This window comes from Pseudomonas sp. KK4 (genome assembly GCF_001984065.1).
In the GTDB taxonomy this organism is placed as follows: domain Bacteria; phylum Pseudomonadota; class Gammaproteobacteria; order Pseudomonadales; family Pseudomonadaceae; genus Aquipseudomonas.
Genome location: NZ_LYVP01000024.1, coordinates 1 through 54,802 on the forward strand (window position 1 = coordinate 1; position 54,802 = coordinate 54,802).

At 61.8% G+C, this 54,802-nt stretch carries 60 protein-coding genes (1 of these 60 cut by a window edge); 36 read left to right on the forward strand and 24 right to left on the reverse strand.

Annotated features, from left to right (window positions below; genetic code table 11):
• Positions 1–99 precede the first annotated feature (99 nt).
• The 3 genes from B0W55_RS11080 to pilG are packed head-to-tail and all read right to left on the reverse strand — an operon-like array spanning position 100 to position 1,486.
• On the reverse strand, positions 100–648 hold the full coding sequence (locus B0W55_RS11080; protein ID WP_077046042.1) for a chemotaxis protein CheW: 549 nt from the start codon (positions 646–648) through the stop codon (positions 100–102).
• A 10-nt stretch (positions 649–658) separates the two neighbouring features.
• Positions 659–1,024 carry a twitching motility response regulator PilH gene (pilH, locus tag B0W55_RS11085; protein ID WP_077046043.1) on the reverse strand — a complete coding sequence of 122 codons (366 nt, stop codon included), beginning with the start codon at positions 1,022–1,024 and terminating at the stop codon, positions 659–661.
• A gap of 57 nt (positions 1,025–1,081) precedes the next feature.
• On the reverse strand, positions 1,082–1,486 hold the full coding sequence (gene pilG / locus B0W55_RS11090; RefSeq protein ID WP_077046044.1) for a twitching motility response regulator PilG: 405 nt from the start codon (positions 1,484–1,486) through the stop codon (positions 1,082–1,084).
• 344 nt (positions 1,487–1,830) lie between these two features.
• Here pilG and gshB point away from each other — a divergent pair, with 344 nt between their 5' ends.
• The 7 genes from gshB (at position 1,831) to B0W55_RS11125 (ending at position 7,876) form a co-directional block, all read left to right on the forward strand.
• Positions 1,831–2,790: a glutathione synthase gene (gene gshB / locus B0W55_RS11095; RefSeq protein ID WP_077046045.1), complete on the forward strand. Its 960-nt coding sequence runs from the start codon at positions 1,831–1,833 to the stop codon at positions 2,788–2,790.
• A gap of 97 nt (positions 2,791–2,887) precedes the next feature.
• Complete coding sequence (locus tag B0W55_RS11100; RefSeq protein ID WP_077046046.1) at positions 2,888–3,787, forward strand: energy transducer TonB; 900 nt, start codon at positions 2,888–2,890, stop codon at positions 3,785–3,787.
• Between the two features lie 181 nt (positions 3,788–3,968).
• A complete protein-coding gene (locus B0W55_RS11105) occupies positions 3,969–4,541 on the forward strand; it encodes a YqgE/AlgH family protein (RefSeq protein ID WP_077046047.1) in 573 nt (190 codons plus the stop codon).
• Complete coding sequence (gene ruvX / locus B0W55_RS11110; RefSeq protein ID WP_077046048.1) at positions 4,541–4,978, forward strand: Holliday junction resolvase RuvX; 438 nt, start codon at positions 4,541–4,543, stop codon at positions 4,976–4,978. Before B0W55_RS11105 ends, ruvX begins: the two co-directional genes overlap by 1 nt.
• A 93-nt stretch (positions 4,979–5,071) precedes the next feature.
• Positions 5,072–5,575, forward strand: coding sequence for a bifunctional pyr operon transcriptional regulator/uracil phosphoribosyltransferase PyrR (gene pyrR, locus B0W55_RS11115; RefSeq protein ID WP_077046049.1), 504 nt, complete (start codon positions 5,072–5,074; stop codon positions 5,573–5,575).
• Positions 5,576–5,603: 28 nt separating this feature from the next.
• Positions 5,604–6,608 (forward strand): aspartate carbamoyltransferase catalytic subunit, encoded by a 1,005-nt coding sequence (locus B0W55_RS11120; protein ID WP_077046050.1) that lies wholly within the window; start codon positions 5,604–5,606, stop codon positions 6,606–6,608.
• Positions 6,605–7,876, forward strand: a complete 1,272-nt coding sequence (locus B0W55_RS11125; protein ID WP_077046051.1) for a dihydroorotase — start codon at positions 6,605–6,607, stop codon at positions 7,874–7,876. Before B0W55_RS11120 ends, B0W55_RS11125 begins: the two co-directional genes overlap by 4 nt.
• A 93-nt stretch (positions 7,877–7,969) precedes the next feature.
• Here B0W55_RS11125 and B0W55_RS11130 read toward each other — a convergent pair whose 3' ends face one another.
• On the reverse strand, positions 7,970–8,401 hold the full coding sequence (locus B0W55_RS11130) for a TM2 domain-containing protein (RefSeq protein ID WP_077046052.1): 432 nt from the start codon (positions 8,399–8,401) through the stop codon (positions 7,970–7,972).
• Positions 8,402–8,650: 249 nt separating this feature from the next.
• Between B0W55_RS11130 and B0W55_RS11135 the strand changes: the two genes are divergently transcribed.
• Positions 8,651–9,271 (forward strand): C40 family peptidase, encoded by a 621-nt coding sequence (locus B0W55_RS11135; protein ID WP_077046053.1) that lies wholly within the window; start codon positions 8,651–8,653, stop codon positions 9,269–9,271.
• A gap of 143 nt (positions 9,272–9,414) precedes the next feature.
• On the opposite strand, the gene B0W55_RS11140 is transcribed toward B0W55_RS11135, so the two are convergent.
• Positions 9,415–10,449: a type IV pilus twitching motility protein PilT gene (locus B0W55_RS11140; protein ID WP_077046054.1), complete on the reverse strand. Its 1,035-nt coding sequence runs from the start codon at positions 10,447–10,449 to the stop codon at positions 9,415–9,417.
• Positions 10,450–10,506: 57 nt separating this feature from the next.
• On the opposite strand from B0W55_RS11140, the gene B0W55_RS11145 reads away from it, so the two are divergent.
• The 9 genes from B0W55_RS11145 (at position 10,507) to B0W55_RS11185 (ending at position 17,193) form a co-directional block, all read left to right on the forward strand.
• Positions 10,507–11,193: a YggS family pyridoxal phosphate-dependent enzyme gene (locus B0W55_RS11145; RefSeq protein ID WP_077046055.1), complete on the forward strand. Its 687-nt coding sequence runs from the start codon at positions 10,507–10,509 to the stop codon at positions 11,191–11,193.
• Between the two features lie 20 nt (positions 11,194–11,213).
• Positions 11,214–12,032: a pyrroline-5-carboxylate reductase gene (gene proC / locus B0W55_RS11150; RefSeq protein ID WP_077046056.1), complete on the forward strand. Its 819-nt coding sequence runs from the start codon at positions 11,214–11,216 to the stop codon at positions 12,030–12,032.
• A gap of 23 nt (positions 12,033–12,055) precedes the next feature.
• Positions 12,056–12,643 carry a YggT family protein gene (locus tag B0W55_RS11155; protein WP_077046057.1) on the forward strand — a complete coding sequence of 196 codons (588 nt, stop codon included), beginning with the start codon at positions 12,056–12,058 and terminating at the stop codon, positions 12,641–12,643.
• A gap of 181 nt (positions 12,644–12,824) precedes the next feature.
• A complete protein-coding gene (locus tag B0W55_RS11160) occupies positions 12,825–13,964 on the forward strand; it encodes a homoserine O-acetyltransferase (RefSeq protein ID WP_077046058.1) in 1,140 nt (379 codons plus the stop codon).
• A 7-nt stretch (positions 13,965–13,971) separates the two neighbouring features.
• A complete protein-coding gene (gene metW, locus B0W55_RS11165) occupies positions 13,972–14,592 on the forward strand; it encodes a methionine biosynthesis protein MetW (protein WP_077046059.1) in 621 nt (206 codons plus the stop codon).
• 25 nt (positions 14,593–14,617) lie between these two features.
• On the forward strand, positions 14,618–15,052 hold the full coding sequence (locus B0W55_RS11170) for a DUF4426 domain-containing protein (protein ID WP_077046060.1): 435 nt from the start codon (positions 14,618–14,620) through the stop codon (positions 15,050–15,052).
• Complete coding sequence (gene rdgB, locus B0W55_RS11175) at positions 15,049–15,645, forward strand: RdgB/HAM1 family non-canonical purine NTP pyrophosphatase (protein ID WP_077046061.1); 597 nt, start codon at positions 15,049–15,051, stop codon at positions 15,643–15,645. Before B0W55_RS11170 ends, rdgB begins: the two co-directional genes overlap by 4 nt.
• Positions 15,642–16,847 carry a radical SAM family heme chaperone HemW gene (gene hemW / locus B0W55_RS11180; RefSeq protein WP_077046062.1) on the forward strand — a complete coding sequence of 402 codons (1,206 nt, stop codon included), beginning with the start codon at positions 15,642–15,644 and terminating at the stop codon, positions 16,845–16,847. Before rdgB ends, hemW begins: the two co-directional genes overlap by 4 nt.
• 22 nt (positions 16,848–16,869) lie before the next feature.
• Entirely contained in the window at positions 16,870–17,193 is a 324-nt protein-coding gene (locus tag B0W55_RS11185) for a DUF3392 domain-containing protein (protein ID WP_047596593.1), read from the forward strand.
• Between the two features lie 134 nt (positions 17,194–17,327).
• Here B0W55_RS11185 and trmB read toward each other — a convergent pair whose 3' ends face one another.
• From trmB to B0W55_RS11205, 4 genes are all read right to left on the reverse strand, one after another.
• Positions 17,328–18,053 (reverse strand): tRNA (guanosine(46)-N7)-methyltransferase TrmB, encoded by a 726-nt coding sequence (gene trmB, locus B0W55_RS11190; RefSeq protein WP_077046063.1) that lies wholly within the window; start codon positions 18,051–18,053, stop codon positions 17,328–17,330.
• Positions 18,054–18,062: 9 nt separating this feature from the next.
• On the reverse strand, positions 18,063–18,857 hold the full coding sequence (locus tag B0W55_RS11195) for a thiazole synthase (RefSeq protein ID WP_077046064.1): 795 nt from the start codon (positions 18,855–18,857) through the stop codon (positions 18,063–18,065).
• A 60-nt stretch (positions 18,858–18,917) separates the two neighbouring features.
• A complete protein-coding gene (thiS, locus tag B0W55_RS11200) occupies positions 18,918–19,118 on the reverse strand; it encodes a sulfur carrier protein ThiS (RefSeq protein ID WP_175645494.1) in 201 nt (66 codons plus the stop codon).
• A gap of 71 nt (positions 19,119–19,189) precedes the next feature.
• Positions 19,190–19,570, reverse strand: coding sequence for a DUF423 domain-containing protein (locus tag B0W55_RS11205; RefSeq protein WP_077046065.1), 381 nt, complete (start codon positions 19,568–19,570; stop codon positions 19,190–19,192).
• A 74-nt stretch (positions 19,571–19,644) separates the two neighbouring features.
• On the opposite strand from B0W55_RS11205, the gene mtgA reads away from it, so the two are divergent.
• Complete coding sequence (mtgA, locus tag B0W55_RS11210) at positions 19,645–20,367, forward strand: monofunctional biosynthetic peptidoglycan transglycosylase (RefSeq protein ID WP_077046066.1); 723 nt, start codon at positions 19,645–19,647, stop codon at positions 20,365–20,367.
• A gap of 98 nt (positions 20,368–20,465) precedes the next feature.
• Here the strand turns inward: mtgA and rpoH are convergent, their stop codons facing one another.
• The 4 genes from rpoH to ftsY all read right to left on the reverse strand — a co-directional run bounded on the left by rpoH (position 20,466) and on the right by ftsY (position 24,601).
• On the reverse strand, positions 20,466–21,320 hold the full coding sequence (rpoH, locus tag B0W55_RS11215; protein ID WP_077046067.1) for an RNA polymerase sigma factor RpoH: 855 nt from the start codon (positions 21,318–21,320) through the stop codon (positions 20,466–20,468).
• Between the two features lie 112 nt (positions 21,321–21,432).
• Entirely contained in the window at positions 21,433–22,455 is a 1,023-nt protein-coding gene (gene ftsX / locus B0W55_RS11220) for a permease-like cell division protein FtsX (protein ID WP_077046068.1), read from the reverse strand.
• Positions 22,452–23,123 (reverse strand): cell division ATP-binding protein FtsE, encoded by a 672-nt coding sequence (ftsE, locus tag B0W55_RS11225; protein WP_077046069.1) that lies wholly within the window; start codon positions 23,121–23,123, stop codon positions 22,452–22,454. Before ftsE ends, ftsX begins: the two co-directional genes overlap by 4 nt.
• Positions 23,120–24,601, reverse strand: coding sequence for a signal recognition particle-docking protein FtsY (ftsY, locus tag B0W55_RS11230; protein ID WP_077046070.1), 1,482 nt, complete (start codon positions 24,599–24,601; stop codon positions 23,120–23,122). Before ftsY ends, ftsE begins: the two co-directional genes overlap by 4 nt.
• 344 nt (positions 24,602–24,945) lie before the next feature.
• On the opposite strand from ftsY, the gene B0W55_RS11235 reads away from it, so the two are divergent.
• From B0W55_RS11235 to B0W55_RS11255, 5 genes are all read left to right on the forward strand, one after another.
• Positions 24,946–26,301, forward strand: coding sequence for a pitrilysin family protein (locus B0W55_RS11235; protein ID WP_077046071.1), 1,356 nt, complete (start codon positions 24,946–24,948; stop codon positions 26,299–26,301).
• The gene (locus tag B0W55_RS11240) at positions 26,294–27,784 is read left to right on the forward strand and encodes a pitrilysin family protein (RefSeq protein ID WP_077046072.1); all 1,491 of its coding nucleotides are present in this window, start codon (positions 26,294–26,296) and stop codon (positions 27,782–27,784) included. The genes B0W55_RS11235 and B0W55_RS11240 overlap by 8 nt, the downstream gene beginning before the upstream one ends.
• Positions 27,784–28,398, forward strand: a complete 615-nt coding sequence (rsmD, locus tag B0W55_RS11245) for a 16S rRNA (guanine(966)-N(2))-methyltransferase RsmD (RefSeq protein WP_077046073.1) — start codon at positions 27,784–27,786, stop codon at positions 28,396–28,398. Before B0W55_RS11240 ends, rsmD begins: the two co-directional genes overlap by 1 nt.
• Before the next feature lie 63 nt (positions 28,399–28,461).
• On the forward strand, positions 28,462–29,460 hold the full coding sequence (locus tag B0W55_RS11250) for a hydrolase (RefSeq protein WP_077046074.1): 999 nt from the start codon (positions 28,462–28,464) through the stop codon (positions 29,458–29,460).
• Between the two features lie 3 nt (positions 29,461–29,463).
• The gene (locus tag B0W55_RS11255) at positions 29,464–30,309 is read left to right on the forward strand and encodes an AraC family transcriptional regulator (RefSeq protein WP_077046075.1); all 846 of its coding nucleotides are present in this window, start codon (positions 29,464–29,466) and stop codon (positions 30,307–30,309) included.
• Positions 30,310–30,415: 106 nt separating this feature from the next.
• Here the strand turns inward: B0W55_RS11255 and B0W55_RS11260 are convergent, their stop codons facing one another.
• Positions 30,416–31,270, reverse strand: a complete 855-nt coding sequence (locus tag B0W55_RS11260) for a sulfurtransferase (RefSeq protein WP_077046076.1) — start codon at positions 31,268–31,270, stop codon at positions 30,416–30,418.
• Positions 31,271–31,310: 40 nt separating this feature from the next.
• Entirely contained in the window at positions 31,311–31,985 is a 675-nt protein-coding gene (locus B0W55_RS11265) for a TetR/AcrR family transcriptional regulator (RefSeq protein WP_077046077.1), read from the reverse strand.
• Between the two features lie 147 nt (positions 31,986–32,132).
• Between B0W55_RS11265 and B0W55_RS11270 the strand changes: the two genes are divergently transcribed.
• The 5 genes from B0W55_RS11270 (at position 32,133) to B0W55_RS11290 (ending at position 36,904) form a co-directional block, all read left to right on the forward strand.
• Complete coding sequence (locus B0W55_RS11270; protein ID WP_077046078.1) at positions 32,133–33,563, forward strand: coniferyl aldehyde dehydrogenase; 1,431 nt, start codon at positions 32,133–32,135, stop codon at positions 33,561–33,563.
• A 28-nt stretch (positions 33,564–33,591) separates the two neighbouring features.
• Positions 33,592–34,137, forward strand: coding sequence for a twin-arginine translocation pathway signal protein (locus tag B0W55_RS11275; RefSeq protein ID WP_077046079.1), 546 nt, complete (start codon positions 33,592–33,594; stop codon positions 34,135–34,137).
• Positions 34,138–34,289: 152 nt separating this feature from the next.
• On the forward strand, positions 34,290–35,885 hold the full coding sequence (locus B0W55_RS11280) for a GMC family oxidoreductase (RefSeq protein WP_077046080.1): 1,596 nt from the start codon (positions 34,290–34,292) through the stop codon (positions 35,883–35,885).
• A gap of 115 nt (positions 35,886–36,000) precedes the next feature.
• On the forward strand, positions 36,001–36,480 hold the full coding sequence (gene coaD, locus B0W55_RS11285) for a pantetheine-phosphate adenylyltransferase (RefSeq protein ID WP_007975368.1): 480 nt from the start codon (positions 36,001–36,003) through the stop codon (positions 36,478–36,480).
• Positions 36,481–36,652: 172 nt separating this feature from the next.
• Entirely contained in the window at positions 36,653–36,904 is a 252-nt protein-coding gene (locus B0W55_RS11290; protein WP_003195146.1) for a YfhL family 4Fe-4S dicluster ferredoxin, read from the forward strand.
• Between the two features lie 131 nt (positions 36,905–37,035).
• Here the strand turns inward: B0W55_RS11290 and B0W55_RS11295 are convergent, their stop codons facing one another.
• The 3 genes from B0W55_RS11295 to B0W55_RS11305 are packed head-to-tail and all read right to left on the reverse strand — an operon-like array spanning position 37,036 to position 39,078.
• Complete coding sequence (locus B0W55_RS11295; RefSeq protein WP_077046081.1) at positions 37,036–37,356, reverse strand: multidrug transporter; 321 nt, start codon at positions 37,354–37,356, stop codon at positions 37,036–37,038.
• A gap of 55 nt (positions 37,357–37,411) precedes the next feature.
• Positions 37,412–38,224: a bifunctional DNA-formamidopyrimidine glycosylase/DNA-(apurinic or apyrimidinic site) lyase gene (gene mutM, locus B0W55_RS11300; protein WP_077046082.1), complete on the reverse strand. Its 813-nt coding sequence runs from the start codon at positions 38,222–38,224 to the stop codon at positions 37,412–37,414.
• Positions 38,225–38,262: 38 nt separating this feature from the next.
• Complete coding sequence (locus B0W55_RS11305; protein ID WP_175645496.1) at positions 38,263–39,078, reverse strand: HDOD domain-containing protein; 816 nt, start codon at positions 39,076–39,078, stop codon at positions 38,263–38,265.
• 205 nt (positions 39,079–39,283) lie between these two features.
• Between B0W55_RS11305 and B0W55_RS11310 the strand changes: the two genes are divergently transcribed.
• The 5 genes from B0W55_RS11310 (at position 39,284) to ilvD (ending at position 45,408) form a co-directional block, all read left to right on the forward strand.
• Positions 39,284–39,823 carry a type 1 glutamine amidotransferase domain-containing protein gene (locus tag B0W55_RS11310; protein WP_077046084.1) on the forward strand — a complete coding sequence of 180 codons (540 nt, stop codon included), beginning with the start codon at positions 39,284–39,286 and terminating at the stop codon, positions 39,821–39,823.
• Between the two features lie 163 nt (positions 39,824–39,986).
• Positions 39,987–41,183, forward strand: coding sequence for a class I SAM-dependent rRNA methyltransferase (locus tag B0W55_RS11315; protein ID WP_077046085.1), 1,197 nt, complete (start codon positions 39,987–39,989; stop codon positions 41,181–41,183).
• 204 nt (positions 41,184–41,387) lie between these two features.
• Complete coding sequence (locus tag B0W55_RS11320) at positions 41,388–41,846, forward strand: transposase (RefSeq protein WP_077046086.1); 459 nt, start codon at positions 41,388–41,390, stop codon at positions 41,844–41,846.
• A gap of 207 nt (positions 41,847–42,053) precedes the next feature.
• The gene (locus tag B0W55_RS11325) at positions 42,054–43,268 is read left to right on the forward strand and encodes a Bcr/CflA family efflux MFS transporter (RefSeq protein WP_077046087.1); all 1,215 of its coding nucleotides are present in this window, start codon (positions 42,054–42,056) and stop codon (positions 43,266–43,268) included.
• A gap of 298 nt (positions 43,269–43,566) precedes the next feature.
• The gene (gene ilvD / locus B0W55_RS11330; RefSeq protein ID WP_077046088.1) at positions 43,567–45,408 is read left to right on the forward strand and encodes a dihydroxy-acid dehydratase; all 1,842 of its coding nucleotides are present in this window, start codon (positions 43,567–43,569) and stop codon (positions 45,406–45,408) included.
• Positions 45,409–45,478: 70 nt separating this feature from the next.
• On the opposite strand, the gene B0W55_RS11335 is transcribed toward ilvD, so the two are convergent.
• Together B0W55_RS11335 and B0W55_RS11340 are read right to left on the reverse strand one after the other, a co-directional pair.
• Entirely contained in the window at positions 45,479–45,766 is a 288-nt protein-coding gene (locus B0W55_RS11335) for a DUF6124 family protein (RefSeq protein ID WP_077046089.1), read from the reverse strand.
• Positions 45,767–46,314: 548 nt separating this feature from the next.
• Positions 46,315–47,370: a phosphorylcholine phosphatase gene (locus tag B0W55_RS11340; protein WP_077046090.1), complete on the reverse strand. Its 1,056-nt coding sequence runs from the start codon at positions 47,368–47,370 to the stop codon at positions 46,315–46,317.
• 240 nt (positions 47,371–47,610) lie between these two features.
• Between B0W55_RS11340 and B0W55_RS11345 the strand changes: the two genes are divergently transcribed.
• Positions 47,611–49,002 carry an L-cystine transporter gene (locus tag B0W55_RS11345; protein ID WP_077046091.1) on the forward strand — a complete coding sequence of 464 codons (1,392 nt, stop codon included), beginning with the start codon at positions 47,611–47,613 and terminating at the stop codon, positions 49,000–49,002.
• Between the two features lie 110 nt (positions 49,003–49,112).
• Here the strand turns inward: B0W55_RS11345 and B0W55_RS11350 are convergent, their stop codons facing one another.
• A complete protein-coding gene (locus B0W55_RS11350) occupies positions 49,113–49,625 on the reverse strand; it encodes a dihydrofolate reductase (protein ID WP_077046092.1) in 513 nt (170 codons plus the stop codon).
• Between the two features lie 100 nt (positions 49,626–49,725).
• Between B0W55_RS11350 and B0W55_RS11355 the strand changes: the two genes are divergently transcribed.
• Positions 49,726–51,090 (forward strand): DUF2868 domain-containing protein, encoded by a 1,365-nt coding sequence (locus B0W55_RS11355; RefSeq protein ID WP_077046093.1) that lies wholly within the window; start codon positions 49,726–49,728, stop codon positions 51,088–51,090.
• The gene (locus B0W55_RS11360) at positions 51,083–52,447 is read left to right on the forward strand and encodes a GTPase/DUF3482 domain-containing protein (RefSeq protein WP_077046094.1); all 1,365 of its coding nucleotides are present in this window, start codon (positions 51,083–51,085) and stop codon (positions 52,445–52,447) included. The genes B0W55_RS11355 and B0W55_RS11360 overlap by 8 nt, the downstream gene beginning before the upstream one ends.
• A gap of 185 nt (positions 52,448–52,632) precedes the next feature.
• On the opposite strand, the gene B0W55_RS11365 is transcribed toward B0W55_RS11360, so the two are convergent.
• The 3 genes from B0W55_RS11365 to B0W55_RS11375 all read right to left on the reverse strand — a co-directional run.
• On the reverse strand, positions 52,633–53,058 hold the full coding sequence (locus B0W55_RS11365; RefSeq protein ID WP_077046095.1) for a hypothetical protein: 426 nt from the start codon (positions 53,056–53,058) through the stop codon (positions 52,633–52,635).
• A gap of 86 nt (positions 53,059–53,144) precedes the next feature.
• A complete protein-coding gene (locus B0W55_RS11370; protein WP_077046096.1) occupies positions 53,145–53,711 on the reverse strand; it encodes a phosphonate degradation HD-domain oxygenase in 567 nt (188 codons plus the stop codon).
• Between the two features lie 149 nt (positions 53,712–53,860).
• On the reverse strand, positions 53,861–54,802 hold the 3' portion of the coding sequence (locus B0W55_RS11375) for a putative 2-aminoethylphosphonate ABC transporter substrate-binding protein (protein WP_077046097.1). Its footprint extends 84 nt past the window's final position; 942 of the gene's 1,026 nt are visible here — the last part of the coding sequence; its start codon lies off the right edge, out of view; its stop codon occupies positions 53,861–53,863.

A 54,802-nucleotide genomic window follows, 5' to 3' on the forward strand; every position in this document is an offset into this window, starting at 1 on the left:
GCGCAGCAGTCCCCTGCGCTGACGGACAAGGGGCCGCTTCGCGGCCCGGCGGGAGCAAGCTCCCTCGCCACAAAAGCCCGCTCCCACAGGGGTCCGCGTCTATAGCGCGATGTTCATGAACCCCTGAGACGTCGCCAACGCAAACGGGCTGAACACCTGCCAGGTTTGTTCGCGCTGGAACCGGCCGGTGATGAACGCCGCCATCGGGCCATTCAAGGTGTCGCCCGGCTCCAGAGTGTCCTGTGCAAAATGCTGCAGCCCGAACACCTCGTCGACCAACAACCCGGCAAACACTTCCTGATGCTCGACCACCAGCACCCGCCGCTGCCGACGCGTCGCCGACTGCTCATGACCCGACTCTTTACCAGAAAAACAGCCACCCAGATCCATGATCGGCAACAGGCGCCCCCGCAGGTTGGCCACACCCTTGACCCACGGCTTGACCCCGGGCACCTGAGTGAAGCGCGGCTCGTGCAGCACTTCGCTGACTTCGCCCATGGGCGCGACGTACCAGTGATCGCCCAGGCGAAAACCGATGCCGCTCCAGTTGTCCTGCCGGGTCGGCTGGGACGGCAGGTCCGCCGCCAGCAGGCGACAGCGCTGGTCGATCTGCAGCAGTAACTCGAAGGCCGTCAGCGACTCGGTCATGAGCAAACGTTCAACCGTTGAGTACGTTGTTCAGGGTCTTGATCAGGGTTTCTTCGTCCACCGGTTTGGTCAGGTAGTCCTTGGCGCCCTGGCGCGTTCCCCAGACCTTGTCGGTTTCCTGATCCTTGGTGGTGATGATGATCACCGGGATGTGACCGGTGTCCGGGTCCTTGGTCAACTGACGGGTCGCCTGGAAGCCGTTGAGGCCGGGCATGACGATGTCCATCAGGACCGCGTCGGGTTTTTCCAGGCGGGCCAGGGCCACGCCGTCCGCGCCGTTTTCGGCTTTCAATACTTCATGACCGTGCTTTTCCAGCATGCCGGTCAGTTTGTACATTTCAGTCGGCGAATCATCGACGATCAGGATACGTGCCATGGTCTTCCCCATTCTTGTCGACGCAAGGCCCGTTGGCCGAGCGTCACTGTAGGTGTCTTACTGCGGCAAAACGGCGGCGAAGCCCGGAACATGGGCCTGGATCGCGTTGAGCAGTTCTTCCTTGCTGAAAGGCTTGGTCAAAAATTGATCGGAGCCGACGATGCGGCCCTTGGCCTTGTCGAACAGCCCGTCCCTGGACGACAGCATAATCACTGGCGTGGACTTGAATGCACTGTTGTTCTTGATCAAGGCGCAGGTCTGATAGCCATCCAGACGCGGCATCATGATGTCGACAAAGATGATGCCAGGGTGATTGTCGGCAATCTTGGCCAGGGCATCGAAACCGTCGATGGCCGTGATGACCTCACAACCCACGTTCTTGAGCAGCGTTTCGGCGGTGCGGCGAATCGTCTTCGAATCGTCGATCACCATCACTTTCAAGGCGCTGGAATGCTGATCCATAAATGCTCTACCGTCGCCTTTGCGAATCAATTTGTCCGTTTGCCGCTAAATGACGGCTCGAAACCCTTGATACTCAAGGGCCATTACCACTTGGCAGCCTTTTTAGCACAGTCTCCAATACCAATCTATCGGCCGACCTTCGCGGTGGTTTTTCCTTGACCGGGAACACACTCGGCGCCACTCTGACGCCACTTTTCACGCTGATCTTTTGCAGGAGCGAGCACGCTCGCGATGGTCGTCAACGATGACGCGGTCTGGCTGGAAAAGCGCGGTGTCCTGAGGTACATCGCGAGCAAGCTCGCTCCTGCAGGTCCACCTTACCCCCCATTTTCGAGGAAACACCCATGAGCGTTCGCGTCGGGATTGTCATGGACCCTATCGCCAGCATCTCCTATAAAAAGGATAGCTCGCTGGCCATGCTGCTGGCTGCGCAGAAGCGCGGCTGGGAACTGTTCTATATGGAGCAGCGCGACCTCTACCAGGGCGAAGGCCAGGCCCGGGCGCGGATGCGTCCGCTGAAGGTATTCGCCAACCCGGAAAAATGGTTCGAGCTCGAAGCCGAGCAGGATGCACCGCTCAGCGACCTGGACGTGATCCTGATGCGCAAGGATCCTCCGTTCGACATGGAGTTCGTGTACTCCACCTATCTGCTGGAACAGGCCGAAAGCGCCGGGGTGTTGGTGGTCAACAAACCGCAGAGCCTGCGCGACTGCAACGAAAAGCTGTTCGCCACGCTGTTCCCGCAGTGCACGCCGCCGACCGTGGTCAGCCGTCGCGCCGATGTGCTGCGTGAATTCGCCGCCAAGCACGGCGACGTGATCCTCAAGCCGTTGGATGGCATGGGCGGCACCTCGATCTTCCGTCATCGCGCGGGTGATCCGAACCTGTCGGTGATCCTGGAAACCCTGACCGCCCTCGGCGCCCAGCAGATCATGGGCCAGGCCTACCTGCCGGCGATCAAGGATGGCGACAAACGCATCCTGATGATCGACGGCGAGCCGGTGGACTACTGCCTGGCGCGCATCCCTGCCGCTGGCGAGACTCGTGGCAACCTGGCCGCCGGTGGCCGTGGCGAAGCCCGTCCGCTGACCGACAAGGACCGCTGGATCGCCGCACAAGTCGGCCCGACCCTGCGGGAAAAAGGCCTGTTGTTCGTGGGCCTGGACGTGATTGGCGAGCACCTGACCGAAATCAACGTCACCAGCCCGACCTGCATCCGCGAAATCGACAATGCCTTCGGCACCGACATCGGCGGCATGCTGATGGAGGCGATCGAAAAGAAGCTGCAGGCTCGAAGCGCCTGAGGCACAGCTTGTCGCCTACCGCTTGAAGCTTGAAGCTAAAAACCAACATTGCGTTATCATGCCGAGCCCTTGAAAACGCGATGTTGGTTTTTTTGCCATGACCCTCCCGTCCGATCTGCCTGCCGAACTCGCCCACCGTGGCGTGCGCCCGGCCGATCGCCTCGGTTTTACCCTGTTTCTGGCGGCGCTGGTGCATCTGGCGCTGCTGCTGGGCGTCGGTTTCACGATGGTCGAGCCCAAGCAGATCAGCAAAACCCTGGAAATCACCCTCGCCACCTTCAAAAGCGAAAAGAAGCCGGCCAAGGCGGATTTTCTGGCGCAGGAAAACCAGGAAGGCAGCGGCACTCTGGATAAAAAGGCCATCCCCAAGACCACCGAAGTCGCGCCTTTCCAGGACAACAAGGTGCAGAAAGTCACCCCGCCACCGGCCGCCAAGCCGGAAGTCCAGGAAGCGGCGCCCAAGGCCGCGGTGACCACGGTTGCGCCGAAGCCGAAAAAAGCCCCCACCAAAACCGAAGAGCCCAAGCCAGCCACCAAGGCTGCGGTGGCGGCGCCGACCTTCGACACAGAGCAGCTGTCCAGCGACATCGCCAGCCTCGAAGCGGAACTGGCCAATGAACAGCAGCTGTACGCCAAACGCCCGCGCATCCACCGCCTGAGCGCCGCCTCGACCATGAAGGACAAAGGCGCCTGGTACAAGGACGAATGGCGCAAGAAGGTCGAGCGCATCGGCAACCTCAATTACCCCGACGAAGCCCGGCGCAAACAGATCTACGGCAACCTGCGGCTGATGGTCTCGATCAACCGCGACGGTTCGCTGTATGAGGTGCTGGTGCTGGAGTCGTCCGGGCAACCGCTGCTGGACCAGGCCGCCCAGCGCATCGTGCGCCTGGCGGCGCCGTTTGCACCGTTTACCGGGGATTTGTCGGACATCGACAGGCTGGAAATCATCCGTACCTGGAAGTTTGCCCGTGGGGATCGTCTTTCCAGTAACTGATCCCCCACAAATCCCCTGTGGGAGCGGGCTTGCTCGCGAAAGCGGCGTGTCATTGAGCACTGATACTGACTGACACACCGTTTTCGCGAGCAAGCCCGCTCCCACATTCGATCGGTGACCACGGCCAAATTGCGGCATCCCCAGCTTGTCAGTTCGCCCCTCCAACGCCACACTAGCGCACATGAAAAACGTCAGCCCCAGCTACCTCAAGCATCACTTCCTGATCGCCATGCCGCACATGGTCGACCCGAACTTTGCGCACACCTTGACCTACATCGTCGAGCACACGGCCAATGGTGCCATGGGGCTGGTGGTCAACCGTCCGCAGGACCTGAACCTGGCCGATATCCTCGAGCAATTGCGACCGGATATCGAACCGCCAGCGCTCTGCCAGCATGTACCGATCTTCATCGGCGGCCCCGTTCAGACCGATCGCGGTTTTGTCCTGCACCCCTCGGGGCAAAGCTATCAGGCGACCGTTGATCTGGAAGGCGAGCTCTCGCTGTCGACCTCCCAGGACGTACTGTTCGCCATCGCCGATGGCGTCGGCCCGTCCAAAAGCGTGATCGCCCTCGGCTACGCCGGTTGGGAAGCCGGGCAACTGGAAGCGGAGCTGTCGCAGAACGCCTGGCTGACCTGCCCGTTCGACGCCGACATCCTGTTCAACACCAGCAGCGAGCTGCGCCTGGAAGCGGCGGCCAAGCACCTGGGCGTCAACCTCAGCCTGCTCACCAGCCAGGCGGGGCACGCCTGATGGCCCTGCGGCTGATCCTCGGTTTTGACTACGGCACCAAACAGATCGGCGTAGCGGTCGGCCAGGTGATTACCGGCCAGGCTCGCGAGCTGTGCACCCTCAAGGCGCAGAACGGCATTCCCGACTGGAATCAGGTCGAGGCCCTTATCAAAGAGTGGAAGCCCGACGCCGTGGTGGTCGGCCTGCCGCTGAACATGGACGGCACGCCCAGTGACATGTGCATCCGCGCGGAAAAATTCGCCCGCCGCCTCAACGGCCGTTTCAACCTGCCCTTCTATACCCACGATGAACGCCTGACCACCTTCGAAGCCAAAGGCGAACGCCTGGCCCGTGGCGGGCAGAAAGGCAGTTACCGCGACAACCCGGTCGACGCCATCGCCGCCGCCCTGCTGCTGCAAGGCTGGCTCGACGAAAATGGCGCGCTGTTCGACACCTGATGCATTAACCCGGAAGAGCCGCCTAGCGGCTCTTTTAGTGATAACCCGAGCCACCTCAAGCACCAGCGGTCTCGGGCCCAAGAAGGAGCAACCATGAGCCTGCCCAATCCCGCCGAACTGATCAGCCAGATGGCGATCCGTCTCAAGGCACACCTGGAACACCGTGGCATCAGCGACGCGCGCTACATCGGTATCCGTACCGGCGGCGTCTGGGTTGCCCAGGCCTTGCTCAAAGAGCTGGGCAGCGATGAACCCCTCGGCACGCTCGACGTTTCCTTTTATCGCGACGACTTCAGCCAGAACGGTCTGCACCCGCAAGTGCGCCCATCGGCCCTGCCGTTCGAGATCGAAGGCCAGCACCTGGTGTTGATCGATGACGTGTTGATGAGCGGCCGGACCATCCGCGCCGCCATGAACGAGCTCTTCGACTACGGCCGGCCAGCCAGCGTGACCCTGGTGTGCCTGCTGGACCTGGACGCCGGCGAACTGCCGATCCGTCCGAACGTGGTCGGCGCAACCCTGTCCCTGGCCGCCCACGAACGGGTGAAGCTGTCCGGCCCGGAGCTGGCGCTGGAAGTGCAAGACCTCGCCCTTTAATTCGCCCTTATTGAGAGTCCCCCTCGCGATGACGCCTCTAGAAACCAAGCGCCCGCTGCAGCTCAATGACCAGGGCCAGCTGCGCCACTTCCTCTCCCTCGACGGTTTGCGCCGCGAGCTGTTGACGGAAATCCTCGACACCGCCGACTCCTTCCTTGAAGTTGGCGCCCGGGCGGTGAAGAAGGTCCCGTTGCTGCGCGGCAAGACCGTGTGCAACGTGTTCTTCGAGAACTCCACCCGCACCCGCACCACCTTCGAACTGGCGGCCCAACGCCTGTCGGCGGACGTGATTACCCTGAACGTGTCGACATCGTCGGCGAGCAAGGGGGAAACCCTGCTCGATACGCTGCGCAACCTCGAAGCCATGGCTGCCGACATGTTCGTCGTGCGCCACGGTGACTCGGGCGCTGCACACTTCATCGCCGAACACGTGTGCCCGCAGGTGGCGATCATCAACGGCGGCGACGGCCGTCACGCCCACCCGACCCAGGGCATGCTCGACATGCTGACCATCCGTCGGCACAAGGGCGGCTTCGAAAACCTGTCGGTGGCCATCGTCGGCGACATCCTGCACTCGCGGGTGGCGCGCTCGAACATGCTGGCGCTCAAAACCCTGGGTTGCCCGGACATCCGCGTGATCGCGCCGAAAACCTTGCTGCCGATCGGCATCGAGCAATACGGCGTGAAGGTCTACACCGACATGACCGAAGGCCTGAAAGACGTCGACGTGGTGATCATGCTGCGCCTGCAGCGTGAGCGCATGACCGGCGGCCTGTTGCCCAGTGAAGGCGAGTTCTACCGCCTGTTCGGCCTGACCACCGCGCGCCTGGCCGGCGCCAAACCGGACTGCATCGTCATGCACCCGGGGCCGATCAACCGCGGCGTGGAGATCGAGTCGGCAGTGGCCGACGGTCCGCACTCGGTGATTCTCAATCAGGTGACCTACGGCATCGCGATTCGTATGGCGGTGTTGTCCATGGCCATGAGCGGGCAGACTGCGCAGCGCCAATTCGAGCAGGAGAACGTGCAGTGAAGCTCAGCATTCTTGGCGCCCGCGTCATCGATCCGGCCAGCGGCCTGGATCAAGTTACCGACATCCACATCGAAGCCTGCAAGATCGTCGCCTTTGGCGCTGCACCTGCCGGTTTTGTCGCGGTCGACACCATCGACGCCAAAGGCCTGGTGGCCGCCCCTGGCCTGGTCGACCTCAACGTCGCCCTGCGCGAGCCCGGCTACAGCCGCAAGGGGTCGATCGTCAGCGAAACCCGCGCCGCCGCCGCCGGTGGCGTGACCAGCCTGTGCTGCCCGCCGAAGACCAAACCTGTACTGGACACCTCGGCCGTGGCCGAACTGATCCTCGACCGCGCCCGCGAGGCCGGCAACACCAAGGTGTTCCCGATCGGCGCGTTGAGCAAAGGCCTGGACGGCGAACAACTGGCCGAACTGGTCGCCCTGCGCGATGCCGGTTGCGTGGCGTTCGGCAACGGCCTGGAGAGTTTCCGCAACACCCGTACCCTGTGCCGGGCACTGGAATACGCGGCAACGTTCGACCTGACGGTGATTTTCAACTCCCAGGATCACGACCTCGCTGAAGGCGGCCTGGCCCATGAAGGCGCGACCGCGAGCTTCCTCGGCTTGCCGGGCATTCCGGAAACCGCCGAAACCGTGGCCCTGGCCCGGGATCTGCTGCTGGTCGAGCAAACCGGCGTGCGCGCTCACTTCAGCCAGCTCACCAGCGCTCGCGGCGTGGCCCTGATCGCCCAGGCCCAGGCCCGTGGCTTGAAGGTCACGGCGGATGTTGCGCTGTATCAGCTGATTCTTACCGACGAAGCGCTGATCGATTTCAGCAGCCTCTATCACGTGCAGCCGCCGCTGCGCACCCGCGCCGACCGCGACGGTCTGCGTGAAGCGGTGAAATCCGGGGTGGTCTCGGCCATTTCCAGCCATCACCAACCCCACGAACGGGATGCCAAGCTGGCACCGTTCGGGGCTACCGAACCGGGTATCAGCAGCGTAGAGCTGTTGCTGCCGCTGGCGATGACCCTGGTAGAGGATGGCTTGCTGGACTTGCCGACGCTGCTGGCGCGCCTTGGTGCCGGCCCTGCGCAGGCCTTGCGCCTGCCGGCGGGGAAACTGGCGGTAGGTGGTGCGGCGGATATCGTGCTGTTCGACCCGGCGGCCTCCACCGTGGCCGGCGAAACCTGGCTGTCCAAGGGCGAAAACTGCCCGTTCATTGGCCACAGCCTGCCGGGCGGGGTGCGCTACACCCTGGTGGATGGTCGGATCAGTCACCAGGCCTAAGACCGCAGCACCCCAATCGCTGGCAGGGCCAGCTCCCACACCGGATCTGTGAACACACGCATCCCCTGTGGGAGCTGGCCTGCCAGCGATGTCTTACTGAAAGGCAGCACGACTTTGCGCGTTACGCAGCGACACTTGGCTATTGAGCGTCCAGAAGTCATACAACACCCCCACGAAGAACAACCCGCCCGTCAACAGATAGATCAGCCCGCTGATCCATTTGCTCTGATACATCCGGTGCACGCCGAACACCCCCAGAAACGTCAGCAGGATCCACGCCACGTTGTATTCGATGGGCCCTGCCGTAAACCGCAGGTCCGCCTCCCGGTCCATGGCCGGTATCAGGAACAGGTCGATCAGCCAGCCAATGCCCAGCAAACCGAAGGTGAAGAACCAGATCGTCCCGGTTACCGGCTTGCCGTAATAGAAGCGGTGAGCCCCGGTGAAACCGAAAATCCACAGCAGATAACCGATCACTTTGCTGTGGGTGTCTTGCTGCGCAACAGGTTGCTGATAGGGGTTCATGAATGGCCTCAATACGCGCGATAGATAAATATTCTTTGAATCTTTGTGACTTTTTTACGACGAGCCGACGTATGGCACAGGTAAGCTCGTATTCCGCCAAACCCTTGCAGCACCTGACTTCTGTCCGACAATTGCGGCCATTTGCCGCTTGTTTGGTTCCGTTAGAACCAATTCGAATCGACCAACGGCCGAGAGAAGCGAAAAAAAGCTGTTATAAAGTTTCGCGCTAACCCATACGAGCCTTGCCTAATGCGTCCATTTTTCAAGACATGGCTAACCATTTGCCTCTTATTGCCACTGGCCGCCCACGCCACCAATCGTGAGCAACGTCTTCCGAACGTTAATGGTTACACCCCAAAATCCCATGCTTCCGCTCCATCGAGCAAAAGCAAGAAATCGGTCAAAACCGCTCCACAGTTGGTCAGCAACAAAAGCGGTCTGGTTCCGCCGATGGCGACCAAGGAAAGCAGTAACGTGCTGAGCCGTGCTGTTAACGTCCTCGGTACGCCGTACCGTTGGGGCGGCAGCAGCCCGAGCAAGGGCTTCGATTGCAGCGGCCTGGTCAAATACGCCTTCAATGACCAGTCGTTTGACCTGCCACGCACCTCCAACGCCATGGCCAGCGGTCACGGCGAGAAAGTCGACCGCAATGACCTCAAGCCGGGCGATCTGATTTTCTTCAACATCAAGAGCCGTCGCGTCAATCATGTTGCGATCTACCTGGGCAACGACCGCTTCATCCACGCGCCTCGTCGTGGCAAGTCGGTGACCATCGACACCTTGAAGAAGCCGTACTGGGAACAACACTACGTCGTTGCCAAGCGGGTCCTGCCGAAAGAACAGAACGCGATGCGGGTTGTTCAGCGCTGATTTGAAGTCTCCCGACTTCTGTTGACAGGCACTTGTGGCGAGGGAGCTTGCTCCCGCCGGGTTGCGAAGCGGCCCCAAAAATTTGCGAGCGCTACGCACTCGAGCGGGAGCAAGCTCCCTCGCCACAGGTCTGCATTTCCCCTTCAAAAATTATCCGGCGACCGCGCCTTCTCCCGCGCCTGGTCACGGGTAACCAGCCCTCTGGTGACCAGGTCCTTGAGGCCCATATCCAGCGTCTGCATCCCCAGCGACCCACCCGACTGAATCGATGAATACATCTGCGCCACCTTGTCCTCGCGGATCAGGTTACGAATTGCCGATGTGCCGAGCATGATCTCGTGGGCGGCGATGCGCCCGCCGCCGATCTTCTTCACCAGTGTCTGAGACACCACCGCCAGCAGCGATTCGGACAGCATCGAACGCACCATGGACTTTTCGTCACCCGGGAACACGTCGATGATCCGGTCGATGGTTTTCGCCGCCGACGTGGTGTGCAGCGTGCCAAACACCAAGTGGCCGGTTTCGGCAGCGGTCAGGGCCAGGCGAATGGTTTCCAGGTCGCGCATCTCCCCCACCAGGATCACGTCCGGGTCCTCGCGCAGCGCGGAACGCAGGGCCGTGGCGAAGCTGCGGGTATCACGGTGGACTTCACGCTGATTGATCAGGCATTTGCGCGATTCGTGGATGAATTCGATCGGGTCCTCGATGGTAAGAATGTGGTGATGACGATGGCTGTTGAGGTAGTCGATCATCGCCGCCAGCGTCGTGGACTTGCCGGAACCGGTCGGCCCGGTCACCAGCACCAGGCCTCGGGGCGCGTCTGTCATTTTTCGAAACACATCCCCCATGCCCAGCTCTTCCATGCTCAAGACTTTGGACGGGATCGTACGAAACACCGCGCCGGCGCCACGGCTCTGGTTGAAGGCGTTGACCCGAAACCGCGCCACGCCGGGTACATCGAAGGAAAAGTCGGTCTCCAGATGCTTTTCGAAATCCACCCGCTGGGCGTCGTTCATGATGTCGTAGATCAACGCCTGGACTTCTTTGTGCTCCAGCGCCGGCAGGTTAATGCGTCGCACGTCGCCATCGACGCGGATCATCGGCGGCAGGCCGGCGGACAGGTGCAGGTCAGAAGCGCCCTGTTTGGCGCTGAACGCCAGTAGCTCAGTGATATCCATAGCACCCCTCAATTCCAGTAGAATGCCGCCAACCTCAGACCCGCTGGCGCCTCTTGAATGTCCACGATAGCAGACAACATTGAACTGGTTGGTTCACGTATCCGGGCCGCCGCCCTCGCCGCCAACCGTGACGAACACAGCGTCCACCTGCTGGCCGTGAGCAAGACCAAGCCTGCCCAGGCCCTGCGCGAAGCCTATGCCGCCGGCCTGCGAGACTTTGGCGAGAACTACCTGCAAGAGGCCCTGGGCAAGCAGTTGGAATTGGCCGACCTGCCCTTGATCTGGCACTTCATCGGCCCCATTCAATCGAACAAGACTCGCGCTATCGCCGAGCATTTCGCCTGGGTGCATTCCGTGGATCGTCTGAAAATCGCACAACGCCTGTCCGAACAACGCCCTGCCGATCTGCCGCCCTTGAACATTTGCATCCAGGTCAACGTCAGCGGTGAAGCCAGCAAATCCGGCTGCACCCCGGCCGACCTGCCGGCCCTGGCCAACGCCATCAGCGCCCTGCCGCGCCTGAAGCTGCGCGGGTTGATGGCCATTCCCGAGCCGACGGAAGATCGCGCCGCCCAGGATGCCGCCTTCGCTGCCGTGCAAAGCCTGCAAGCCAGCCTGAATCTGCCGCTGGACACACTTTCCATGGGCATGAGCCACGACCTGGAGTCGGCCATTGCCCAGGGCGCCACTTGGGTCCGTATCGGTACGGCCCTGTTTGGCGCCAGAGATTACGGTCAACCGTGACCCACTTATAAGGACCTGACATGAGCAAGACGCGTATTGCCTTTATCGGTGCCGGCAACATGGCCGCCAGCCTGATAGGCGGCCTGCGGGCCAAGGGCCTGGACGCCGCGCAGATTCGCGCCAGCGATCCGGGCGAAGAAACCCGTGCCCGGGTGAGCGCCGAGCATGGCATCGAAGTGTTCGCCGACAACGCCCAGGCCATCGAAGGCGCCGATGTCGTCGTACTGGCAGTCAAACCCCAGGCGATGAAAACCGTCTGCGAAGCCATTCGCCCGAGCCTCAAACCGGGGCAACTGGTGGTTTCGATTGCCGCCGGCATCACCTGCGCCAGCATGAACACCTGGCTCGGCGATCAACCGATCGTGCGCTGCATGCCCAACACGCCGGCGCTGCTGCGCCAGGGCGTGAGCGGCCTGTTCGCCACCGCCCAGGTCAGCGCCGAACAGCGCCAGCAAGCCCAGCAGCTACTGTCGGCGGTCGGTATTGCCCTGTGGCTGGACGAGGAACAGCAACTGGATGCGGTCACCGCAGTGTCCGGTTCTGGCCCGGCCTACTTCTTCCTGCTGATCGAAGCCATGACCGCTGCGGGCGTGAAGCTCGGACTGCCGGCAGAGATCGCCGCGCAACTGACGCTGCAAACCGCGCTGGGCGCCGCGCACATGGCGGTGAGCAGTGATGTCGATGCCGCCGAACTGCGTCGCCGCGTTACCTCGCCGGCAGGTACCACGGAAGCGGCGATCAAGTCGTTCCAGGCCGATGGCTTTGAAGCACTGGTGGAAAAAGCACTGGGCGCCGCTGCCCATCGTTCGGCCGAAATGGCCGAGCAACTTGGCCGCTAATCAGCACTTAAAAGGAATCAATAATGCTCGGACTCAATGACGCTGCCATTTTCGTGATTCAAACCCTGGGCAGCCTGTATCTGCTGATCGTGCTGTTGCGTTTCATCCTGCAACTGGTGCGGGCGAACTTCTACAACCCGCTGTGCCAGTTCGCCGTGAAAGCTACCCAACCGCTGCTCAAGCCATTGCGCCGGGTGATCCCGAGTCTGTTCGGCCTGGACATGTCGTCGCTGGTGCTGGCCCTGCTGATCCAGATGGCGCTGTTTGCGGTGATCCTGCTGCTCAGCGGCTATTCGGTCGACGTGCTGTTCCTGGTGCCCTGGGCATTGATCGGCATCTTCGCGCTGTTTTTGAAGATCCTGTTCTGGGCGATGATCATCAGCGTGATCCTGTCCTGGGTCGCGCCGGGCAGCCATAACCCGGGCGCCGAACTGGTGCAGCAGATCACCGAGCCGGTGCTGGCGCCGTTCCGCCGGATCATCCCGAACCTGGGCGGCCTCGACATCTCGCCGATCTTCGCCTTTATCGTGCTGCAGCTGCTGCAAAGCTGGCTGATCCCACGCCTGGCCTACTACGCGCTGATGCCGCGCGAGCTGTTTGGCCTGATCTGATCCGCGTCATCGTTCATCGCGGGCGAGCCCGCTCCCACAGGGTATGCAATCCACTGTGGGAGCGGGCTTGCTCGCGAATGTCGCAACTCGGTCTACCTGAAGGAAATCAGCAGGGGCCTTTGCTTGCCGCTTACCCCAGCGGTCTTTAGACTTACGCCTCATTTCAACGAGAGCAGGGTCGATGCCAGCTGCCTTCCCCCCCGATTCTGTTGGTCTGGTGACGCCGCAAGTGGCGCACTTCAGCGAACCCCTGGCCCTGGCCTGCGGTCGCTCGCTCCCGGCCTATGACCTGATTTACGAGACCTACGGCACGCTGAACGCCACGGCGAGCAATGCCGTGCTGATCTGCCACGCCCTGTCGGGCCATCACCACGCCGCCGGCTTCCACAGCCCCGACGACCGCAAGCCCGGTTGGTGGGACAGCTGCATCGGCCCCGGCAAACCGATCGATACCACCAAGTTCTTTGTGGTCAGCCTGAACAACCTCGGCGGCTGCAACGGTTCCACCGGGCCGAGCAGCATCAACCCGGAAACCGGCAAGCCGTTCGGCGCCGATTTCCCGGTGCTGACCGTGGAAGACTGGGTGCACAGCCAGGCACGCCTGGCCGATCGCCTCGGCATTGCGCAATTCGCGGCCGTGATCGGTGGCAGCCTCGGCGGCATGCAGGCGATGCAATGGAGCATCACCTATCCGGATCGCATCCGCCATTGCCTGGCCATCGCCTCGGCCCCCAAGCTGTCGGCGCAGAACATCGCCTTCAACGAAGTGGCGCGCCAGGCGATCCTCACCGACCCGGAATTCCACGGCGGTTCGTTCCAGGAACAGGGCGTGATCCCCAAGCGTGGCCTGATGCTGGCGCGGATGGTCGGCCACATCACCTACCTGTCCGACGACTCCATGGGCGAGAAATTCGGCCGTGGCCTCAAGAGCGAGAAGCTCAACTACGACTTCCACAGCGTCGAGTTCCAGGTCGAAAGCTACCTGCGCTATCAGGGTGAAGAGTTTTCCGGGCGGTTCGACGCCAACACTTACCTGCTGATGACCAAGGCCCTGGACTATTTCGACCCGGCGGCCAACTTCGACGATGACCTGGCCAGAACCTTCGCCAACGCCACCGCCAAGTTCTGCGTGATGTCGTTCACCACCGACTGGCGCTTCTCCCCGGCCCGCTCGCGGGAGCTGGTGGACGCGCTGATGGCCGCGCGCAAGGACGTCTGCTACCTGGAAATCGACGCCCCGCAAGGCCATGACGCCTTCCTGATTCCGATCCCGCGCTACCTTCAGGCGTTCGGCAATTACATGAACCGCATTACGTTGTGAGATAGCCATGAGAGCTGATCTGGAAATCATCCAGGAATGGATCCCCGCCGGCAGCCGCGTGCTTGACCTGGGTTGCGGCAATGGCGAGCTGCTGACCTGGCTGCGCGACAACAAGCAGGTCACCGGTTATGGCCTGGAAAACGACGCCGACAACATTGCCGAGTGCGTGGCCAAGGGCATCAACGTCATCGAACAGGACCTGGACAAGGGCCTGGGCAACTTCGCCAGCAACAGTTTCGACATCGTGGTCATGACCCAGGCGCTGCAAGCGGTGCACTACCCGGACAAGATCCTCGACGAAATGCTGCGCGTGGGCCGCCAGTGCATCATCACCTTCCCCAACTTCGGTCACTGGCGCTGCCGCTGGTACCTGGCGAGCAAGGGCCGCATGCCGGTTTCCGAGTTCCTGCCCTACACCTGGTACAACACGCCGAACATCCACTTCTGCACCTTCGCCGACTTTGAAGCCTTGTGCCGCGAACGTGAAGCGAAGGTCATTGATCGGCTGGCCGTGGATCAACAGCACCGACACGGGTGGGCCAGCAAGCTATGGCCTAATCTATTGGGTGAGATCGGCATTTACCGCGTCAGCAGCCCCGGGCTTGCGGACCACAAGGTCGCGGTCTGAACCCCCTATTTCGAGGAGAAGGATCATGGGTCGTCTAGCGCTGTTTCTATTCACCGCTTGCCTGAGCGTCACGGCCATGGCCGCCGATGCGATCAAGGGCGATCGCCAGGAAAAATTCGGCGACGTGACGGTGCATTACAACACCTTCAATTCCACCTACCTGACACCGGACATCGCCAAGGCCGCGGAGCTTACCCGCAGCAAGAATCAGGGCGTGATCAACATTTCGGTGCTCAAGGACGGCAAGCCGCAGATGGCCCAGGTCAGCGGTACGGTCAAGGAACTGACCAGCCAGAGCGTCAAGCTCAACTTCCGCCAGATCACCGAACAGGGCGCGATCTACTACATCGCCCAATTCCCGGTGGAACAGCAGGAAACCCGCACCTTCGAAATCAAGGTGCAGAACGGTGACAAAATCAACACCCTCAATTTCAACCAAGAGCTCTTCCCCGGCGAATGATGAACTTCACCCAACTCGTACTGGCCAGCCACAACGCCGGCAAACTCAAGGAACTCCAGGCCATGCTCGGCCAGTCGGTGCAACTGCGCTCGATCGGTGAGTTCAGCCAAATCGAGCCTGAAGAGACCGGCCTGTCGTTCGTCGAGAACGCCATCCTCAAGGCGCGTAACGCTGCGCGCATTTCCGGCTTGCCGGCACTGGCGGACGATTCCGGGCTCGCGGTGGATTTCCTCGGCGGCGCCCCGGGCATCTACTCGGCACGTTACGCCGACGGCAAGGGCGATGCGGCGAACAACGCCAAGCTGCTCGACGCATTGAAGGATGTGCCTGAAGCCGAACGTGGCGCGCAGTTTGTCTGCGTGCTGGCGCTGGTGCGTCACGCCGACGATCCGCTGCCGATCCTCTGTGAAGGCCTGTGGCACGGTCGCATCCTGACCCAGGCCAGCGGTGAACACGGTTTTGGCTACGACCCGTTGTTCTGGGTGCCCGAGCGCGATTGCTCCAGTGCCGAACTGAGCCCCGGCGACAAGAATCAGATCAGCCACCGCGCCCGTGCAATGGATCTGCTGCGCCAGCGTCTGGGCCTGAAATGACCGATGAAGCCTCCGTGTTGCCGCTGATTCACGGCGGCGACGCCCCCGCGCCTCGGGCTGCCCTGCCGGTGCTGCCGCCCCTGGCGCTGTACATCCACATCCCGTGGTGCGTACGCAAATGCCCTTACTGCGACTTCAACTCCCACACCGCCAGCCCCATGCTGCCGGAAGAGGAGTACGTGGACGCACTGCTGGCTGACCTTGATCAGGACCTGCACGCCGTCTACGGCCGCGAGCTCAGTTCGATTTTCTTCGGTGGCGGCACACCGAGCCTGTTCAGCGCTCATGCCTTGGGGCGTCTGCTCAAGGGCGTCGAACAGCGCATCCCGTTCGCCCATGACATCGAAATCACCCTGGAAGCCAATCCAGGCACCTTCGAGCAGGACAAATTCGTCGCTTACCGGGCGCTGGGCATCAATCGCCTGTCGATCGGCATCCAGAGCTTCCAGCAGGAAAAACTCAAGGCCCTGGGGCGCATTCACAATGGCGACGAAGCGGTACGAGCGGCCGGCATGGCGCGCCAGGCCGGGTTCGACAACTTCAACCTGGACCTAATGCACGGTTTGCCCGATCAGTCCCTGGACGACGCGCTCGCCGACCTGCGCACCGCCATTGCCCTGAAGCCGACCCATCTGTCCTGGTATCAGTTGACCCTGGAGCCCAACACAGTGTTCTGGAACCAGCCGCCGACGCTGCCGGAAGACGACACGCTGTGGGATATCCAGGAGGCCGGTCAGGCGCTGCTGGCCGAACACGGTTACGCACAATATGAGGTCTCGGCCTATGCCCAGCCCGGTCGAGCGGCGCGGCATAACCTCAATTACTGGAGTTTTGGCGATTTCATCGGTATCGGCGCGGGCGCCCACGGCAAGCTCAGCCATCCGGACGGGCGCATCGTGCGCACCTGGAAGACTCGCCTGCCGAAGGATTACCTGAACCCGGCCAAACGCTTTCAGGCCGGTGAAAAGGCCCTGACCAACGACGAGATGCCGTTCGAGTTCCTGATGAATGCCCTGCGCCTGACCGAAGGCGTGGAGTCGCGCCTGTATCCGGAGCGCACCGGCCTGCCTTTGGAGAGCCTTGCCGAAAGCCGCCGCGAAGCCGAACAAAGCGGCCTGTTGCAGGTCGAACCGACACGTCTGGTGGCCACCGAGCGCGGACAGCTGTTTCTCAACGACTTGCTGCAGAATTTTCTGACCTGAATTCAGCCCTAAGGGAAAACGAATGGATTTGATACTCGACCTGCTCGCCACCGTGTCTCGCTGGAGCCGTAGCAATCTCTCGGAAATCGCCCTGGCCCTGGTGGGTTGCCTGCTGGTGTTGTTCGGTGCGGATTTCAAGGGCTGGGTCGAGCAACGCCTGGGCAGCATCGCCGGGGCCTTGCGCGTCCCGCTGATGGCTCTGCTGTGCGTGATCGGCAGCGGCGCGGCGCTGATCTATGCCACACCGTGGGTCGTGCGTGGCCTGAGTCAGTTCAACAACTACAGCCTGGCGCCGGTGTTGCTGGTGGTGTTGGTGCTGATCGGCGTGGTCGCAGACCGCCGCTGATTTCAGCTACGCCCCAAAACAACTGTAGGAGCCGAGCTTGCTCGCGATGAGGCCATCACATTCAACATTTATGCTGACTGTCAGGCCGCCATCGCGAGCAAGCTCGGCTCCTACAGGGAGCGATCCCGGGAAGCTCAGGATTGCTTTTCGAACTTCAGATCCCACACCCCATGCCCAAGACGTTCGCCACGGCGTTCGAACTTGGTGATCGGGCGCTCGGCCGGGCGTGGCACGCACTTGCCGTCTTCGGCCAGGTTGCGGTAACCCGGCGCGACATTCATCACTTCCAGCATGTATTCGGCGTACGGCTCCCAATCGGTGGCCATGTGCAAAATGCCGCCGACCTTCAACTTGCTGCGCACCAGTTCAGCGAAAGACGCCTGAACGATACGACGCTTGTGGTGACGACTCTTGTGCCATGGGTCCGGGAAGAACAGCATCAGGCGATCGAGGCTGTTGTCGGCGATGCAGCGGTTGAGCACTTCGATCGCATCGCAATCGTAGACCCGCAGGTTGGTCAGGCCTTGTGTCAGCACGCCATTGAGCAAGGCGCCGACACCGGGGCGGTGCACTTCCACGCCGATGAAATCCTGCTCTGGTGACGCGGCCGCCATTTCCAGCAGCGAATGGCCCATGCCGAAACCGATTTCCAGCGAGCGCGGTGCCGAGCGACCGAACACTTGGTCGAAGTCCACCGGCGCATCAGCCAGGGGCAGCACGAATTTGGGCGCACCCTGATCCAGGCCGCGTTGCTGGCCTTCGGTCATGCGCCCGGCACGCATCACGAAACTCTTGATGCGGCGGTGTTGGCGCTCGTCGCCTTCTTCCGTCTGGATAGGCGTGTCGTTCGATTCAGTCATCAATGGCTCTTACTTGATCAGACCATCCAGCGGCGAAGAGGCGCTGGCATAGAGTTTTTTCGGCATGCGGCCGGCGAGGTAAGCCAGGCGACCGGCAACGATGGCGTGCTTCATGGCTTCGGCCATCATGATCGGCTGCTGGGCGTGAGCGATGGCCGAGTTCATCAGCACCGCGTCGCAGCCCAGTTCCATGGAAATGGTGGCGTCGGACGCGGTACCGACACCGGCATCCACCAATACCGGGATCTTGGCTTCTTCGAGGATGATCTGCAGGTTGTATGGGTTGCAGATCCCCAGGCCCGAACCGATCAGGCCGGCCAGCGGCATCACTGCGATGCAGCCGATTTCCGCCAGTTGACGGGCAATGATCGGGTCATCGCTGGTGTACACCATCACGTCGAAGCCTTCCTTGACCAGCGATTCGGCGGCCTTGAGGGTTTCGATGACGTTGGGGAACAGGGTTTTCTGGTCCGCCAGTACTTCCAGCTTCACCAGGTTGTGGCCATCGAGCAGCTCACGGGCCAGGCGGCAGGTGCGCACGGCCTCGACAGCGTCGTAGCAACCGGCGGTGTTCGGCAGGAAGGTGTAGCGGTCCGGCGACAGGAAATCCAGCAGGTTCGGCTCGCCCGCGTTCTGGCCCAGGTTGGTACGGCGCACGGCGAACGTGACGATCTCGGCGCCCGAGGCCTCGATGGCCAGGCGGGTTTCTTCCATGTCACGGTACTTGCCGGTACCGACCAGCAAACGCGACTGGTAAGTACGACCGGCCAGGACGAAGGGCTTGTCGTTACGAACGATGCTCATGGGAAATCCTCTGTAGGGGTGAGGTTCTTGCAGAATTCTGTGCCCTCGCGGGCAGGACGGCTAGCCGCCGCCGATGGCGTGTACCACTTCGACCTGGTCACCCTCGCTGAGGGCGGTCTCTGCATGCTGACTGCGCGGGACGATATCCAGATTGAGTTCGACCGCCACCCGGCGTCCGGTCAGGTCCAGACGAGTCAGCAGGGCCGCAACGGTCTCACCGTCGGGCAGTTCAAAGGATTCGCCGTTCAACTGAATGCGCATGCCGGATGCCGCCATCATTTTTAGGGGGTGGCATTCTAGCCCGATCATGACCTAAAGGTCAGCAACAAGCGTCAGGCGGTCAGTGGCAAGCGCCAGGCGGCAAGGCCCAGGCACAACCAGCCAATCAGGAAGAACAGGCCTCCAAACGGGGTGACGATGCCGAGCTTGCTGATACCGGTCAGCGTGAGCACATAGAGGCTGCCGGAGAACAGCAGGATGCCGATGGCAAAGGAGGCGCCGGCCCAGGTGACCAGTCGACCGGGAATGTGCGTGGCCAGCAGCGCCACACCCAGCAGGGCCAAGGTGTGCACCAGTTGATAAGTGACGCCGGTGTGGAAAATCGCCAGGTATTCGGGCGTCAGGCGGTTTTTCAGGCCGTGGGCGGCAAAGGCCCCGAGACCGACACCGGTGAAACCGAAAAAAGCGGCCAGCATCAGAAAGCCACGCAGCATGAAGAACTCCAGTCAGTGTCGATCAACAGGGTCTGTATAATGGCCCGCTCAACGGGTTCGGCCAAGCCATCTCTATGCTGCGTATCTATTTCCGTCGATTCACCAAGGCCGTGCTCTGGTTCATGGGCGCCAGCGTATTGCTGGTGCTGATCTTTCGGGTGGTGCCGCCACCGGGAACCATGCTGATGGTCGAACGCAAGATCGAATCCTGGTTCGACGGTGAGCCTATCGACCTGCAACGCACCTGGAAGCCCTGGGACGAGATCTCCGACGATTTGAAAGTCGCGGTGATCGCTGGGGAAGACCAGAAATTCCCGGAGCACTGGGGTTTTGACATCGGCGCAATTCGCGCCGCCTTGGCCCACAACGAACTGGGCGGTTCGGTTCGCGGCGCCAGTACGCTCAGCCAGCAAGTCTCGAAGAATCTGTTCCTGTGGTCCGGGCGCAGCTGGTTGCGCAAGGGCCTGGAAGCCTGGTTTACCGCGCTGATCGAAGTGCTCTGGCCCAAGCAGCGGATTCTTGAGGTGTACCTCAACAGTGCCGAGTGGGACGACGGGGTGTTCGGCGCAGAAGCGGCAGCCCGACACCACTTTGGCGTCAGTGCCAAGGGCCTGAGTCGCCAGCAATCGAGCTTGCTGGCGGCGGTACTGCCTAATCCGCGCGTGTGGAGTGCGAGCCATCCGACCAACTATGTGGCACGGCGGGCCGGCTGGATTCGTCAGCAGATGAGCCAGTTGGGTGGAGACAGCTATCTGCTGGGGCTCAACGATTCACGTCGGGCGCCTTGGGCCCAGTAACTGAGAACTGCATAACAACACTCGCTCCTACAGTGACAGGGCACAAACAAAAACGCCCCGATCAATGATCGGGGCGCTTTTCATGGCCGTCGTGCAGGTTATGCAGCGATCGACAACTTGAGCTTGTTCATCGCGCTCTTCTCGAGCTGACGAATACGCTCGGCCGACACGTTGTACTTCTGCGCCAGGTCGTGCAGCGTGGCTTTTTCTTCTGCCAGCCAGCGCTGGTAGAGAATGTCACGGCTACGGTCGTCCAGCACTTCCAGCGCTTCGTGCAGGTTGTGGTTGGAGTTGTCGCTCCAGTCGGCATCTTCCAGCTGACGGGCCGGGTCGTACCGGTGGTCTTCCAGGTAGTTGGCCGGCGACTGGAAAGCGCTGTCGTCGTCGGCTTCGGCAGCCGGGTCGAAGGCCATGTCATGGCCGGTCAGGCGACTTTCCATCTCGCGCACTTCCCGCGGCTCGACACCGAGGCTCTCGGCCACGCGATGTACTTCTTCGTTGTTCAACCAGGCCAGACGCTTCTTCTGGCTGCGCAGGTTGAAGAACAGCTTGCGCTGGGCCTTGGTGGTCGCGACTTTCACGATGCGCCAGTTGCGCAGGATGAACTCGTGGATTTCCGCCTTGATCCAGTGCACGGCGAACGAAACCAGGCGCACACCCATTTCCGGGTTGAAGCGCTTCACGGCCTTCATCAGGCCGACGTTACCTTCCTGGATCAGGTCAGACTGAGCCAGACCGTAGCCGGAATAGCTACGGGCGATATGTACGACAAAACGCAGGTGGGCGAGCACCATCTGCCGAGCCGCCTCAAGATCCTGCTCATAATAGAGACTCTCGGCCAGTTCACGCTCCTGCTCCGGCGTCAGCAATGGAATGCTGTTGACGGTGTGCACATAGGCCTCCAGGTTCGCACCCGGGACCAGAGCATATGCAGGTTGCAAAGAATTGGTCATACGAAAAAACCTCCGACTTACAAACTCGTGCAGTTCAGCACTGCGAAAATTGACCGGAAACCGTAGGACAAGTTCCCATAAACGCTGAAAGGTCAATACGAGCAAAATGATATTACTTGGGTGCGAGCTCCCTCAGGTGGCGAGCCACTGCAATCCATGCACCGATATACCCCAACAACACAGCGCCAAGCAAGAGAGACAGACCATCGGCTACCGGCACACCGGCCAGTGCGAAATTACTGCCATACAAACCGGCCAACTGCACCACAGACTCGTTCAGCCAGTTCAGGCCGAACGCCAGAACGCCCCAGGAGAGAATCCCCGCACCGAAGCCGTAGAGCGCGCCCATATACAGAAAGGGCCTGCGCACATAGCTGTCAGTGCCGCCCACGAGTTTAATCACTTCTATCTCGGTGCGGCGGTTTTCAATATGAAGACGAATGGTATTGCCTATCACCAAAAGTAATGCAGAAACCAGCAGTACCGTCAGACCAAAGACAAAACGGTCACCCAGCTTGAGGATGGCTGCCAGTCGCTCGACCCAGACTAGATCAAGCTGCGCCTGCTGTACCTTGGGCAACTCGGAAAGTTTTTGTCTCAATGCTTCAAGCGTCGCCTTGTCGACTTCGTTCGGCGTCACCAGCACCACGCCAGGCAGCGGGTTTTCCGGCAGCTCCTTGAGCGCCTCACCCAGGCCCGATTGCTGCTGGAACTCTTCCAGCGCCTGATCGCGACTCACATATTCGGCATCAGCCACGCCGGGCATGCCCTTGATCTGCTCGCGCAGCGCTTCGCCTTCCTTCGGACTGGCTTCGAGTTGCAGGTACAGAGAAATCTGCGCCGCGCGCTGCCACGAACCGCCCAGGCGCTCAACGTTACTCAGCAAAAGTGACAGCCCCATCGGCAGGCTCAAAGCCACCGCCATCACCATGCAGGTGAAAAAGCTGCCGATGGGCTGCTTGCCCAGGCGCCGCAGGCTGTCCACCAGACTGGCGCGGTGACTTTCGACCCAGGCGCGGAACAACGTGGCGAAATCCGGGCCATCATCGTCGTCGTGTTTTTTCTTGCTCGGTTGCGGATCGGCGGCCTTGGGGGCCACGCGCTCGGAAACCTTCGGACTGCGCGTCGCACTCATACCCCGGCCTCCCCGTCGCCGATCAATCGACCGCGCTGCAAGGTCAGCATGCGGTGGCGCATGCGCGCAATCAGGGCCAGGTCGTGGCTGGCGATCAGCACGCTGGTGCCCAGGCGGTTGATGTCTTCGAACACACCCATGATCTCGGCCGCCAGGCGCGGGTCGAGGTTACCGGTGGGTTCGTCCGCCAGCAGCAAGGCCGGGCGGTGAACGATGGCGCGGGCGATGCCGACGCGCTGTTGTTGACCGGTGGACAGGTCGCCGGGGTACAGATCGGTCTTGTCCGACAGCGCAACACGCTCCAGGGCCGAATCCACGCGCTTGGCAACCTCGGCCTTGGACAGGCCAAGGATCTGCAACGGCAGGGCGACGTTATTGAACACGGTGCGATCGAACAGCAACTGGTGGTTCTGGAACACCACGCCGATCTGCCGCCGCAGGAACGGAATCTGCGCGTTGCTGATGGTGCTCAGGTCCTGCCCGGCCAGCAGCAGCTTGCCGCTGGTCGGTCGTTCCATGGCCAGCAGCAGGCGCAACAACGTACTTTTACCGGCGCCGGAATGGCCGGTGACAAACAGAAACTCGCCACGACGGACTCGAAAGCTCAGCTCATGCAAGCCGACGTGACCGTTCGGGTAGCGTTTACCGACCTGTTCGAAACGAATCATGAACGCTCCCGCTCGGCAAACAGTGCCTGGACAAAGGGTTCAGCTTCAAAAGTGCGCAAATCGTCGATGCCTTCACCGACGCCGATGTAGCGGATCGGCAGGCCGAACTGCTTGGCCAGGGCGAAGATCACCCCGCCCTTGGCGGTGCCGTCGAGCTTGGTCAGCGCCAGGCCGGTCAGCTCGACGGTCTGGTTGAATTGCTTGGCCTGATTGATGGCGTTCTGGCCGGTACCGGCGTCGAGCACCAGCAGCACTTCGTGAGGCGCGTCGGCGTCGAGCTTGCCGATCACCCGGCGAACCTTCTTCAGCTCTTCCATCAGGTTGTCTTTGGTGTGCAGGCGACCGGCGGTGTCGGCGATCAGCACATCGATGCCACGGGCCTTGGCGGCCTGCACGGCGTCGAAGATCACCGAAGCCGAGTCGGCGCCCGTGTGCTGGGCGATGACCGGGATCTTGTTGCGCTCGCCCCAGACCTGCAATTGCTCCACAGCCGCGGCGCGGAAGGTATCGCCGGCGGCAAGCATGACTTTCTTGCCATCGAGTTGCAGCTTTTTCGCCAACTTGCCGATGGTGGTGGTCTTGCCGGCGCCATTGACGCCAACGACCAGGATCACGAACGGCTTGCTCTGCGAGGTGATTTTCAGCGGTTGCTCGACAGGCTTGAGCATCGCCGCCAGCTCAGCCTGCAAGGATTTGTAGAGTGCATCGGAGTCGGCCAGCTCTTTGCGGGCGACCTTCTGGGTCAGGCGCTGGATGATCACCGAAGTGGCCTCCACACCCACGTCAGCGGTCAGCAGGCGGGTTTCCAGGTCATCGAGCAGTTCGTCGTCGATGGCTTTCTTGCCCAGGAACAGGCTGGCCATGCCTTCGCCGATGCTGGCGCTGGTCTTGGACAGACCCTGCTTGAGGCGGGCGAAGAAGCCGGCTTTGGTTTCTTCAGTGCGCGGCGACTCGACCGGGGGTTCGATGACAGGAGCGGCAACCGGCGCTGGAGCCTGAACAACCGGAGCAACCGGAGCAACGACGGCGGGAATGACCTGCTCAGGCACAACCGGCGCAGGCTCGACTTGCAGAACGGGTGCGACAACCGGCTCAACCACCGGTGCCTGGACCGGCTCGGGTGCAAACGCAGTGGGGGCTGGAATCGGCGGTGTCACGTGGGGCGCCAGCTCATCTTCGACCAGGGCCACCGGCTCTTCCGCCACCGGCAAGGTCAGCCATGGCTCGGCCGTCGACGTCAGCGGCTGCCCGGCCAGGATTTCAGGTTCAGCTTCCACCACCGGCTGCAGCACCGGCTCGGCGATCGGCAACACCACCGGCGCAGGCTCTGCTTCCATAACCGGCGCTGGAGTTGGCTCAGGAAGTGGCTGTGGCTGTTCGACGACGGGTTCCTGCGGCTTTTTGCGCAGCCATCCGAACAGGCTTTTTTTCTCGCCAGCCGCAGCTGGGGTCTTCTTGTCGTCGTTGGAACCAAACATGGAGGACGGCTATCTCACGGTAGCGACGCGCCAACAGGCGCCCCGGCAAATAAATATTCGATGCAGAACAGACTGTGATTGACCCAGCTTGTTCACGCGCAACATTTTGTCGAGGCGCTGAACGGCACCTCAAGAAATCGATTTGTCATAGGACTAAAGCAGCAAAATCGGCGAAAAAGCAGAATTCAGTCGACAAATTCAAACCTTCCGTCGCAAACCCAATCAACCTGATCATGCATAAAGGCCTGATAGGCGTGGCCGCCGCTAAAACGGATCAGTATCCTAGCACCCTCTCGCCCGCCGACGCTAAGACCAAGCGGGCAGCCCCAAAGGTTTAAAAACGAATGAATGCTCTAGCCCGCCGCGCCGCAGGCCTGCTGCTCAGCACAGTTTGCCTGCCTCTCTCGGCCCTGGCTGCCGATCCGCAACCCACCCACGAATTCACCCTGGACAACGGCCTGAAGGTCGTCGTACGTGAAGACCATCGCGCGCCCGTGGTGGTTTCCCAGGTCTGGTACAAGGTTGGCTCGAGCTACGAGACGCCGGGTCAGACCGGTCTGTCCCACGCCCTGGAACACATGATGTTCAAGGGCAGCGAGAAAGTCGGCCCTGGCGAGGCGTCGCTGATCCTGCGCGACCTCGGCGCCGAAGAGAACGCCTTCACCAGCGACGACTTCACCGCTTACTACCAGGTACTGGCCCGGGATCGCCTGGGCGTCGCCTTTGAACTGGAAGCCGACCGCATGGCCAGCCTGCGCCTGCCGGCCGACGAGTTCGCCCGGGAAATCGAAGTCATCAAGGAAGAGCGCCGCCTGCGCACCGATGACAAGCCGATGTCCAAGGCCTACGAACGCTTCAAGGCCATGGCCTACCCGGCCAGCGGCTACCACACGCCGACCATTGGCTGGATGGCCGACCTGGACCGCATGAAAGTCGAAGAGCTGCGCCACTGGTACCAGTCCTGGTACGTGCCGAACAACGCCACGCTGGTGGTGGTCGGCGACGTGACCCCGGACGAGGTCAAAACCCTGGCCCAGCGTTACTTCGGCCCGATCGCCAAGCGCGATGTGCCACCGGCGAAGATTCCGCTGGAGCTGGCCGAGCCTGGCGAACGCCAGATCACCCTGCACGTGAAGACCCAACTGCCAAGCCTGATGCTGGCCTTCAACGTGCCGAGCATCGCCACCGCCGAAGACAAACGTTCGGTGAATGCCCTGCGCCTGATCTCGGCCCTGCTTGACGGCGGTTACAGCGCGCGCATCCCGACACAACTGGAGCGCGGTGAAGAGCTGGTGTCCGGTGGCTCCTCGAGCTATGACGCCTACACCCGAGGCGACAGCCTGTTCACCCTGTCGGCAACGCCCAACAGCCAGAAAAACAAAACCATCGCCCAGGCCGAAGCCGGGTTGTGGAAGCTGCTCGAACAACTGAAAACCACCGCACCATCCGCTGAAGAGCTCGAACGCGTGCGCGCCCAGGTCATCGCCGGGCTGGTCTACGAGCGCGACTCGATTACCAGCCAGGCCACCGCCATCGGCCAACTGGAGACCGTCGGCCTGTCCTGGAAACTGATGGACACCGAACTCGCCGACCTGGAAAGCGTGACCCCACAAGACATTCAGAACGCCGCCAAGCTGTATTTCACCCGCGAACGTCTCAGCGTCGCCCACGTACTGCCGGAGGAGACGCCTCATGAGTGACCATAAAAAACCGCGCCTGGCCGTGTTCGGCCTGATTGCCGTGGCTGTGATCGGTTCGGCCGCGTTCTATTTCTCCAAAACCGACGAATCCGTGGCCAGCGAAGCCCTGGACAAGGCCAAGGCCAGCCAGAAACTGCAATCGCTGACCGAGCTCAACGGCAAGGCGCCAAGCCACCGCAAACTGGACGTGCAGACCTGGAACACCGCCGAAGGCGCCAAGGTGCTGTTCGTCGAAGCCCGGGAGCTGCCGATGTTCGACATGCGCCTGATCTTCGCCGCCGGCAGCAGCCAGGACGGCGACGCCCCCGGCCTGGCCCTGCTGACCAACGCCATGCTCAACGAAGGCGTGGCCGGCAAGGACGTCAGTGTCATTGCCCAGGGCTTCGAAGGGCTCGGCGCGGATTTCGGCAACGGTGCCTTCAAAGACATGGCCGTTGCCTCTTTGCGCAGTCTCAGCGCCGCGGACAAGCGTGAACCGGCCCTGAAGCTGTTCGCGGAAGTCGTCGGCAAACCGACCTTCCCCGCCGACTCCTTCACCCGCATCAAAAACCAGATGCTCGCCGGCTTCGAATACCAGAAACAGAACCCCGGCAAACTGGCCAGCCTCGAGTTGATGAACCGCCTGTACGGCGATCACCCGTACGCCCACGCCAGCGATGGCACAGCGAAAAGCGTTCCGGCCATCACCCTGGAGCAACTGCGCGAGTTCCATCAGAAAGCCTACGCGGCGGGCAACGTGGTCATCGCGCTGGTCGGCGACCTGTCCCGTGCCGAAGCCGAAGCCATTGCCGCGCAGGTATCTGCAGCGCTGCCAAAAGGCCCGGCGTTGCCGAAGATCCCGCAACCGGCCGAGCCGAAGGCCAGCATCGGCCACATCGAGTTTCCGTCCAAGCAGACCAACCTGATGCTCGCGCAACTGGGCATCGACCGCGATGATCCGGACTACGCCGCGCTGTCGATGGGCAACCAGATTCTCGGCGGTGGCGGTTTCGGCACCCGGTTGATGAGCGAAGTGCGCGAGAAACGTGGCCTGGCCTACGGTGTGTATTCGGGCTTCACCCCGATGCAGGCCCGTGGTCCGTTCATGATCAACCTGCAGACCCGCGCCGAAATGAGCGAAGGCACCCTCAAGCTGGTACAGGACGTGCTCGCCGACTACCTTAAGACCGGCCCGACCGAAAAAGAACTCGACGATGCCAAGCGCGAACTGGCCGGCAGCTTCCCGCTGTCCACCGCCAGCAACGCCGACATCGTCGGTCAACTGGGTGCGATCGGCTTCTACAACCTGCCGCTCAGTCATCTGGAGGACTTCATGCAACAGTCCCAGAACCTGACCGTCGAGCAAGTCAAAGCCGCACTGAACAAACATCTGAGCACGGACAAAATGGTCATCGTCAGCGCTGGCCCGACCGTGCCGCAAAAGCCGTTACCGGCCCCATCTGATAAACCTGCCGAGCAGCCGCTCGGGGTTCCGGAGCATTAATGGCCACTTCCCGACCCAAAAAACCTGTTCACAACGTGCACAACGGCGTGAACCAGTTGCGCATCATCGGCGGCGAATGGCGCAGCCGCAAGTTGAGCTTCCCCGACGCCCCGGGCCTGCGTCCGACACCGGATCGGGTGCGTGAAACCCTGTTCAACTGGCTGGCGCCTTACGTGCCCGGCGCCAAGGTGCTCGACCCGTTCACCGGCAGCGGCGCGCTGTTCCTCGAAGCCTTGTCCCGTGGCGCGGCCATGGGCCAGGCGCTGGACGCCAGCAGCCTCGCCGTGTCCAGCCTGAAGGAACATCTGGGCACACTGCGCTGCACCACTGGCCAGGTGCAGACCGCCGATGCCTTGCGCTACCTGGAAACCCAGACGGCCACGGCCTACGACCTGGTGTTCCTCGACCCGCCGTTCAACCAGAACCTGCTGCCCGCCGTCTGCAAGCTGCTCGAAGAGCGCCAGTGGCTGGCCGAGGATGCCTGGGTGTATACCGAGAGCGAAACCGCGCCGTCGACCCTCGGCCTGCCGGGCAACTGGCGCCTGCACCGAGAGCAAAAATCCGGGCGGGTCTATTATTCGTTGTGGCAACGTATGGCAGAGATCGCCGGCTGATCGGCCGGCCTGAACAAGGCGCACACTGTCATCCAGGCGTGCGCCGCTGCTTCGAGAACAATCGTGTCCCAACCGTCAGAACGCTTCACCCCCGCCTTCGGCCTCGGCAACCCGCACGTGCAGACCTTGTGGGGACCGCTGTGGCGCAAAACCACTCACATCGAACGCGAGCGTGAGCGCTTGTGGCTCGAGGACGGCGACTTCCTCGACCTCGACTGGCACGGCCCGCACAGCGCCGATGCGCCGCTGGTGCTGGTATTGCACGGGCTGACCGGCTCTTCGAACTCGCCTTATGTGGCAGGGATGCAAAAGGTGCTGGGCGACCGGGGCTGGGCCAGCGTTGCGCTGAACTGGCGCGGCTGCTCCGGCGAGCCCAACCTGCTGCCCCGCAGCTACCATTCCGGCGCCAGCGAAGACCTGGCCGAAACCATCAGGCATTTGCGGGCCAAACGCCCGCTCGCGCCGCTTTACGCCGTAGGGTATTCACTGGGTGGCAATGTCCTGCTCAAGCACTTGGGCGAGACCGGCAGCGACAGCGGCGTGCTCGGCGCGGTGGCGGTGTCGGTGCCGTTTCGCCTGGACCAGTGCGCCGACCGTATCGGCCAGGGCTTCTCAAAGGTCTATCAGGCGCACTTCATGCGCGAGATGCTGGCCTACATCAAAAACAAGCAGCGCCAGTTCCAGCATGACGGACGCGAGGATGGCCTGGCTGCCCTGGCGGCGCTGGGCTCGCTGGAAAACCTGCGTACCTTCTGGGATTTCGATGGCCGGGTGACCGCGCCGCTCAATGGTTTCGTCGATGCCGAGGACTACTACCGCCGGGCATCGAGTCGCTACTTTCTGGGACAAATCCGTACGCCGACCCTGATCATCCAGGCAGCTGACGATCCCTTTGTGTTTCCCCATAGCCTGCCGCAAGCCGAGGAGTTGTCCACAAGTACACAGTTCGAGCTGCAGGCCCGGGGCGGTCACGTGGGTTTTGTCGACGGTACGTTCCGGCAACCGGGTTACTACCTCGAGCGGCGTATCCCCCAATGGCTGGCCACCGTGGGACGCGCCTAGGTCATGGACGTCAATCAGGGCGAATCGATCCGCTTCTGGCAAACGCCGCCGCTGGCCGGGGTCGAATTGCTGTCGGCGCGCTACATCGAGCACCGTTTCGCGCCCCATGTGCACGATGGCTACGTGATCGGCATGATCATGGCCGGCGCCCAGCGCTACCGCTATCGCGGCGCCGAGCATCTGGCCGGCAGTGGCACGCTGGTGCTGATCAACCCGGATGAACTGCATACCGGCCACAAGGGCACGGAAGACGGTTGGCTGTACCGGGCGTTTTATCCGGACAGTGGGCAGGTCCTTTCCTTGCTCGATGAACTCGAATTGCCGACGCACAACTTGCCGGCGTTCGGCGCGACGCTGTATCGCGATCCGGATCTGGTGAGCGGTTTCTGCCAGTTGCATCGTCTGTTGGAAAGCCCCGCCACGGCGCTGCAACAGCAGACGGCCTGGCGTGAACTGATGCTGTCGTTGCTACAGCGTCATGCAGCAGTTGCCGATGTTGGCCAACCGGGCAAGGAACACCGGGCAGTCACGCAAGCCAAGGATCTGCTGCACGCACAACTGGCGGCGCCGCCGTCGCTGGAGGAACTGGCGGCAGCGGTGAACCTGTCGCCCTTTCATTTCGCGCGGGTGTTCCGCCGAGCCACCGGCATGCCGCCGCACACCTGGCTGATGCAGCAGCGCATCGCCCGCGCACGGGCATTGTTGCAAAGTGGGTGCTTACCGCTGGAGGTCGCGACGCAGCTGGGCTTTGCCGATCAGAGTCATTTGAGTCGGCAGTTCAAGCAGGCGTATGGGGTTGGGCCGGGGGCGTATCGAAGTGCCCGGCAAGTACTGACGACATATTCCTGATGTGGGAGCGGGCTTGCTAGCGAAAGCAGTGTGTCAGTCGACATCAATATTGACTGGAACTCCGCTTTCGCGAGCAAGCCCGCTCCCACAGGAGGGATTGCGGTGATCAGGTGCCGGTGGCAATCCCGCGAGCCGGATCGTTGATCCACTCACTCCACGACCCCGCATACAGTGCCCCCAGCGGGTAACCTGCCAGGCACAAGGCAAACAGGTTGTGGCACGCCGTCACACCGGACCCGCAGTACGCCACCAGATCATTGGGTGAGCGATCGCCCAGTTTCGCGGCGAACCGCTGCTTGAGCTGATCTGTCGGCAAAAAACGCCCGTCGCCGCCCAGGTTGTCGGTAAACGCCGCGCATTGCGCACCGGGGATATGCCCGGCCACCGGATCGATGGGTTCTACTTCGCCCTTGAAGCGCGGCAGGGCACGGGCGTCGATCAACGTCATCTCGGGCTGACCAAGACGCTGCTGAAGTTGTTCGGCGCTGAGGATCAGTGCATTGTCCGGCGCCCCGGTAAAGCTGCCACGGCCAGTGGATGGCGCATCGAGGCTCAACGGCAGCCCCGCCCCATGCCAGGCCTTTAGCCCGCCATCAAGGATGAACACGCCCTCACGTTTGCCCAGCCATGCCAGCAACCACCAGGCCCGCGCCGCAAAGGCACCGGGGCCGTCATCGTACAAAACCACGTCACAGTCGTTGTCGATGCCCCAGGCCTGCAGGCGCTCGATCAGCTCGGCCGGTTCGGGCAGCGGGTGGCGCCCGGTCACACCCTTGACCACTTTGCCGCTCAGATCACGCTCCAGATCAGCAAAACGGGCCCCGGCGATATGGCCTTCGGCATAACTGCGCTGCCCGTAGTCCGGGTCTTCGAGGGCAAAACGACAATCCAGAATCACCAGCCCCGGCTGCTCCTTTTTCAGGTCCAACGCTTGCGGGCTGATCAGTTGCGCAATGGGCATAACGGGCTCCTGTGATTAAACCGGGTCTGGATCGTACTGCTTAGCGCGCCGTTTCTTCCAGCGCCTGGGCCAGCGGTACATAGAACTCTTCGAACAGCGCGTTGACCTCTTTGCGGGCCTCATCCGTGACGAAGCCGGCCTCCAGCACCAGCACCTGATAGACGCCACGCTTGATCGCCTGCTCGCTCAGGTGGCTGGAGTTTTCCCGGGTGGTGCACAAAAAGCGCACCCAGGACGTGAGGATGATCCAGGCATTGAGGGTCAGGGATTCAATCTGCACCTTGTCCATGGTCAGGATCCCGGCGGCGACGAAGCCTTTGTAGATGGCGGCCCCCTGAATCAGGCAGCGCTGGGAAAAGCGTCGATAGCGCGAGGCGAGTTCGGCATCGCTGTCGAGCAGGTGCTCGAGGTCGCGGTGCAGGAATCGGTATCGCCACATGGCCGATAGCAGTTCCTTGAGGTAGTAGCGCTTGTCTTCCACCGTGGCCGCGCGCCCCTGGGGCGGGCGCAGAAAGCTGTCCACCAGCGCTTCATACTCGCTGAACAGCACGGCGATGATCGCCTGCTTGTTGGGGAAGTGGTAGTACAGATTGCCCGGAGAAATCTCCATGTGGGCAGCGATATGGTTGGTGCTGATGCTGCGCTCGCCCTGCTGATTGAACAGCTCGAGGCTGTTCTGCACGATGCGCTCGCTTGTTTTTATTCGTGGGGCCATGGCTTGAGCTTAAATTCAGAGTGCGTTGACGGGCATCTTACGACCTATCCGGATCCGGATAAAACAAAGCTGCGCCAGTATGTCATTTGACTTTATAGAGCATAAACTCTAAAAGATGCCTCACTAGAATAAAATCCGGAGCCGACCATGACTGCTGAAATTTCCTACCTGCAAGATCTGCAGAACCCTCTGGCAGAGCTCCAATCCCTGTTCGACGCGCAGCGCGCCGCCTATGCCGCCAACCCCATGCCGCCAGCGGCGCAACGCCTGCAATGGCTCAAGGCATTGCGTGACCTGCTCGACAGCGAGCGCCAGGCCCTGATCGATGCGATCAGCCAGGATTTCAGCCATCGCAGCGCCGATGAAACCCTGCTCGCCGAGTTGATGCCCAGCCTGCATGGCATCCATTACGCCAGCCGCCACCTCAAGGGCTGGATGCGTCCTTCGCGGCGCAAAGTCGGCGTGGCCTTTCAGCCAGCCTCGGCCAAAGTGGTTTATCAGCCGCTGGGCGTGGTCGGCGTGATCGTGCCGTGGAACTACCCGCTGTACCTTGCCATCGGGCCGTTGGTCGGCGCGTTGTCGGCAGGCAACCGGGTGATGCTCAAACTCAGCGAATCCACCCCCGCCACCGGCTTGCTGATGAAGCAGTTGCTGGCGCGGATCTTCCCCGAAGACCTGGTGTGCGTGGTGTTGGGCGAAGCCGATATCGGTGTGGCGTTTTCCAGGCTGCGCTTCGATCATTTGCTGTTCACCGGCGCCACCAGCATTGGCAAGCACGTGATGCGCGCGGCGGCGGAAAACCTGACCCCAGTGACCCTGGAGTTGGGCGGCAAGTCTCCCGCCATCGTGTCCCACGATGTGCCGCTCAAGGACGCCGCCGAGCGCATCGCCTTCGGCAAGACCCTCAACGCCGGCCAGACCTGCGTGGCCCCGGACTATGTGCTGGTGCCGGAAGATCGTGTCGGTTCGTTCGTCGAAGCCTATCGCCAGGCGGTTCAGGTTTTTTTTCCGACACTGGCCGACAACCCGGACTACACCGCCATCATCAACGACCGACAGCTGGCGCGCCTCAACGGTTACCTCAGTGATGCCACCAGCAAGGGCGCCTTGCTGATTCCGATGTTCGAACAGGGCCAGGGTCGCCGCATGGCGCACAGCCTGCTGCTCAACGTCAGCGACGAGATGACGGTGATGCAGGACGAAATCTTCGGCCCGCTGTTGCCGATCGTGCCGTACAAGGATCTCGACCAGGCGTTTGCCTACATCAATCAGCGCCCGCGCCCACTGGCGCTGTACTACTTTGGCTACAACAAACGCGAACAGCAGCGCGTGCTGCACGAAACCCATTCCGGTGGCGTGTGCCTGAACGACACCCTGCTGCACGTCGCCCAGGACGACATGCCCTTCGGCGGCATCGGCGCCTCGGGCATGGGCCATTACCACGGTCACGAAGGTTTCCTGACCTTCAGCAAGGCCAAGGGTGTGTTGATCAAAGAGCGCTTCAACGCGGCGAAACTGATCTACCCGCCCTACGGCAAGTCCATCCAGAAACTCATCCAGAAGCTGTTCATTCGCTAACGCTCAACGCCATCGGGTAATAACAATAATGAGCCCAAGCCTGTCCGATACTCCCGCGCTGTCACGGCGCGACCTGCTCAAGTTCAGCCTGGGCGCCAGCGCCTTTCTCACCACCGCGGGGTTGAGCGCCAGCCTCAGTGGTTGTTCGTCGAGCGTTGCAGAAAGCGGATTCGCCGTACTGCGCAGGGGTGACCTGCTGTTTTTGCGCGCGCTAGTCCCGGTGATGCTCGACGGTGCCGTGACCGAAGAACGCATGCCTGCGGCTGTCGACGAGACCTTGAAAAGCCTGGACTACAACCTCGATCACCTGTCACCGCAGATGCTCAAGCTGACCCGGCAACTGTTCGATGTGCTCGGCATGGCGGTCACTCGCGGCCCGCTGACCGGCATCTGGGGCAGTTGGGAAAACGCCAGCGCCAATGATATGAGGCGCTTCCTCCATCGCTGGGAAAACAGCTCGCTGAGCCTGTTGCGCATGGGGCATAGCTCATTGCTGCAATTGGTGATGATGGCCTGGTATGGGCGCAAGGAGTCGTGGGCGCATTGCGGGTATCCGGGGCCGCCGACGGTTTGAGACCGTGTCGCCCCCTTCGCGAGCAAGCCCGCTCCCACAGTGTCCGATGTCGTTCACCACAGGGTGGTTCACCTCGACAACGGTAGGCGCGAGGCTTGCCCGCGATGGCGTCAGCCGCCTCACTGCACACTCAAAATAAAAAGAGAATGAAGATGCCCGTACCCGACCCGTTCCGCGAAGGCATGGCCCGTGGCTGGAAAACCCACAACGGCGCGCAACTGACCCAGGACCTGACCCTCGAGGCGGATGTGGCGATCATCGGCAGCGGTGCCGGCGGCGGGACCACGGCGGAAATCCTCAGCGCGGCCGGCTACAAAGTGCTGCTGATCGAGGAAGGACCGCTCAAGACCAGCAGCGACTTCAAGATGCTCGAAGACCAGGCCTACGCCAGCCTCTATCAGGAAGGCATCGGCCGCATGAGCAAGGACGGTGCGATCACCATCCTGCAAGGCCGGGCCGTAGGCGGCACCACGCTGATCAACTGGACCTCCAGTTTCCGCACACCGGAGCCGACCCTGGAGCACTGGGCCAAGGAGCACGGCGTCAAGGGCCATAGCCCGACAGAAATGGCGCCCTGGTTCGAAAAAATGGAACAGCGCCTGGGCGTCGCACCGTGGAGGGTGCCGCCCAACGCCAACAACGACGTGATCCGCAAGGGCTGCGAAAAGCTCGGCTACAGCTGGCATGTCATCCCGCGCAACGTGCGCGGTTGCTGGAACCTGGGCTACTGCGGCATGGGCTGCCCGACCAATGCCAAGCAGTCGATGATGGTCACCACCATTCCGGCCACCCTGGAAAAGGGCGGCGAACTGCTCTACCTGGCCCGCGCCGAAAAGCTGCTGATCCACGGCGACCAGGTCACCGGCCTGCAATGCGTGGCGATGGACGAGCGCTGCGTCGAGCCCACCGGCCGCAAGATTACGGTCAAGGCACGACATTACGTACTGGCCGGCGGCGGTATCAACAGCCCGGGGTTGTTGATGCGCTCCGGGGCGCCCGACCCGCATCAACGCCTGGGCAAACGCACCTTCCTGCACCCGGTGAACATGTCCGCCGCCCTGTTCGACGAAGTGGTCAACCCGTTCTACGGCGCGCCGCAGTCGATCTACTCCGACCATTTTCAATGGCAGGACGGTACCACCGGCAAAATGGCCTACAAACTGGAGGTCCCACCCCTGCACCCGGCGCTGGCCGCGACCCTGCTTGGCGGTTTCGGTCAGGATAATGCGCAACACATGACCAACCTGCCCCATACCCACGCCATGCTGGCGCTGCTGCGCGACGGTTTTCACCCGGACAGCCAGGGCGGCAGCGTCGAGTTGCGCGGCGACGACACCCCGGTGCTCGATTATCAAATCTCGCCTTATGCCTGGGACGGCCTGCGCCGGGCCTTTCACAGCATGGCCGAGATCCAGTTCGCCGGGGGCGCCAGGGCTGTGATGCCGATGCACGCCGATGCGCGCTACGTGAAAACCCTGGCCGAAGCACGCACGCTGATCGACGGCCTGGGCCTTGAGTTGTACCGCACACGCCTGGGCAGCGCCCACGTGATGGGCGGTTGTGCCATGGGCGAAGATCCGAAAAACGCGGTGACCGACAGCCTCGGCCGTCATCATCAACTGGGCAATCTGTCGATCCATGACGGCTCGCTGTTCCCCACCAGCATTGGCGCAAACCCGCAATTATCCGTCTATGGACTGACCGCGCAACTGGCGACATCCCTGGCCGAACGTTTGAAAAACCCATGAAAACGAGGAACATTCCCATCGTCTATAGTGCTTTCTTACCCCACAGCCGACTTGGCCGACCGGTACGGCTGCGATACCATCCGACTCCCCAACGCACTCCCGCCAGGACGCCGCGATGAACCGAGTGTTGTACCCAGGTACCTTCGACCCTATTACCAAGGGCCATGGCGATCTGGTCGAACGCGCCTCGCGCCTGTTCGATCACGTGATCATTGCCGTCGCCGCCAGCCCGAAGAAAAACCCGTTGTTTCCCCTGGAACAGCGTGTGGAGCTGGCCCGCGAGGTCACCAAGCATCTGCCGAACGTAGAAGTCGTCGGCTTCTCGACCCTGCTGGCGCACTTCGCCAAAGAGCAGAACGCCAACGTGTTCCTGCGTGGCCTGCGCGCGGTGTCGGACTTCGAATACGAATTCCAGCTGGCCAACATGAACCGGCAACTGGCCCCGGACGTGGAAAGTCTGTTCCTTACCCCGTCGGAGCGCTATTCGTTCATTTCCTCGACGCTGGTCCGTGAAATCGCAGCCCTGGGCGGCGATATCACCAAGTTCGTGCACCCTGCGGTGGCGGACGCCCTGACCGAACGCTTCAAGAAATAACCCCTGCAAACTGTGGGAGCGAGCCTGCTCGCGATGGCCATCAGCGATAACGCTGGAAACCTGGGGCGTTGTCGGGTTCATCGCCAGCAAGCTGGCTCCTGCAGCGCCAATGCGGCACAATTGCGCGAATCGATTCATCGCGCCCGGGCCCGCCGCCCCGGCTGGAGTTAGCATGTCCCTGATCATCACCGACGATTGCATCAACTGCGACGTCTGCGAACCCGAATGCCCGAACGCCGCCATTTCCCAAGGCGAAGAGATCTACGTGATCGACCCGAACCTGTGCACTCAGTGCGTCGGCCACTACGACGAACCGCAGTGCCAACAGGTCTGCCCGGTCGACTGCATTCCGCTGGACGAAGCCCATCCGGAGACTGAAGAACAGTTGATGGAGAAGTACCGCAAGATTACCGGTAAGGCTTGAGCCAGAAGTTTTTATAGCGTTTGTGCCGGCCTCTTCGCGAGCAAGCCCGCTCCCACAGAGGGAACGCATTCCAGTGTGGGAGCGGGCTTGCTCGCGAAGGCGTCAGTAGCCACAACGAAGATGTAACTGACTCACTCCCGCTGCTCAAACCCCTCCCCGATACACCCCAAACACCGCACGAACGCCGCCCTCGCCGGGTCCACCACCAACGCCTGCCCCGCATCGCCCACACCGCCACCCAGCGCGGTGAACGGCAACGACACCACAAACACTCCCGCACCGATCACCGTTGCCACCACCAGCAAGGGCCGGGCAATCAACAGGTCACCGATCATGGCGTACGCGGGCGGGTTCTGGATGGTGTAGCGCGGATCGCCGCTGCCACTGCTGGCGGCGACAGAAGTGCCGACGCTCAACAGCAGAACGGCGGCGAGGGTTTGATGCAGCTTCATGGCACGGTCCTTCGGCTAAATCAGTCAGAACACTGACTATAGACCGTCGGGCGTATCAGCTCTGGCAGCGTGGGCAAAACACGCTGGCGCGCTGCCCCAGCTTCACTTCCCGCAGCTCCGTGCCGCAGACCTTGCACGGCTCGGCACCCCGGCCATACACGAACAACTCCTGCTGGAAGTAGCCCGGCTGACCGTCACCGCCGATAAAGTCGCGCAACGTGGTACCACCCCGTTCGATGGCGGCGGCCAGGATGCGCTTGATCTCGATCGCCAGCTTCAGGTAGCGCGCCCGGGAGATGCCCTTGGCTTCGCGACGCGGGTCTATCCCGGCGGCGAACAGCGCCTCGGTCGCATAAATGTTGCCCACGCCCACCACCACCGCGTTGTCCATGATGAACGGCTTGACCGCCATCGAACGCCCGCGGGACAGCTGGAACAAGCGCTCGCCGTCAAACAGGTCGGTCAGCGGCTCCGGCCCCAGGCGAATCAGCAGCTCATGGTTGAGCGGGTCGAGGCTCCAGAGCATCGCGCCAAATCGCCGCGGGTCGGTATAGCGCAGCGCCAGGCCCGACTCCAGCTCGATGTCCACATGCTCGTGCTTGCCCGCCGGCAGACCGACTTCCACCAGCCGCAAATTCCCCGACATGCCCAGGTGACTGATCAAGGTGCCGACTTCGGCGTTGATCAGCAGGTACTTGGCGCGCCGCTCCACCAGCACGATACGCTGGCCGGACAGGCGCACATCCAAATCTTCAGGAATCGGCCAACGCAGGCGCCGGTCACGCACGATCACCCGGCTGACGCGCTGGCCTTCCAGATGCGGGGCAATGCCGCGGCGGGTGGTTTCGACTTCTGGCAGTTCAGGCATGAGCTTGTGTTTTTCGATAAATAAGAGGGGGGCGGCACTCAGCGGTGAGTGCCGAGGTCGCGAATTGTTTGCTTGAGGGTTTCGAAATCGTAATCCGACAGACCGACGTAATCGAGCACCAGAGGGCCGATGCTGTTCCATTCATGGTCCTCGGTCTGGTTGCCCAGCACCCGGTAGGACGCACAAATGTGTTCGGCCATCTTCAAAATGCCCAACAGGTTCTTCAGCGAACTGTTGCGCGAGGATTCATCGCTGAAGATCGCCAACGCATTGTGGTGATTGGCGATCGCGGCCGTGACGTGCTCCGGCAGGCGCCAGGACTTGGCCGTGTAGTAACCGACCACGGCATGGTTGGTGTTGTACACCTGGTTCTCGGTGTCCACCACCCGGCAATCGGGGCCGGCGTTGGCGTAAGCCTGCTCGAGCACCGTCATGTAGTCGGGAAATCGCTGGAGCATCAGCGGCACGCCGCAGTCGTGGAACAGGCCCAGGGCGTAGGCTTCGTCGCCGGCCTGGACGCCGATACGCTTGGCCAGGGTCAGGCAGGTCATCGCCACGTCCTGCGCGGTGTCCCAGAAACGGTTGAGGGTGACGATGGTCTCGTCGTTCATCTCGCCCTTGATCGACTGCGCATTGATCAGGTTGATGATCGAGCGACTGCCCAGCAGGTTCACCGCGCGCTGGATCGAGGCAATCTTGTTGCTCAGACCGTAATACGGCGAATTGACGATTTTCAGCAGGGCCCCGGACAGCCCCGGATCCTGGGAAATCAGCTTGGCGATCACTTCCAGATCCGGATCGGGCATGTACTGCTCCATCTGCAGATCCACCATGATCTGCGGTTGGGCAGGCACGCTGATGCCTTGCAGGGACTGTTGGATCTGTTCGGGCGTCAACTCTTGGGACATAAGTACACACTCTGGGCCAGGCGCCGATTCTAGCTTCTAAAAGTTGGATCCGACATACCAGCGAGCATTTGCGAGGAACTTTCATTAACGCGCCGGCTTCGGACTTTGTAACGCCCTAGGGCAATCAATCACAAAGTCAGGGAGCAGATCCATGTCCTATTCACTCAACGGCAAGCGCGTGGCAATGCTGGTCACCGATGGTTTCGAGCAAATCGAACTGACGGGCCCTAAAGAGGCGCTGGAACAGGCCGGCGCCCAGGTCGACATCCTTTCGGCCAAGGAAGGCCAGGTCAAAGGCTGGAACCACGACAAACCGGCCGATGACTTCACGGTCGACCGCACATTCCGCTCGGCCAGCGTCGATGAATACGACGCCGTGGTGCTGCCCGGCGGGGTGCAGAACGCCGACACCATCCGCATCGATCAGGACGCCCAGCACCTGGTCAGGATGGGCACCTCCGCCGGCAAACCCATCGCCGTGATCTGCCACGGCGGCTGGCTGCTGGTATCCGCCGGGCTGGTCAACGGCAAAACCATGACCAGCTACAAGACCCTCAAGGATGACCTGGTGAACGCCGGTGCCCATTGGGTGGACAAGGAAGTGGTCACCGACGGCAAGCTGATCAGCAGCCGCCAGCCGGATGACATTCCGGCGTTCAATCGCGAGTTGATCGAGCTGTTGTCGGCGTAGCCTTCAAAACCGCCTTCGCGAGCAAGCCCGCTCCCACACTGGACTGTGTTCCCCTGTAGGAGCGAGGCTTGCCCGCGATGGGGCCATCAACGTTTCATCGCCCTTCATCCCTGCCACCAGCCCCAACACGCTATACTCCCGCTCTTTTTTCCGGAGCGACGTCATGTCCCTGCCAAGCCTGCGCCTCAAAGCCAACGCCGACCGTCGTCTGCGCAACGGTCATTTGTGGGTCTACAGCAACGAAATCGATGTAGCCGCCACCCCTCTGCACGGTTTCAAGGCCGGCGATCAGGCGATCCTCGAAGCCGCCGGCGGCAAGCCGCTGGGCATCGTCGCCATGAGCCCGAACAACCTGATCTGCGCCCGTGTGCTGTCGCGCGACATCAAGCTGCCGCTGGACAAGTCACTGCTGGTGCACCGCCTGAACGTGGCCCTGTCGCTGCGCGATCGCCTGTTCGACAAGCCGTTCTATCGCCTGGTCTACGGCGATTCCGACCTGCTGCCGGGCCTGGTGGTCGACCGTTTCGGCGACATCCTGGTGGTGCAGATCGCTTCGGCGACCATGGAAGCCCACAAAGAAGACGTGATCGCGGCGCTGACCCAAGTGCTCAAGCCAAGCGGCATCCTGTTCAAGAACGACTCGGCAGCCCGTGACGCCGAAGGCCTCAACCGCTACGTCGAAACCGTGTTCGGCCTGGTGCCGGAGTGGGTGGCGCTGGAAGAGAACGGCGTGAAATTCGAAGCCCCGGTCATCCAGGGCCAGAAAACCGGCTGGTTCTACGACCACCGCATGAACCGCGCCCGCCTGGCCCCTTACGCCAAAGGCAAACGCGTGCTGGACCTGTACAGCTACATCGGCGGCTGGGGCGTGCAAGCCGCGGCATTCGGCGCCAGTGAAGTGTTCTGCGTGGACGCGTCGGCCTTCGCCCTCGACGGTGTCGAGCGCAACGCCGCGCTGAACGGCTTTGCCGAGAAAATGACCTGCATCGAAGGCGACGTCTTCGAAGCGCTCAAAGAGCTCAAAGCCAGTGAAGAACGCTTCGACGTGATCGTGGCCGACCCGCCGGCGTTCATCAAACGCAAGAAAGACATGAAAAACGGCGAAGGCGCCTACCGCCGCCTGAACGAGCAAGCCATGCGCCTGCTGACCAAGGACGGCATCCTGTTCAGCGCATCGTGCTCGATGCACCTGCCGGAAGACGACCTGCAAAACATCCTCCTGACCAGCGCCCGCCACCTGGACCGCAACATCCAGATGCTCGAACGCGGCGGCCAGGGCCCGGATCATCCGGTCCACCCAGCCATCGCCGAAACCCGCTACATCAAGAGCATCACCTGCCGGTTGCTGCCAAACAGCTAAGCCACCTGCTCCCTGTAGGAGCGAGCACGCTCGCGATGGTCGCCAACGATAACGCTGGCAACCTGACACCCCGCAGCGCTCTCGGGTTCATCGCGAGCATGCTCGCTCCTACAGAAAGCGACACATTTTGATTCTCTGTCATTACGACAACCTCCCCTGTGGCGTCTAACGTTTTCTCCTCCAACCACAGAGGAGGACAACGGAATGTCCAGCACGCCACACGGCAACCACTTACGTACTGGCCGACACTCAGAAAATGGCCGCGTCTATCTGCTCACCGCAGTGACCCACGAGCGAAGCCCAGTCTTCAAGGACTGGCGGATGGGGCGCCTTCTCGTCCATGAATTCAGAAAAGCTCATGAAGCGGGCAATGCCACCTCTATCGCCTGGGTGGTCATGCCGGATCACTTTCACTGGCTGGTCGAATTGCACAACGGTGATTTGCCGAAGCTGATGCAAGCCACCAAAGCCCGAAGTGCTCGCGCCATCAACCTGAAGCGAGGTCAGCCGGACAGGCTATGGCAGAAAGGCTACTTCGACCGCGCCATGCGCAAGGAGGACGATCTGAAGCTGGCCGCTCGATACATCATCGCCAACCCCCTACGCGCCGGCCTCGTAGACCAGATCGGCGACTATCCACTCTGGGACGCCATGTGGCTCTAACCCCCACCCACCCTGTAGGAGCGAGCATGCTCGCGATGGAGGACCAGACACCGCGGGGTGTCTGGCGGCCAACGTTATCGTTGACGACCATCGCGAGCGAGCTCGCTCCTACAAAAAAATCAGAAAGATCCTGCACCAATCCACGTTGACTTCATGCCTCGGCAATCCAATGCTCGGCCCTCTCTCACGGACCGAGCAGACTGAAAAATGACGCAACGTGAAACGAGCAAAACCCCGACCCTTGTGCTGTTGATGACAATGACCCTGCTGGGCGTCTTTCCACTTGATGTTGTGCTGCCGTCCTTCCCGGCGCTGGCTGAACACTTTCGCACTTCCCCATCCGACATCGCGCTATCCGTCAGCCTGTTCGCTATCGGCCTGGCGCTGTCCGTCGTGCTTGTCGGGCCGCTGTCGGATTGGTGGGGGCGCAAAAACCTGTTGCTGATCGGTATCGCCATCACGATTGTCGGTGCAACGGGCTGCCTGCTGGCCCGCGAATACAGCGAGTTCCTGCTGTTTCGGATTATCCAGGCAGTGGGCTGCGGGTCCTTTGTGCTGTCACAGGCGTTGATTCAGGATTTGTTCGTCGGCAAGGAACAGCAGCGAATCAGGATCTGGATGACCACCGCCAGCGGCGTGTTCATTTCCCTATCGCCGCTGCTTGGAACCTGGCTGCAAATGCACCTGGGCTGGCAGGGCAGCTTCTATGTCTTTATCAGCTTGGCCGGGATTGTCTGGATGAAGGCCCGCGTCATGCTCAAAGACATCCCGCGCAGCCGTGATGGGTTGCCGGGGCGCTGTTTCAGCGCCTATTGGCGGCTGTGCTCTGATCTACGTTTCATGGGTTATTGGCTTATTTCGGGCCTGGCGTTCGCCTGCCATTTTTCATTCATCGTCATCTCGCCCATCATTTTCATGGAGCGTCTCGCATTCTCGCCCTATGAATATGCCTGGGCATTGCTGCTGTATGGCGTGGCGTACGTGTTTGGCGGGATCGTTGCCAGCGCGCTGCATCGGCGTCTGTCGGCCAATTCGCAGATCGTTATCGGCCTGGTGCTGATCGCACTGTGCGGGTTGATCATGCTGTGGCTGGCGAATCAGTTCGGCCTCACGGCGGCGGCAGTCTTGGTCCCGATGCTCATTTGTACCGCCGGCACCACGATCGCCAGGCCTATCGCCAACTCCAAAGCCATGAGCCTCTATCCGCAGGATGCCGGTACGTCCTCCTCGGTCGGCGGCGTGATGATTTTCCTGTGCGGTGGCGTGATCAGTATGGTGATCAATCTCGCGTCCGAAGACCTGACCGCAGCCCTGTCCCTGTGCTTCCTGACCCTGAGTGCAACAGGCCTGGGGTTGAACGCGCTGATCAACCGCCGCGCCCCCTGTAGGAGCGAGCTCGCTCGCGATGGACGCCAACGATAACGCTGGAAACCTGACACCCCACAGTGTTCTCGAGTCCATCGCGAGCTCGCTCCTGCAGGGTTGTGGCTTTCCGCACGTCTCGTGAACGCTTGCAGGCATTCCCTCCAGCCACCAGCCGTGTAGAATCGCGACATTCATCGCCAGTCATCCCCGGCGGGTTTATGAGCTCAAGCTGAAGCGCGCGGCGATCCCGCAAAGTTATCGGCAACTTCTGTACACACGGCCATTTCTGAGTGTTCCAGACGTCACTAGAAGCTCACTTCCCTTTTGATACCTGATTAGCCGCCCGGAGTGCTTCATGCCTGATTACCGCTCGAAAACATCCACCCACGGCCGCAACATGGCCGGCGCCCGCGCACTGTGGCGCGCCACGGGGATGAAAGATGACGACTTCAAAAAGCCGATCATCGCCATTGCCAACTCCTTCACCCAGTTCGTACCGGGCCACGTCCACCTCAAGGACCTGGGCCAACTGGTCGCCCGCGAAATCGAACGCGCAGGCGGCGTAGCCAAAGAATTCAACACCATCGCCGTGGACGACGGCATCGCCATGGGTCACGACGGCATGCTCTATTCGCTGCCGAGCCGCGAGATCATCGCCGACTCCGTCGAGTACATGGTCAATGCCCACTGCGCCGACGCCATCGTCTGCATCTCCAACTGCGACAAGATCACCCCCGGCATGCTGATGGCCGCCTTGCGCCTGAACATCCCGGTGATCTTCGTGTCCGGCGGCCCGATGGAAGCCGGCAAGACCAAACTGGCCAGCCACGGCCTCGATCTGGTCGACGCCATGGTGATCGCCGCCGACTCCAGCGCTTCTGACGAGAAAGTCGCCGAGTACGAGCGCAGCGCCTGCCCGACCTGCGGTTCGTGCTCCGGCATGTTCACTGCCAACTCGATGAACTGCCTGGTCGAAGCCCTGGGCCTGGCCTTGCCGGGCAACGGTTCGACCCTGGCCACCCACAGCGACCGCGAGCAGTTGTTCCTGCAGGCCGGCCGCACCATCGTCGACCTGTGCAAGCGTTACTACGGCGACAACGATGAGTCGGTGCTGCCGCGCAACATCGCCAACTTCAAGGCGTTCGAAAACGCCATGACCCTGGACATCGCCATGGGCGGTTCCACCAACACCATCCTGCACTTGCTGGCCGCCGCCCAGGAAGCCGAGATCGATTTCGACCTGCGCGACATCGACCGTCTTTCCCGTCACGTGCCGCAACTGTGCAAGGTCGCGCCGAACATCCAGAAGTACCACATGGAAGACGTGCACCGTGCCGGCGGGATCTTCAGCATCCTCGGCTCGCTGGCCCGTGGCGGCCTGCTGCACACGCAGCTGCCGACCGTACACAGCCGCAGCATGGAAGAAGCCATCGCCAAGTGGGACATCACCCAGACCACCGACGAAGCGGTGCACCACTTCTTCAAGGCCGGCCCGGCAGGCATCCCGACGCAAACCGCGTTCAGCCAGTCGACCCGCTGGGAAACCCTGGACGACGACCGTGAAAACGGCTGCATCCGCAGTGTCGAGCACGCGTATTCCAAAGAGGGCGGCCTGGCCGTGCTGTACGGCAACATCGCCCTGGACGGCTGCGTGGTGAAAACTGCCGGCGTCGATGAGTCGATCCACGTGTTCGAAGGCAACGCGAAGATCTTCGAGAGCCAGGACAGCGCGGTACGCGGCATCCTCGCCGACGAAGTGAAGGAAGGCGACATCGTCATCATTCGCTACGAAGGTCCGAAAGGCGGCCCGGGCATGCAGGAAATGCTGTACCCGACCTCCTACCTGAAATCCAAGGGCCTGGGCAAAGCCTGCGCCCTGCTCACCGACGGCCGCTTCTCCGGCGGCACTTCGGGCCTGTCCATCGGCCACGCTTCGCCAGAAGCTGCGGCCGGCGGCGCGATCGGTCTGGTGCAGGACGGCGACAAAGTCCTGATCGACATTCCGAACCGCTCGATCAACCTGTTGATCAGCGACGCCGAACTGGCTGCCCGCCGCGTCGAGCAGGACAAGAAAGGCTGGAAACCGGTGGAAGTGCGTCCACGCAAAGTGACCACCGCCCTGAAAGCCTACGCCCTGCTGGCCACCAGCGCCGACAAGGGTGCGGTACGCAACAAGGCGATGCTGGACGGTCTGTAAGCCTTAACCGCCGCCCATAAAAATGCCCCGCCATGTGCGGGGCATTTTTTTGCCTGATCAAAACTGCAGGTTATTGCTGCGGGTCGAGGTTATCCAGCGCCTGATTCACTGCCAGCTCACCCAACATGATGATCTGCGCAATGCCCAGCATCGTGCTGCGCTGAGTGCCTTCCAGCAGCGCGGCGAAATCACTGGTCATGACACTGGCCGAGGCGAGGGATTCGCAGGCGTGGACCAGCAGGGTTTCGGTATCGAGGTCGGGCGCGACCACAAATGTATGGCTGGGTTTGCGCGGGGTGGCGTTGACGCGGGCGTACAGGTCGTCGGTTTCCGGTGGATCGGGGGTGATTTTCAGCATTGATGAATCTCCTGGAATATAGGAGCCATCACCTTCGCTACCAAACGAAAGGTGGCGGCCATACGCAGGTTGGTAGACCGGTCCAGGAACCCGGCGCGTTCGAAAACGCCCCACGCATGACCACCATAAAGCAGAGACGAAAAAACCTGCCAACGGTGTAGCTACGCGCCTGGAAAATCCGGGCTACCAAACCCGATCGCTGATGAGCAGCGACCGGCAAACGATAGAAGCCGGCACCCAGGTGCACAAGTCGGCGGATTCTGAAGTAGTCGTAGTCCGTTACGCAAGAATGTGCAGGTTCTGACTGTCAGAAAATGTCGATCACCCCTGAACCTTGATGCTATGTCGACTGGCCTCTTCGCGGGCAAGCCCGCTCCCACAGGGATCTTTGGTGTTTGCACAATCTGCGTTTCACCACAAAACCTGTGGGAGCGGGCTTGCCCGCGAAGAGGCCGGCACATTCACCATCAAAGCTGTATGACGCCCTGCATTCCCGAGCAGGCTCGCACATTTATCCCGGTTCGCAGTGAGAGCGAGCCTGGTTTCGCTTACTGAATCTCCTGCGGCGTCACCACCACCCAGTTCTTGTCCGCCGTCACCGGCAGCCCTTCCTTGGCCTGGGCCGCGGCGTTCTTGGCCATCATGCCTTGGATCTGGGTCATGTATTTGTCCTTGCGGTTGACCCACAGGTGGATGCCGCCCTTGGCCACGTCGACGCTGTGGAACAGCATGTAGCCGTCGCTGGTCGGCGTATCGCCGCCGACCAGGACTGGTTTTTTCCATTCGTCGATGTAGGTCAGGATGGCCGCCTGCTTGCCGGCCATCCAGGTGGCCGGGGTCCACAGGTAAGGGGTGAGTTGGAGGTCGAGGTTGGCCTTTTCGTCGTACTTGCCGGCGGTGATCTGTTTGCGGGCGGTGGTGAGTTCGCCGGTTTTCGGGTCCTTGAGCAGCATCGACACGCCGATCACGTTCTGCGGTTTGACGTTGTAGCCGTACTTCGGATCGGCCGCGACCATGCGCACCAGTTCTTCGGAGGCGGCAGTCATCACGTACACCTCGATGCCGTTCTCCATCAGCTTGTTGTAGAGCTCTTGCTGGCCGGTGAAGATTTTCGGCGGGTTGACGTCGAGGGTCTTGACCACGTCGCCCTCATAATAAGTAGCGGGTACCGGTTTGCCCGACGCCATCAACTCATCGACGTAGCCCTTGAGTTCCTTGAGGGTGAAGCCGGAAAACACCTGGGCGACCCATGGGTAGCACACCATGTCGTCGACTTCGCAGAGGCGGTAGTAGTAGCTGAACAGGCTTTCCTTGTGGTCGGCGGTGTCCTTGAACGGCATCAGTTTCAGGGAGGGATCGAGTTTTTCGCGGGTGATCAGGCCCTTGTTTTCCATGAACGGCAGCAACGACTCTTCGAGGTCGTAGCGGTAACTGGTGTTGTCCATGTCGAACACCGCGTAGTTACCCTTGTTGGCGTTGGCCGCGATCATCGCGTCCAGGGCCTTGGCCTGATCGGCTGGCCAATGTTTCAGATCAGTCGCCAATGCCTGGCTTGCGAGGCCAATGCAGATTGCTGCTGCCAGAAATTTCGGTGCGAATTTCATCAACGCTTCTCCGTGCATGAAAAACATCGACGCTAACAAATACCTGTGACAGTCCTCGTCTGTCAGCGACCGCTAGCGTACCCATCACGCCAGATGCATCCCCCACAGCGACATGCGCTTATTCCAAAAACGACAGTTTCAAGACGTTTTTGATATTAATTCATTAGATTTCAAGCTGTTAGGCTTGCCGGTTCGCAGCTGCCCCGGAAGGCAGTTCGCACATGTCTAATGGGAGTTCCAATGAATCTGCCGCTGATTCTCAATCTGCTGGTGTTCCTCGCCCTGCTCTTCGGTCTGGCGCAAACCCGCCACACCACTTGGAGCCTGGCGAAAAAAGTCCTGCTCGCCCTGGTGCTGGGCGTGGTGTTCGGTGTCGCTTTGCATACGGTTTACGGGACCGGCAACCCGGTGCTCAAAGCCTCGATCGGCTGGTTCGATCTGGTGGGCAACGGTTACGTGCAACTGCTGCAAATGATCGTCATCCCGCTGGTGTTCGCTTCGATCCTCAGCGCCGTGGCCCGTCTGCACAATGCCTCGTCACTGGGCAAAATCAGTTTCCTGACCATCGGCACGCTGCTGTTCACCACTGCCATCGCGGCGTTGATCGGTATCGGCCTGACCAACCTGTTCGGCCTCACCGCCGAAGGCCTGGTCGCCGGCACCCAGGAAATGGCGCGTCTGCAAACCATTCAGACTGACTACGCCGGCAAGGTCGCCGACCTGAATGTGCCGCAACTGCTGCTGTCGTTCATCCCGCAAAACCCGTTCGCCGACCTAACGCGGGCCAAGCCGACCTCGATCATCAGCGTGGTGATTTTCGCCGCGTTCCTCGGTGTCGCGGCACTGCAACTGCTGAAGGACGATGTCGAGAAAGGTCAGAAAGTGATCAACGCCATCGACACCCTGCAAGCCTGGGTGATGCGCCTGGTGCGCCTGGTGATGAAGCTGACCCCGTACGGCGTGCTGGCGCTGATGACCAAAGTGGTGGCTGGCTCCAACCTGCAGGACATCATCAAGCTCGGCAGTTTTGTCGTGGTGTCGTACATCGGCCTGGGGCTGATGTTCGTGGTCCACGGCGCGCTGGTCTCGGCCGCCGGGATCAACCCGCTGCGCTTCTTCCGCAAGATCTGGCCGGTGCTGACCTTCGCCTTCACCAGCCGTTCGAGCGCCGCGACCATTCCGCTGAGCATCGAAGCGCAGACCAGCCGTCTGGGCATTCCGCAATCGGTGGCCAGTTTCGCCGCTTCGTTCGGCGCGACCATCGGCCAGAACGGTTGCGCGGGTTTGTATCCAGCGATGTTGGCGGTGATGGTAGCGCCGACCGTGGGCATCAACCCGTTGGACCCGCTGTGGATCGCGACGCTGGTGGCGATCGTGACCCTGAGTTCGGCCGGTGTGGCGGGCGTGGGCGGTGGTGCGACCTTTGCCGCGCTGATCGTGTTGCCGGCCATGGGCTTGCCGGTGTCACTGGTAGCGCTGCTGATTTCGGTTGAGCCGTTGATCGATATGGGGCGTACGGCGTTGAACGTGAGTGGTTCGATCACGGCCGGGGCGATTACCAGCCAGGTGATGCAGCAGACGGATAAGGCGTTGCTGGAGGCGGATGAGCATTCGGCGTTGGCGCAGGCTTAAGTCTTTCAGCGACTGAGCGGGCCTCTTCGCGAGCAAGCCCGCTCCCACATTGGACCGAGTCCTTACAGGCAACGCGGTCAACTGTGGGAGCGGGCTTGCTCGCGAAGCTCTCAGGCCTTTTCCCAGACTTCGAAGTTGTACGCCGGCTTGTCATCCACCGCCGGATTAACAACGTTCGACACCAGCTTCCATTGGCCCGGATCAAACTCCGGAAACCACGCATCCCCCTCCGGGCTCAGCGCTACGCGCGTCAGATACAAGCGATCGGCCTGCGCCAACCCTTGCGCATACAACTGCGCCCCGCCAATCAGCATCAGCTCATCGACGCCTTGCTCCTTCGCCCATGCTTCGGCGCGAGCCACGGCGGCTTCCAGCGACGGGTAGACTTCCGTGCCTTCCAACCGCAAATCCGCCTGACGGCTGACCACGATGTTCAAGCGACCCGGCAGCGGACGACCGAGAGAATCCCAGGTCTTGCGACCCATGATGATCGGCTTGCCCAGGGTGGTGGCCTTGAAGTATTTGAAGTCCCCCGGCAAGTGCCAGGGCATGGTGTTGTCGACGCCGATCACGCGGTTTTCACCGAGGGCCGCGATCAGGCTGAGGGGGAGTGATTTAGTCATGCCGGCGAGGATACCAGAGGCTCGGCTTCTCGCAACGTGGCCCCCCGACCGGCGTCACAGCGGTTATGCTCTGAGCTCAATCCAAGCGACGGGATGCCGCGTGACTGAACTGAATAACCTCTGGTTGACGGAAACCATCCGCCTGCGCGAAGAACACGCCGGCCCCCTGGAGGATCTGGAAGCCAACCGCCTGGCCCGCAGCGCGGGCGGCGACCTGCCCACGCGCATTCAACGCCGGGCCTTGTGGCTGGCCGAACGCGATGGATTGAGCGGAGCACTCATCCATTGGCTGCAAGGCGCGCGACTGGCGCTGATTGTGCTGGCGGTGTTGGCCGTGGTCAGCGGTGCGGGTCTGGCGTTTGCCGCGCTGAGCCAGTCGCCGGTGAATGTGTTCTGGGCCCTGGGCAGCCTGCTCGGGCTCAATCTGATTTTGCTGCTCAGTTGGGCGCTGGGCCTGCTGTTCGCCGGCGAACACGGCGCCAGCCTCGGGCGCTTGTGGCTGTGGCTCAGCGAAAAACTCGCCCGGGATGCCAAGGCCGCACAACTGGCCCCCGCGTTGCTGCTTTTATTGCAACGCCAGAAACTCAATCGCTGGGCCATCGGCGTGCTGGTCAACGGCCTGTGGCTGCTGGCAATGCTTAGCGCGCTGGTCATGCTGCTGACGCTGATGGCTACCCGGCGCTATGGCTTCGTCTGGGAGACCACCATTCTCGGTGCAGACACGTTTATCACCCTGACCCAGGCCCTCGGCGCGCTCCCCGCGCTGCTTGGTTTCCCCGTACCCACAGACGAAATGATCCGCGCCAGCGGCGATGCTGCGCTCAATATCGAAAGCGCGCGCCAGGCTTGGGCTGCATGGCTGGTCGGCGTGCTGCTGGTGTTCGGCGTGATGCCGCGCCTGCTGCTGGCGCTGTTTTGCCTGTGGCGCTGGAAAACTGGCAAAGCGGCCTTGCAACTGGACCTGAACCTGCCCGGCTACGCGCAACTGCGTGAACGCCTGATGCCCACCAGCGAACGCCTGGGCATCAGCGATGCAGCGCCCGAGCAGCTGCATCGGGTCCAAAGCGGTGTCAGTGAAGCGCAATCCGACGGCGCGCTGCTGGTGGCCATCGAGCTGGACGAGCAACGCCCATGGCCGCCGCCACTGCCGAAGAATGTGAGCAATGCGGGCATTCTCGACAGCCGCGAATCGCGCAATAAACTCCTCGAGCAGCTCAGCCGCTTTCCCCCGGCGCGCCTGGCCGTCGCCTGCGATCCACGGCGCTCACCGGATCGCGGCAGTCTGGCGTTGATCGCTGAACTGGCCCGCAGTGCCAGCGCCACCCGGGTCTGGCTGCTGCAGCCACCCCCCGGCGAAGCGTTGGACGCCGATCGCCTGGGTGACTGGCATGTGGCGCTCCAACAGTTGGAGCTGCCCTTTGCCGATTGCGCACCCTTGAACTGGCTGGAGACCGGCCATGACTAAGCCTCTGAAGCTCGCGGTGGTCGGCCACACCAACGTCGGCAAAACCTCATTGCTGCGCACCCTGACCCGCGATGTCGGTTTCGGTGAAGTGTCCCATCGCCCCAGCACCACGCGGCATGTCGAGGGCGCTCGCTTGTCGGTGGACGGCGAGCCGTTGCTCGACCTGTTCGACACGCCGGGCCTGGAAGACGCCATCGCCCTGCTCGATTACCTCGACCGCCTGGAGCGCCCCGGCGAACGGCTGGATGGCCCCGCACGCCTGGCGCGATTCCTCGAAGGCAGCGAAGCGCGGCAACGGTTCGAACAGGAAGCCAAGGTGCTGCGGCAACTGCTGACCTGTGATGCCGGGCTCTATGTGATCGACGCCCGCGAACCGGTGCTGGCCAAGTACCGCGATGAGCTGGAAGTGCTGGCCGGTTGTGGCAAGCCGCTGCTGCCGGTGCTGAATTTCGTCAGCAGCGCCAATCACCGCGAACCGGCATGGCGTGAAGCCCTGGCGCGTCTTGGCCTGCATGCTCTGGTGCGCTTCGACAGCGTGGCGCCGCCGGAGGATGGCGAACGTCGGCTCTATGAAAGCCTCGCGCTGTTGCTCGAACACGCCCGGCCGCAGCTGGAGCGGTTGATTGCTGATCAGCAGGCGCAGCGGCAGGCGCGCCAGCAGAGTGCCCAGCGGTTGATTGCCGAATTATTGATCGATTGCGCCGCTTGCCGGCGCAGCGTGGCCAGCGAGGCCGAACAGGAGCAGCAGGCCATCGGTGAATTGCGTAAAGCCGTCCGCCAACGGGAACAGCGTTGCGTCGAAGCCTTGCTCAAGCTCTACGCCTTTCGCCCGCAGGACGCCGCCGCCAGTGACTTGCCGTTGCTCGATGGCCGTTGGGGCGATGATTTGTTCAATCCCGAAACGCTCAAGCAACTGGGCGTGCGAGTCGGTGGTGGGATTGCGGCGGGCGCGGCGGCCGGGGCTGGGGTGGATTTGCTGGTGGGCGGTTTGACCCTTGGCGCTGCCGCATTGGCCGGAGCCATTGCCGGTGGCGCCCTGCAAACCGCGCGCAGTTATGGCGGTCGATTGCTGGGCAAGATCCGGGGCCAGCGTGAGCTGACCGTGGATGACAATGTGTTGAGATTACTGGCGTTGCGGCAGCGGCAATTGCTGCAAGCGCTGGAGGCCCGCGGGCATGCGGCGATGGACAGCATTCAGGTGGCGACGCCACAGGATAAATCCTGGCGTGAGGGGAAACTGCCGGAGGCGCTGAGCAAGGCCCGGGCGCATCCGCAGTGGTCGTCGCTCAATGCCCATGCGCGGTTGAATCAGGCGGAGCGGCAGGAGCAGGTGGAGGTGTTGGCGCAGCAGTTGTAGCTGTCTTGTTGGAGTGTCGGGGTGGCAGTGCGGGCCTCTTCGCGAGCAAGCCCGCTCCCACATTGGAATGCGCTCCACCTGTGGGAGCGGGCTTGCTCCCACATTGGAATGCGTTCCACCTGTGGGAGCGGCGGTGCGACGATTCGACTTGCTCGCGAAGGCCGCGCCTCGGTTTCAGATCAGCATCACTGCCAGCCCAACTTCAGGAATTCCCGCACCAGCGCATTGACCCGGGTGCGGTCCGTGCGATCGGCGCGGCCGTCGTTGTCCACATCGGAACACAGCACAATCTCGAACGCGCCATCGTTATCGAGGTCATGGACAGCCGCCTTGTACTGGATGACCGACCCTTCATTGAAATGCAGCCTGACCGACTCCGGCGTGCCATCGCCGCTGGGGTTCAGCGAGAACATGCGCAGGTGCCGCTCCTCACCTTCGCCGTCGTTGAACCATCGACATTTGAGGTAGTTGGTGCCAAAGGTTCTCAGCCGCCGAACTTCGTCGGCGGTCGCTTCACGCAGCAGCGTGTCATCTTCAAAAAACCGGTACCGGAGCGTATCGGCTGTCCCTTCCCCGCTCAGATCCTGTGCAATCACTTTCAAATAACGCATGCCTGTTCCTCCTTGTGGAAGGCTCAGCTTGAGCGCTGACAACAAGGGGAACCATGCAAGTTTTTCTCTATCACTCGTCAGATTGTTCAGCAGGCCTCGCGGGATAACACGCCAACGGCCTTGCGCTTGAGCACTTCAAGATCGATCACTGGCACGTGCATTTCCTTGGCCAGTTCGTCCCACTGGCGCATGCGCAGGCTCACCTCGCACAACGGGTCTTGCTCGAATGCGTCGGCCTCGGCTTCGGTCATCACCCCGCCCTGATATTCCAGGGTCCGGCGGCTGGCTTCGCTCAGGCGTTCGTAGTACCCAGGCTCCCGCAGCGTCAGGTAGCGCTTGGCCTGAACGTGGTACTCCACCAATCGGGCCATGCGCTCACTGAAGCCAGCGCTGCGCAGGTAGTCAGCGCCCAGCCGTTCATGGCTGACCACACCAAAGCCGCCCATGTTCTCGGCACCTTCGGCGCAGATGTGCCCGATGTCGTGGAAGAATGCAGCGAGTACCACCTCGTCATCGAAGCCTTCGGCCATGGCGCATTGGGCGGCTTGGGACATGTGTTCGATCTGCGATACCGGTTCGCCGATGTAGTCGCTGTTGCCGAAGCGCTCGTACAGCGCGAATACCTTGGCGACGGTTTGTTCGTTGGGGGTCATCAGACGTCTCGATGAAGTGAGGGTTGCGGTGAATCATAGGCCGTCTTCGCGAGCAAGCCCGCTCCCACAAAAGGACCGCATTCCACTGTGGGAGCGGCGGTGCGACGATTCGACTTGCTCGCGAAGAGGCCCTGTCAACCGATGAAGATTTACTTGGCCGCCACTTTCTCGGACTTGCCGTCATACCGCTTGCGCCACTCGGTCAGAATCTCATCGCGATTCTTCGAGGCCCAGGCAAAGTCGTTCTTGATCAAACGCTGCTCATAATCGGCCGGCAATTCGGTTTGCGGCTTGGCAATGCCCGGCTGGGCGAGCACCGCAAAGTTCTCTTTGTACAGCTCCATCGCCTGCGGACTGGCGGAGAAGTCGGCGAGTTTCTTCGCCGCGTCTTCGTGCGGCGTGCCCTTGATCACGGCGGTGGCCTCGATCTCCCAGCCCAGGCCTTCCTTCGGCAGGATGATGTCCAGCGGTGCGCCCTGACGCTTCAACTGAACGGCCGGGTATTCGAAGGAAATGCCGATCGGGAATTCGCCCGCCGCGGCCAGTTTGCAAGGCTTGGAGCCGGAGTGAACGTATTGGCCGATGTTCTGGTGCAGGTCGTCCATGTACTGCCAGCCCTGCTTCTCGCCGAAGGTCTGCAGCCAGGCGCTGACGTCGAGGAAACCGGTGCCGGACGAGGCCGGGTTGGGCATGACGATCTTGCCCTTGTACTCAGGCTTGGTCAGGTCTTGCCAGCTCACTGGCTTGGTCAGGCCCTGCTTTTCGGCTTCGACGGTGTTGAAGCAAATGGTCGCGGCCCAGACGTCCATGCCGACCCAGGCCGGTGGGTTGGCGGCGTCGCGGTAGTTGCCGCCGATCTTGCCCAGGTCCTTCGGCGCGTAGCTTTGCAGCATGCCTTGCTGGTCGAGGATCGCCAGGCTGGACGCGGCCAGGCCCCAAACCGCGTCGGCCTGCGGGCGGGCTTTTTCCGCCAGCAGCTTGGCGGTGATGATGCCGGTGGAGTCACGCACCCACTTGATCTCGACATCCGGGTTGGCCTTCTCGAAAGCGTCCTTGTAGGTCTTCAACTGCTCGGCTTCGAGGGCGGTGTA

Bases quoted from the DNA above. Each gene is read 5' to 3' on its own strand.
- B0W55_RS11130 (WP_077046052.1), bottom strand. From the start codon at position 8,401: ATGAACCCCTATCAGCAACCTGTTGCGCAGCAAGACACCCACAGCAAA.
- B0W55_RS11350 (WP_077046092.1), bottom strand. From the start codon at position 49,625: ATGACTAAATCACTCCCCCTCAGCCTGATCGCGGCCCTCGGTGAAAAC.
- B0W55_RS11345 (WP_077046091.1), top strand. From the start codon at position 47,611: ATGAATCTGCCGCTGATTCTCAATCTGCTGGTGTTCCTCGCCCTGCTC.
- trmB (WP_077046063.1), bottom strand. From the start codon at position 18,053: ATGACTGAATCGAACGACACGCCTATCCAGACGGAAGAAGGCGACGAG.
- gshB (WP_077046045.1), top strand. From the start codon at position 1,831: ATGAGCGTTCGCGTCGGGATTGTCATGGACCCTATCGCCAGCATCTCC.
- rdgB (WP_077046061.1), top strand. From the start codon at position 15,049: ATGATGAACTTCACCCAACTCGTACTGGCCAGCCACAACGCCGGCAAA.
- B0W55_RS11240 (WP_077046072.1), top strand. From the start codon at position 26,294: ATGAGTGACCATAAAAAACCGCGCCTGGCCGTGTTCGGCCTGATTGCC.
- B0W55_RS11100 (WP_077046046.1), top strand. From the start codon at position 2,888: ATGACCCTCCCGTCCGATCTGCCTGCCGAACTCGCCCACCGTGGCGTG.
- pyrR (WP_077046049.1), top strand. From the start codon at position 5,072: ATGAGCCTGCCCAATCCCGCCGAACTGATCAGCCAGATGGCGATCCGT.
- ruvX (WP_077046048.1), top strand. From the start codon at position 4,541: ATGGCCCTGCGGCTGATCCTCGGTTTTGACTACGGCACCAAACAGATC.
- ftsY (WP_077046070.1), bottom strand. From the start codon at position 24,601: ATGTTTGGTTCCAACGACGACAAGAAGACCCCAGCTGCGGCTGGCGAG.
- B0W55_RS11195 (WP_077046064.1), bottom strand. From the start codon at position 18,857: ATGAGCATCGTTCGTAACGACAAGCCCTTCGTCCTGGCCGGTCGTACT.
- rpoH (WP_077046067.1), bottom strand. From the start codon at position 21,320: ATGACCAATTCTTTGCAACCTGCATATGCTCTGGTCCCGGGTGCGAAC.
- B0W55_RS11170 (WP_077046060.1), top strand. From the start codon at position 14,618: ATGGGTCGTCTAGCGCTGTTTCTATTCACCGCTTGCCTGAGCGTCACG.
- B0W55_RS11160 (WP_077046058.1), top strand. From the start codon at position 12,825: ATGCCAGCTGCCTTCCCCCCCGATTCTGTTGGTCTGGTGACGCCGCAA.
- B0W55_RS11270 (WP_077046078.1), top strand. From the start codon at position 32,133: ATGACTGCTGAAATTTCCTACCTGCAAGATCTGCAGAACCCTCTGGCA.
- B0W55_RS11315 (WP_077046085.1), top strand. From the start codon at position 39,987: ATGTCCCTGCCAAGCCTGCGCCTCAAAGCCAACGCCGACCGTCGTCTG.
- B0W55_RS11260 (WP_077046076.1), bottom strand. From the start codon at position 31,270: ATGCCCATTGCGCAACTGATCAGCCCGCAAGCGTTGGACCTGAAAAAG.
- B0W55_RS11320 (WP_077046086.1), top strand. From the start codon at position 41,388: ATGTCCAGCACGCCACACGGCAACCACTTACGTACTGGCCGACACTCA.
- B0W55_RS11205 (WP_077046065.1), bottom strand. From the start codon at position 19,570: ATGCTGCGTGGCTTTCTGATGCTGGCCGCTTTTTTCGGTTTCACCGGT.
- B0W55_RS11360 (WP_077046094.1), top strand. From the start codon at position 51,083: ATGACTAAGCCTCTGAAGCTCGCGGTGGTCGGCCACACCAACGTCGGC.
- B0W55_RS11235 (WP_077046071.1), top strand. From the start codon at position 24,946: ATGAATGCTCTAGCCCGCCGCGCCGCAGGCCTGCTGCTCAGCACAGTT.
- B0W55_RS11340 (WP_077046090.1), bottom strand. From the start codon at position 47,370: ATGAAATTCGCACCGAAATTTCTGGCAGCAGCAATCTGCATTGGCCTC.
- coaD (WP_007975368.1), top strand. From the start codon at position 36,001: ATGAACCGAGTGTTGTACCCAGGTACCTTCGACCCTATTACCAAGGGC.
- ftsX (WP_077046068.1), bottom strand. From the start codon at position 22,455: ATGAGTGCGACGCGCAGTCCGAAGGTTTCCGAGCGCGTGGCCCCCAAG.
- B0W55_RS11280 (WP_077046080.1), top strand. From the start codon at position 34,290: ATGCCCGTACCCGACCCGTTCCGCGAAGGCATGGCCCGTGGCTGGAAA.
- B0W55_RS11275 (WP_077046079.1), top strand. From the start codon at position 33,592: ATGAGCCCAAGCCTGTCCGATACTCCCGCGCTGTCACGGCGCGACCTG.
- B0W55_RS11145 (WP_077046055.1), top strand. From the start codon at position 10,507: ATGTCCACGATAGCAGACAACATTGAACTGGTTGGTTCACGTATCCGG.
- pilH (WP_077046043.1), bottom strand. From the start codon at position 1,024: ATGGCACGTATCCTGATCGTCGATGATTCGCCGACTGAAATGTACAAA.
- mtgA (WP_077046066.1), top strand. From the start codon at position 19,645: ATGCTGCGTATCTATTTCCGTCGATTCACCAAGGCCGTGCTCTGGTTC.
- B0W55_RS11135 (WP_077046053.1), top strand. From the start codon at position 8,651: ATGCGTCCATTTTTCAAGACATGGCTAACCATTTGCCTCTTATTGCCA.
- mutM (WP_077046082.1), bottom strand. From the start codon at position 38,224: ATGCCTGAACTGCCAGAAGTCGAAACCACCCGCCGCGGCATTGCCCCG.
- B0W55_RS11295 (WP_077046081.1), bottom strand. From the start codon at position 37,356: ATGAAGCTGCATCAAACCCTCGCCGCCGTTCTGCTGTTGAGCGTCGGC.
- B0W55_RS11105 (WP_077046047.1), top strand. From the start codon at position 3,969: ATGAAAAACGTCAGCCCCAGCTACCTCAAGCATCACTTCCTGATCGCC.
- ilvD (WP_077046088.1), top strand. From the start codon at position 43,567: ATGCCTGATTACCGCTCGAAAACATCCACCCACGGCCGCAACATGGCC.
- pilG (WP_077046044.1), bottom strand. From the start codon at position 1,486: ATGGATCAGCATTCCAGCGCCTTGAAAGTGATGGTGATCGACGATTCG.
- hemW (WP_077046062.1), top strand. From the start codon at position 15,642: ATGACCGATGAAGCCTCCGTGTTGCCGCTGATTCACGGCGGCGACGCC.
- ftsE (WP_077046069.1), bottom strand. From the start codon at position 23,123: ATGATTCGTTTCGAACAGGTCGGTAAACGCTACCCGAACGGTCACGTC.
- B0W55_RS11255 (WP_077046075.1), top strand. From the start codon at position 29,464: ATGGACGTCAATCAGGGCGAATCGATCCGCTTCTGGCAAACGCCGCCG.
- B0W55_RS11365 (WP_077046095.1), bottom strand. From the start codon at position 53,058: ATGCGTTATTTGAAAGTGATTGCACAGGATCTGAGCGGGGAAGGGACA.
- B0W55_RS11080 (WP_077046042.1), bottom strand. From the start codon at position 648: ATGACCGAGTCGCTGACGGCCTTCGAGTTACTGCTGCAGATCGACCAG.
- B0W55_RS11310 (WP_077046084.1), top strand. From the start codon at position 39,284: ATGTCCTATTCACTCAACGGCAAGCGCGTGGCAATGCTGGTCACCGAT.
- B0W55_RS11325 (WP_077046087.1), top strand. From the start codon at position 42,054: ATGACGCAACGTGAAACGAGCAAAACCCCGACCCTTGTGCTGTTGATG.
- B0W55_RS11120 (WP_077046050.1), top strand. From the start codon at position 5,604: ATGACGCCTCTAGAAACCAAGCGCCCGCTGCAGCTCAATGACCAGGGC.
- rsmD (WP_077046073.1), top strand. From the start codon at position 27,784: ATGGCCACTTCCCGACCCAAAAAACCTGTTCACAACGTGCACAACGGC.
- proC (WP_077046056.1), top strand. From the start codon at position 11,214: ATGAGCAAGACGCGTATTGCCTTTATCGGTGCCGGCAACATGGCCGCC.
- B0W55_RS11155 (WP_077046057.1), top strand. From the start codon at position 12,056: ATGCTCGGACTCAATGACGCTGCCATTTTCGTGATTCAAACCCTGGGC.
- B0W55_RS11265 (WP_077046077.1), bottom strand. From the start codon at position 31,985: ATGGCCCCACGAATAAAAACAAGCGAGCGCATCGTGCAGAACAGCCTC.
- B0W55_RS11290 (WP_003195146.1), top strand. From the start codon at position 36,653: ATGTCCCTGATCATCACCGACGATTGCATCAACTGCGACGTCTGCGAA.
- B0W55_RS11185 (WP_047596593.1), top strand. From the start codon at position 16,870: ATGGATTTGATACTCGACCTGCTCGCCACCGTGTCTCGCTGGAGCCGT.
- B0W55_RS11370 (WP_077046096.1), bottom strand. From the start codon at position 53,711: ATGACCCCCAACGAACAAACCGTCGCCAAGGTATTCGCGCTGTACGAG.
- thiS (WP_175645494.1), bottom strand. From the start codon at position 19,118: ATGCGCATTCAGTTGAACGGCGAATCCTTTGAACTGCCCGACGGTGAG.
- B0W55_RS11140 (WP_077046054.1), bottom strand. From the start codon at position 10,449: ATGGATATCACTGAGCTACTGGCGTTCAGCGCCAAACAGGGCGCTTCT.
- metW (WP_077046059.1), top strand. From the start codon at position 13,972: ATGAGAGCTGATCTGGAAATCATCCAGGAATGGATCCCCGCCGGCAGC.
- B0W55_RS11335 (WP_077046089.1), bottom strand. From the start codon at position 45,766: ATGCTGAAAATCACCCCCGATCCACCGGAAACCGACGACCTGTACGCC.